41 protein-coding genes (2 of these 41 cut by a window edge) are annotated in these 57671 nt (G+C 59.7%); 37 read left to right on the top strand and 4 right to left on the bottom strand.

What is annotated here, in order from left to right; translation table 11 throughout:
* Both ACFQZG_RS04895 and ACFQZG_RS04890 read left to right on the top strand, forming a co-directional pair.
* A protein-coding gene (locus ACFQZG_RS04895) for a Nif3-like dinuclear metal center hexameric protein (protein WP_378150409.1) crosses the window boundary here: on the top strand, positions 1-726 show its 3' portion. 81 nt of this gene lie to the left of the window's left edge; the window shows 726 of its 807 coding nt (coding positions 82-807); its start codon lies beyond the left edge, outside the window; the stop codon is at positions 724-726.
* Positions 727-747: 21 nt separating this feature from the next.
* Complete coding sequence (locus tag ACFQZG_RS04890) at positions 748-1965, top strand: CynX/NimT family MFS transporter (protein WP_378150408.1); 1218 nt, start codon at positions 748-750, stop codon at positions 1963-1965.
* A 98-nt stretch (positions 1966-2063) separates the two neighbouring features.
* Here ACFQZG_RS04890 and ACFQZG_RS04885 read toward each other — a convergent pair whose 3' ends face one another.
* Positions 2064-2930 (bottom strand): helix-turn-helix domain-containing protein, encoded by an 867-nt coding sequence (locus ACFQZG_RS04885; protein ID WP_378150407.1) that lies wholly within the window; start codon positions 2928-2930, stop codon positions 2064-2066.
* A gap of 167 nt (positions 2931-3097) precedes the next feature.
* Here ACFQZG_RS04885 and ACFQZG_RS04880 point away from each other — a divergent pair, with 167 nt between their 5' ends.
* The 7 genes from ACFQZG_RS04880 to ACFQZG_RS04850 all read left to right on the top strand — a co-directional run bounded on the left by ACFQZG_RS04880 (position 3098) and on the right by ACFQZG_RS04850 (position 15005).
* Positions 3098-5434 carry a glycoside hydrolase family 95 protein gene (locus ACFQZG_RS04880; protein ID WP_378150406.1) on the top strand — a complete coding sequence of 779 codons (2337 nt, stop codon included), beginning with the start codon at positions 3098-3100 and terminating at the stop codon, positions 5432-5434.
* Between the two features lie 148 nt (positions 5435-5582).
* Entirely contained in the window at positions 5583-7871 is a 2289-nt protein-coding gene (locus ACFQZG_RS04875; protein ID WP_378150405.1) for an AraC family transcriptional regulator, read from the top strand.
* Between the two features lie 15 nt (positions 7872-7886).
* Positions 7887-9530, top strand: coding sequence for an extracellular solute-binding protein (locus ACFQZG_RS04870; RefSeq protein WP_378150404.1), 1644 nt, complete (start codon positions 7887-7889; stop codon positions 9528-9530).
* Positions 9531-10115: 585 nt separating this feature from the next.
* Positions 10116-11039 carry an ABC transporter permease gene (locus ACFQZG_RS04865; RefSeq protein ID WP_378150403.1) on the top strand — a complete coding sequence of 308 codons (924 nt, stop codon included), beginning with the start codon at positions 10116-10118 and terminating at the stop codon, positions 11037-11039.
* Positions 11040-11054: 15 nt separating this feature from the next.
* Positions 11055-11981, top strand: a complete 927-nt coding sequence (locus ACFQZG_RS04860; protein ID WP_378150402.1) for a carbohydrate ABC transporter permease — start codon at positions 11055-11057, stop codon at positions 11979-11981.
* A gap of 153 nt (positions 11982-12134) precedes the next feature.
* Complete coding sequence (locus ACFQZG_RS04855) at positions 12135-13769, top strand: extracellular solute-binding protein (protein WP_378150445.1); 1635 nt, start codon at positions 12135-12137, stop codon at positions 13767-13769.
* 111 nt (positions 13770-13880) lie between these two features.
* Positions 13881-15005: an SGNH/GDSL hydrolase family protein gene (locus ACFQZG_RS04850; RefSeq protein WP_378150401.1), complete on the top strand. Its 1125-nt coding sequence runs from the start codon at positions 13881-13883 to the stop codon at positions 15003-15005.
* A 61-nt stretch (positions 15006-15066) separates the two neighbouring features.
* Here the strand turns inward: ACFQZG_RS04850 and ACFQZG_RS04845 are convergent, their stop codons facing one another.
* Positions 15067-15513 (bottom strand): DinB family protein, encoded by a 447-nt coding sequence (locus tag ACFQZG_RS04845; protein WP_378150400.1) that lies wholly within the window; start codon positions 15511-15513, stop codon positions 15067-15069.
* Between the two features lie 43 nt (positions 15514-15556).
* On the bottom strand, positions 15557-17071 hold the full coding sequence (locus ACFQZG_RS04840) for a copper amine oxidase N-terminal domain-containing protein (RefSeq protein WP_378150399.1): 1515 nt from the start codon (positions 17069-17071) through the stop codon (positions 15557-15559).
* Positions 17072-17213: 142 nt separating this feature from the next.
* Here ACFQZG_RS04840 and ACFQZG_RS04835 point away from each other — a divergent pair, with 142 nt between their 5' ends.
* From ACFQZG_RS04835 to ACFQZG_RS04755, 17 genes are all read left to right on the top strand, one after another.
* Entirely contained in the window at positions 17214-17966 is a 753-nt protein-coding gene (locus ACFQZG_RS04835; protein ID WP_378150398.1) for a sulfite exporter TauE/SafE family protein, read from the top strand.
* Between the two features lie 250 nt (positions 17967-18216).
* Positions 18217-19335 carry a glycosyl hydrolase gene (locus ACFQZG_RS04830; RefSeq protein ID WP_378150397.1) on the top strand — a complete coding sequence of 373 codons (1119 nt, stop codon included), beginning with the start codon at positions 18217-18219 and terminating at the stop codon, positions 19333-19335.
* A 119-nt stretch (positions 19336-19454) separates the two neighbouring features.
* Positions 19455-20354 (top strand): ABC transporter permease, encoded by a 900-nt coding sequence (locus ACFQZG_RS04825; RefSeq protein WP_378150396.1) that lies wholly within the window; start codon positions 19455-19457, stop codon positions 20352-20354.
* A 12-nt stretch (positions 20355-20366) separates the two neighbouring features.
* Positions 20367-21242: a carbohydrate ABC transporter permease gene (locus ACFQZG_RS04820; protein WP_378150395.1), complete on the top strand. Its 876-nt coding sequence runs from the start codon at positions 20367-20369 to the stop codon at positions 21240-21242.
* Between the two features lie 122 nt (positions 21243-21364).
* Positions 21365-23056, top strand: a complete 1692-nt coding sequence (locus tag ACFQZG_RS04815) for an extracellular solute-binding protein (RefSeq protein ID WP_378150394.1) — start codon at positions 21365-21367, stop codon at positions 23054-23056.
* A 170-nt stretch (positions 23057-23226) separates the two neighbouring features.
* Positions 23227-25443, top strand: coding sequence for a helix-turn-helix domain-containing protein (locus tag ACFQZG_RS04810; protein WP_378150393.1), 2217 nt, complete (start codon positions 23227-23229; stop codon positions 25441-25443).
* A 20-nt stretch (positions 25444-25463) separates the two neighbouring features.
* Entirely contained in the window at positions 25464-26531 is a 1068-nt protein-coding gene (locus ACFQZG_RS04805; RefSeq protein ID WP_378150392.1) for a glycoside hydrolase family 88/105 protein, read from the top strand.
* Positions 26528-28204, top strand: coding sequence for a hypothetical protein (locus ACFQZG_RS04800; protein ID WP_378150391.1), 1677 nt, complete (start codon positions 26528-26530; stop codon positions 28202-28204). The genes ACFQZG_RS04805 and ACFQZG_RS04800 overlap by 4 nt, the downstream gene beginning before the upstream one ends.
* A gap of 436 nt (positions 28205-28640) precedes the next feature.
* Entirely contained in the window at positions 28641-29120 is a 480-nt protein-coding gene (locus ACFQZG_RS04795) for a DinB family protein (protein WP_378150390.1), read from the top strand.
* Positions 29121-29353: 233 nt separating this feature from the next.
* Positions 29354-31669, top strand: coding sequence for an amylo-alpha-1,6-glucosidase (locus tag ACFQZG_RS04790; protein ID WP_378150389.1), 2316 nt, complete (start codon positions 29354-29356; stop codon positions 31667-31669).
* 7 nt (positions 31670-31676) lie between these two features.
* Positions 31677-32978 (top strand): alpha-L-fucosidase, encoded by a 1302-nt coding sequence (locus ACFQZG_RS04785; RefSeq protein WP_378150444.1) that lies wholly within the window; start codon positions 31677-31679, stop codon positions 32976-32978.
* 62 nt (positions 32979-33040) lie between these two features.
* Positions 33041-34681, top strand: coding sequence for a glycoside hydrolase family 3 protein (locus tag ACFQZG_RS04780; RefSeq protein ID WP_378150388.1), 1641 nt, complete (start codon positions 33041-33043; stop codon positions 34679-34681).
* A gap of 161 nt (positions 34682-34842) precedes the next feature.
* Positions 34843-35757: an ABC transporter permease subunit gene (locus ACFQZG_RS04775; RefSeq protein WP_378150386.1), complete on the top strand. Its 915-nt coding sequence runs from the start codon at positions 34843-34845 to the stop codon at positions 35755-35757.
* 15 nt (positions 35758-35772) lie between these two features.
* Positions 35773-36708, top strand: coding sequence for a carbohydrate ABC transporter permease (locus tag ACFQZG_RS04770; protein ID WP_378150384.1), 936 nt, complete (start codon positions 35773-35775; stop codon positions 36706-36708).
* Between the two features lie 111 nt (positions 36709-36819).
* A complete protein-coding gene (locus ACFQZG_RS04765) occupies positions 36820-38358 on the top strand; it encodes an ABC transporter substrate-binding protein (protein WP_378150382.1) in 1539 nt (512 codons plus the stop codon).
* A 110-nt stretch (positions 38359-38468) separates the two neighbouring features.
* Positions 38469-40781, top strand: coding sequence for an AraC family transcriptional regulator (locus tag ACFQZG_RS04760; protein WP_378150381.1), 2313 nt, complete (start codon positions 38469-38471; stop codon positions 40779-40781).
* A 231-nt stretch (positions 40782-41012) separates the two neighbouring features.
* A complete protein-coding gene (locus ACFQZG_RS04755) occupies positions 41013-44063 on the top strand; it encodes a fibronectin type III domain-containing protein (RefSeq protein ID WP_378150379.1) in 3051 nt (1016 codons plus the stop codon).
* 317 nt (positions 44064-44380) lie between these two features.
* On the opposite strand, the gene sda is transcribed toward ACFQZG_RS04755, so the two are convergent.
* Entirely contained in the window at positions 44381-44554 is a 174-nt protein-coding gene (sda, locus tag ACFQZG_RS04750) for a sporulation histidine kinase inhibitor Sda (RefSeq protein ID WP_378150377.1), read from the bottom strand.
* Between the two features lie 191 nt (positions 44555-44745).
* Here sda and ACFQZG_RS04745 point away from each other — a divergent pair, with 191 nt between their 5' ends.
* The 11 genes from ACFQZG_RS04745 to ACFQZG_RS04695 all read left to right on the top strand — a co-directional run.
* A complete protein-coding gene (locus tag ACFQZG_RS04745) occupies positions 44746-45255 on the top strand; it encodes a WGxxGxxG family protein (protein WP_378150443.1) in 510 nt (169 codons plus the stop codon).
* A 129-nt stretch (positions 45256-45384) separates the two neighbouring features.
* Positions 45385-47274, top strand: coding sequence for a sensor histidine kinase (locus ACFQZG_RS04740; RefSeq protein WP_378150376.1), 1890 nt, complete (start codon positions 45385-45387; stop codon positions 47272-47274).
* Positions 47271-48782 (top strand): response regulator, encoded by a 1512-nt coding sequence (locus tag ACFQZG_RS04735; protein WP_378150374.1) that lies wholly within the window; start codon positions 47271-47273, stop codon positions 48780-48782. The genes ACFQZG_RS04740 and ACFQZG_RS04735 overlap by 4 nt, the downstream gene beginning before the upstream one ends.
* Positions 48783-48914: 132 nt before the next feature.
* Positions 48915-49790, top strand: coding sequence for a carbohydrate ABC transporter permease (locus ACFQZG_RS04730; RefSeq protein ID WP_378150372.1), 876 nt, complete (start codon positions 48915-48917; stop codon positions 49788-49790).
* 1 nt (position 49791) lies between these two features.
* On the top strand, positions 49792-50619 hold the full coding sequence (locus ACFQZG_RS04725; protein ID WP_378150370.1) for a carbohydrate ABC transporter permease: 828 nt from the start codon (positions 49792-49794) through the stop codon (positions 50617-50619).
* 127 nt (positions 50620-50746) lie between these two features.
* Positions 50747-51832 (top strand): substrate-binding domain-containing protein, encoded by a 1086-nt coding sequence (locus ACFQZG_RS04720; RefSeq protein WP_378150368.1) that lies wholly within the window; start codon positions 50747-50749, stop codon positions 51830-51832.
* A gap of 1098 nt (positions 51833-52930) precedes the next feature.
* Positions 52931-53917, top strand: coding sequence for a glycoside hydrolase family 113 (locus ACFQZG_RS04715; protein WP_378150366.1), 987 nt, complete (start codon positions 52931-52933; stop codon positions 53915-53917).
* Positions 53914-55131: an AGE family epimerase/isomerase gene (locus tag ACFQZG_RS04710; RefSeq protein WP_378150365.1), complete on the top strand. Its 1218-nt coding sequence runs from the start codon at positions 53914-53916 to the stop codon at positions 55129-55131. The genes ACFQZG_RS04715 and ACFQZG_RS04710 overlap by 4 nt, the downstream gene beginning before the upstream one ends.
* A gap of 33 nt (positions 55132-55164) precedes the next feature.
* Positions 55165-56373, top strand: coding sequence for a glycoside hydrolase family 130 protein (locus ACFQZG_RS04705; protein ID WP_378150364.1), 1209 nt, complete (start codon positions 55165-55167; stop codon positions 56371-56373).
* A gap of 27 nt (positions 56374-56400) precedes the next feature.
* On the top strand, positions 56401-57345 hold the full coding sequence (locus tag ACFQZG_RS04700) for an ABC transporter substrate-binding protein (RefSeq protein ID WP_378150363.1): 945 nt from the start codon (positions 56401-56403) through the stop codon (positions 57343-57345).
* Positions 57346-57671, top strand: partial view of a hypothetical protein gene (locus ACFQZG_RS04695; protein ID WP_378150362.1) — the 5' portion only. 13 nt of this gene lie beyond the right edge of the window; the window shows 326 of its 339 coding nt (coding positions 1-326); its start codon is at positions 57346-57348; its stop codon lies beyond the right edge, outside the window. It begins immediately after the preceding gene.

Raw genomic sequence — 57671 nt, 5'->3', positions numbered from 1 at the left:
CAGCTCGTCGCGGGCGATCCGAACAGGCAGGCGCGCCGCGTCGCGGTGGCGTTCCTCGCTTCGTACGACGTCATTCGGGAAGCGGCCGCGCAAGGAGCGGATCTGATCATTACCCACGAACCGACGTTCTACTTGCACAACGACGAGACGGAGTGGCTGGGCGGGGATCCGGTATACGAGGAGAAGAGAAGGTTGATCGAGGAGTCGGGCATCGCGATCTTCCGCTTCCACGACTACGTGCACCTGTACAAGCCGGACGGCATATTGGAAGGAATGCTCGAGCGAATGGAGTGGACGGAGCTTGCAAGACCGGAAGCCCGGCACATCGTCGACGTGCCTCCGGCGACGGTTCGCGAAGTCGCGGACCGGTTCAGGGAGAAGCTGCCGGTCCGCGGCCGGATGCAGCTGTTCGGCGATCCGGAGCTGGCCGTGTCCGCGATCGGACTGCTTCCCGGCATGGTCGGCGGGCAGAAGCAAATCCGCACGTTCTCCGAATTCGGACCCGAGCTGATCGTCGTCGGCGAGACGCACGAATGGGAGACGAACGAGTACGTCCGCGACGCGATCGCCATGAACGGGAACAAGGCGTTATTGATTCTCGGACACGAGGCGAGCGAGGAAGCGGGCATGCGCGCGGTCGTCCCGATGCTGCGGGCGGCGTTCCCGGACGTCGAGACGTTCTACGCGACCGGCCGGCAAGACCGTTCCGGGCCGATCTACCTCTAATCCGCGAACGGAGTGAACGGCATGACTAGCGGCAAGAAGACGGGGTTGATCGTCGTCGGCATCCTCCTCGTCAGCGTCAATCTGCGCGCGCCCTTAACGTCCGTAAGTCCCGTACTGGGATCGATCAGCGAAGCGTTCGGATTGTCTCATGCCGTGGCCGGCCTTCTCACGACGCTGCCCTTGCTCGCCTTCGCGCTGTTCTCGGTGCTCGCGCCGACGTTCGGGCGCAGGTTCGGCTTGGAGCGCGTCTTCCTCGGCGCGTTGCTCTGCGTGTCGGCAGGCTTGCTCGCGCGTCCTTGGTCGGGCGCGTGGTTGCTGCTGCTCGGCACGGCGCTCGCCGGCATCGGCATTGCCGCCTGCAACGTGCTGCTGCCGGCGTTCATCAAGCGCAGCTTCCCTCTCCGGCTCGGCCTGATGACGGGCGTCTACTCGGTGACGATGAATCTGCTCGGCTCGGTCGCGTCCGGAGCCAGCGTGCCCGTCTCCCGTGCGTTCGGCGTGACGTGGGAGTGGACGCTCGCCTGGTGGGGCTTCGTCGCGCTGCTCTCGGCGATCTATTGGGCGATATGGATGCGCGGAACTTCGGGGAAGACGGGAGTTGTCGCGGGAGAGCCCTCCCGCGAGCGGACGTCGCTATGGCGATACCGATTGAGTTGGCAGATGACGCTCTATATGGGGTTGCAGTCGTTCCTGTTCTTCGTCGTCATGGCTTGGTTGCCGGATATCGCCGCCGAGCGCGGCGTCGATGCGCGAAGCGCGGGGTTCATGGTCGCGCTTATGCAATTCGGAGGCTTGCCGTTCAATATGGCGATGCCGCTGCTCGCGGGCAAGGTGAAGGACCAGCGCCTGCTCACGTCGGCGACCGCTCTCATCTTCGCGCTGGGTACGGGTTGCATGTTCATGTACGACGCCGGCATGCTCGCGCTCGGCGCGGCGCTGATCGGCATCGGCGGCGGCAGCTCGTTCGGCCTCGCGATCATGTTCTTCAGCCTGCGGACGCACGGCGCGCAGCAGGCGGCGGAGATGTCGGGAATGGCGCAATCGTTCGGCTACTTGCTGGCGAGCGCCGGACCCGCGCTGTTCGGTTGGCTGCACGACGCGAGCGGGAATTGGGACGTGCCGTTGTCGCTGCTGGGCATCGCGGTCCTCGTCTTCGCCTGGGCGGGGCTCGGAGCGGGAAGGGACGCGAAGCTGCCCGTGCCGGACACCGTGCGGGAGATCAAGGTCGAGGTCGTATAATATCGTATGAAACGAACCGCCATAGCGAACGAAGCCGGGCAAGCAGACGGTTACGAGTCGCTATGGCAGTTTTTTGGGCTGTCTGCTATAAGGAAGCGTTACGATCTCAAGCCTCTCGGTCCCGTCCGGAATTGCTTCGGACTGACGCCGTAATAAGCGCTGAAATGGCGGGAAAACGGATGGATCGAACCGTATCCGAGCTTCTCGGCGATCGCCGTGACGGAGAGATCGCTCTCTTGGAGCAATTGCGAAGCGCGCTTCATCAACTGCTTGTGCTGATAGGCTTTGGGCGTCATTCCCGTCTCCCGGAGGAACAGCTCGTGGAAATACGTTCGCTTCAATCCGCACGACTTCCACCATTCCGAGACGGGCTCCCGAAGCTCGGGGGAAGCGTCCAGCCTGTCGAGCAGGCGGACGACCCGGTAATCGGTCGGCTGCTTGGTGTGGACCGCGTCGTGCCAAGCGAGCATCCACGCGTAGAAGAGGGAGTTCACCATTTCGGCCCGGTACGCGCCGGCGTTCTCGAACAGCTTCGAGAGCGCATGGATCATATCGAACAACGGCGCGTGAGCTTGCAGCGAGAAGAGGCTCGGCAGCGCGTCCAGCTCGTCGCAAGCCGGCTGCGGCGTCTCTTCGGCAGGATCGTACGGATCGGGATAGCGGTAGAAAATCCGGCTCAGCGAATGCGGCCGCCGCGCTTCCCACAGGTCGAAGTACACGTTGTAGCTCGACAGCGGATGGGAGGGAGAGATATGGAAAGCATGAGATTGCCCGGGTCGCAGGAACACGAGCGTCCTTCTCCCGATCGGGTACCGCTTGCCGTCGACTTCCATCTCTCCGGGACCTTCGGGGAACAGATGGATCGAGTAGACGGTGCAGGCGCGCAGCCCCTCGTTGTAGCTGCCGTCATAGACGTAAGGCATATATTCGCCGACGTAAGGCGTTATATCGGTAAGCTTCTTCAAGTGTTATCCCTCCGATGGTTGCCGATTCCGATTACCGGACGAATCGTCAAATTCATGGACGCTTGATCAAATACGACAGCTACTATGAATGATACGATATACGCAACGAAGTTCATAGTATCCTGTTCGCGAATACGGATGAAATACACAACGGAGGTTAGGACCCGATGAAGAAGACAACCGGATTAAAGCTCGTATTCGATAGCGCGGCGAATAGATGGTCCGAGGGTTTCCCGCTCGGCAACGGCAGCCTCGGCGCGGTAATCGTAGCCGGAGGCGAGTCGGAGACGTGGCACCTGACGGAAGCGACGTATTGGTCGGGCCGGCCCGAGCGGACGCCGAGCCGATCCCAAGGCAAAGCGGATCTCGAGCGGATGCGGGAACGGTTCTTCGCCGGGGATTACGAGGGCGGGGAACGGCTCGTCGAACGGGCGCTCATGCCGGACAAAGGCAACTTCGGCACGAACGTGGCGATGTGCGACGCGCGGTTCGCGTTCGGCCACGCGGCGACATCGTTGCGGCGGGAGCTGGACCTGGAGGAGGCGATCGCCTCGATCGCTTATGAATCGGCAGACGTCCGATACGGGCGGGAGACGTTCGCCTCTCATCCCGGCGCCGTCGTCGCTTCCAAGCTGACCGCCGATAAGCCGGGAGCGATCTCTTTCGTTCTCGGGCTGGAGGGTCGGTCGAATACGTTCTCCGCAACGGAAGGCGCTGGCGGCGATACGCTCGTATTCGCGGGGAGCGCGACGGAAAGCGTGCACAGCGACGGCTCATGCGGCGTTAACGGCGCGGGCGCGATCAAGGTCGTCGTTCGGGGCGGGACCATGCGCGCGGAGGAAGGGAAACTCGTCGTCGAGGGCGCGGACGAAGCGTTCGTCTACTTCGCGGCTTCGACCGATTACGGCTTGGGCGAAGACGTCAGTTGGAAAGATCAACCGGCGGAGAGGGTTGCGCGCGCGGCTGTCCAAGGGTACGAAGCGCTGAAGCGGGAACATATCGCCGATTACCGTTCGCTGTTCGCGCGGGTGAACGTCTCGCTCGGCAACGCCGATGCCGAAGAACGGCCGGAAGCGACGACGAGCGAACGGATGGCGCGTCTTCGCGAAGGCGGCGCATCGGCCGACGCCGGATTGTTCGCGCTCTTCTATCAATACGGTCGATACTTAACGATCTCCGGCTCGCGGCAAGATTCCAGGCTGCCGATGCATCTGCAAGGCATCTGGAACGACGGCGAAGCGTGCGCCATGGCGTGGAGCTGCGACTATCATCTGGACGTGAACACGCAGATGAATTATTACCCCGCGCAGACGGCCAATCTCGCGGATTGCCACGAGCCGCTGTTCCGGTTCGTCGAGCGGCTGGCGGAGGCGGGCAAGGTTGCCGCACGGGACTTCTACGGCTGCGAGGGCTGGGTCGCGCACGTGTTCACGAACGCTTGGGGATTCGCCGCTCCGGGTTGGCACTATTCATGGGGTTTGAACGTCACCGGCGGTCTATGGTTGGCGGCGCAATTGAAGGAGCATTACGACTTCAGCGGAGACGACGCGTTCTTGGCAAGCACGGCCTACCCAGTGCTGAAGAGCGCGGCGACGTTCTACCTCGATTACATGACCGTGGATCCGGCCACCGGGTATCTCGTCACGGGACCGTCGAACTCGCCGGAGAACAGCTTCTATCCAAGCGAAGGTTCGGGCGAATCCCGCACGATGTCGATGGGCTCGGTCATGGATACGATGCTCGTCCGCGAGCTGTTCTCGTTCTGCATCGAGGCTTCGCTCAAGCTCGGCGACGACGAGGCGTTCCGCGGCAAGCTGGCGCAGGCGCTGGCGCTGCTCGCTCCGCTTGCGGTCGGGAGCGAAGGACAATTGCAGGAGTGGCTGAAGGATTACGGCGAAGCGCAGCCGGATCATCGCCATCTGTCCCATCTGTACGGGCTGTATCCCGGCAACGAGATTACGCCGGACGGTACGCCGGAGCTGGCGCAAGCGGCGCGTACGACGCTCGACCGCCGGCAACGCGGCTCGACTCTGGAAGACGTTGAATTCACGCTCGCGCTGTTCGCCGCCGGAAGAGCGCGGCTGCGCGACGGGGATCGCGCGCGAGATCATCTCGCTTACTTGATCGGCGAGCTGTGCTTCGATAATCTGCTCACGTTCTCCAAGCCGGGCATCGCGGGAGCGGAAGCGTACATCTTCGTGGCGGACGGCAACTTCGGCGGGGCCGCGGCGTTCGCGGAGATGCTGCTGCAGAGCCACGCGGGAGAGATCCATGTCCTGCCGGCGATTCCGGCGGATTGGCCGAACGGCAGCTTCGAAGGCTTGCGGGCAAGAGGCGGCGCGGAGATCGACGTCGCTTGGAGCGGAGGCCGGCTCGTATCCGCGACGGTAAGGGCGAGCAAGCCGCTTCGCACGAAGCTTCGCTACGAAGATCTGACCGTCGATATCTCGTTGGAAGAAGGACGCGCGATCACGTTCGACGGTAGCCTGACGGCGCGAGCGTAACCGAATAGATGTAAGGCCAAGCGACTGCGCGGATATCCGCGCGGTTGCTTTCCTTTATCCGAGTGACGTGCGGGAAAGCGAATTTTGTACGATAATGGGATAAGCTTTTCTTGAGAGCGCTACCATGGCAGGGGGGAGGAGGGCACGGATGAAGAAGTTCTCCAACGTATTCAGAAGTTTTCTGATTTCCTATATCGTCATCCTGATCATCCCGAGCATCGCCGGCTTCATGTCCTACCAGACTTCGATCTCGGTCACGAAGAAGGCATCGATCGAGAATAGCGTCACGCAGCTGCAGAAGACGAAGGAATTGCTGGAGAGACGGATGGCCGAGGTCGAAGGCTTCACGCGGCAGCTCGCGATCAATCCGGACTTGAACGCGCTCATGAACGAGAGAACGACGGGCGACCAAGCGAACGTGTACGGGATTTGGAAAATGCTGCGCAACGTCATGACGTTCGGACAGACGAACGATTTCCTGCAGCAATTTTACGTATATCTGAGCAACTACAACGTCGTTCTGACGCCGGGCTCGGCTTACTTCCGGCCGGAGCATTATTACGCGACGTTCCATTACGAGGATCAGACGTTCTCGGAATGGAAGCAGTCGATTCTCGGACAGACCCACCGCAGCGAGATCATGCCGCTTCGCCCGTTCCTGAACAAAGGAACGAAGACGAGCGTCGTTACTTATATGCAATCTTTTCCGCTGGATAGCTTCGGAAGCTCTTCGCCCGCGGTCGCCGTCGTCATGATCGACGAGAAGACGATCGGGAACCTGTTGTCGGGCATTACGGACCGCTACGGGGGCTGGACGTTGATCAGCGACGGAGAAGGCCGCACGATCGCCTCGCAAGGCACGGGCGTCCCCGATATGGCGAAGCTCGCGGACGACGGTATGTTGGATCCGGGGCAAGTGAGCCAATACTACGAGGACGATCTCGTCATCGCGACGGTCTCGGATTCGAACGGCTGGGTGTACCGCGCGGGCATTCCGCGGGAGGTGCTGCTCGAGGACTCGAAACGGATCAAGTTCATCACGTGGACGGTCACGGGAACCGCGCTCGGCGTCGGCTTGCTCGTCGGACTCGCGCTCGCTTACCGGAACAGCGCGCCGATCCACAAGCTCGTCTCCGCGTTCGGCGCGGACAATTCCGCCGCCCGCAACGAGTACGACTTCCTGCACGGGAATATCGCGGAGATGCTCCGCAACAGCAATCGGCTGGAGACGGAGCTGCACCGCCAAGTTCCGCTCGTGCGGGACGCGTTCCTGAAGCGGCTCATCTCGGGCGAGCTGCAGTCCCGCGAAGAAATCTTCGCGGCGGCTTCCCAAGCGAATACCGGCATCTACGGTCATTCGGGCTACGTCTGCATCCTGCAGGTCGAAGGGTATTCCGGCGGCATGGACAGCGTCGACGTCCTGAACGAGCTGAACGCGGCGCGGCTCATCCTGAAGCAGACGTTAACCGATCTCGCGGGCTACACGCTGACGACGGATTGGGGCTCGGACCGCATCGTCATCGTGTTCGGCTCCCTCGAGGCGGAGTCGGGCAACGCCGTCGGCAAGGATGAGATCGCGGCGCTGCTGGACCAGCTGTCCCGCCGCGCCTTCGAGGAATACAAGATCACGTTCACCGCGACGGTCGGAGACCGGTTCGAGGCGGAGACGGAAGTCAGCGCCTCGTACGAGCAGGCGAAGCTGGCCTTGGAGCACGCGCACCATTCCGATCGCAGAGGCATCGTCTGGTACGACGAGACGAGAGTCGAGAGCGCGACTTACTATTATCCGCTGGATATGGAGCTTCGGCTGATCGGCACGATTCGCGCTGGGGAGACGGAGGAGTCGCTTCGGCTCTTGCGGTCCGTCCTGCTCATGAACACGGAGCAGCGCGAATTGTCCGTCGAGATGTGGCATCAGCTCGTCGGCGAATTGAAGGGAACGCTCCTGAAGCTGCTCGATCAGAAGCTGTTCCTGGAATCCGGCAGGTTCGAAGCGTTGAAGGACCGGATCATTGCGATCCAGCCGTCGGACAAGCGGGTACTGCAGGCGGAGATCGAGGAGATCGCGTCGGCGATGTGCGAAGTCGTCGTCGGACGCAAGAACGATGGCCATATGCGCACCGTCGAGCAGATCAAGGCGTTCGTCGAGGAGCGTTACTCGGACGCGGAGCTGACGCTGTACCGGATCGCCGAGCAAGTGGAACGGCCGGAGAAATACATTTCGCAGCTGTTCAAGGAAGTTACCGGCTCGAATCTGTCCGACTACTTGGAGACCGTCCGGATGGACAACGCGGTCAAGCTGCTCGTCGAGGAACGGTATACCGTGGACGAAATATCGTCGCGCGTCGGCTATAACAGCTCGCATTCGTTCCGCCGCGCGTTCAAGCGCGTGACGGGAGTGTCGCCGAGCTCGTACCGGCAGTCCGCCGAAGAATGAGAGGAGGGAAGCGAGATGAGACCGACAATCCGATTGCTTGCGGCGGCCGTATCGCTATTCGCGATCGCCGCCACGCTTCCCGCATGCGACGGTAACGGCGACGGGAAGAACGCAGGACAAGAAGAGCGGCTCGCGATTAGCATATACGCGCAGCAAGACGCGACGTTCGATCTGAAGACGAACGAATTCTCCAGATTGCTGGAAGAGAAGTACGACGTCTCGTTCGACTGGCGAACCGTACCGTACGAAGGCGCCAGGGAGAAACGGCAAATATCCCTCGCGAGCGGCAATTACCCGGACGCGTACATGCTGACGGCGTACATCGACCAGTTCTCCCAAGCCGACTTACTTCGTTACGGCAAGCAAGGGAAGTTCTATCCGCTCAACGACTTGATCGAGCGGTACGCGCCGCATATTAAGGAAGCGTTCGAGAAGGAGCCCGACCTGCGTGCGATGAGCACGGCGCCGGACGGCAACGTCTACGGTCTTCCCGCGTACAGCGAATGCTACCATTGCTCGTATCCGAACAAGCTGTGGATCAATACGAAGTGGCTGGACAAGCTCGGGCTGCGGATGCCGGAGACGACGGATCAGCTTCGGGACGTGCTGCGCGCTTTCAAGACCGGAGACCCGAACGGGAACGGAATCGCCGACGAAGTGCCGCTCAGCGGCTCGTCGGAGAACTTCGGCGTTCGCGTGCTGCCGTATCTCATGAACGGCTTCGTCTACGACGACGACCGCACGTACTTGACGCTCGAAGGCGGTAAGGTCGGCTTCGCCGCGGCGGCGCCGGAGTGGAAGGAAGGGCTGGCCTACGTCAAATCGTTGTACGAGGAAGGCTTGATCGACCCGGGGGCGTTCACGCAGAACGCGGAAGCGTTCCGGGCGCTCGGAGAGAACGAAGGCGCGCAAATTCTCGGCGCCGGCACGGCGATGCATCCGGCGATCTTCGTGGACACGGGTCCGGACAACGAACGCGGGTCGGACTACAATGCGGCGCCGCCGCTGCGAGGTCCGCACGGAACGTACGCGGTCTATAATCCGCTCGGCATTACGCCCGGCGCGAAGTTCGCCATCACGGACAAAGCCAGTCCGGAAGAGCGAATCGCGCTCATCCGCATCGTCGATTACTTGTATACCCCGGTCGGGCAGGCGAACGCGGAAGTCGGCATGGAAGGAATCGACTGGCGCAAGCCGCTGCCGGAGGAGCGGGGGCTCGGACCGGACGTGGCAGCGGCGTTCACCCGGATTCCGGTGAAGGTAGACGAGCCGCCGCGCAATTCCGGATGGGCGGGGATGGGACACTTCTATATGCCCATGACCTACAGGGACAGCTGGGTCGCGGACATGGATATTTACTCGCCGGGCGGTTACGAACGCAGATTATATGAGGCGACTGCATTATACGACGGACATGAGCCCAAGGAGACGTACCCGTCGTGGTCGGCTTGGCTGGACCCGGACGTCGCCGACGAAGTGAGCATTCTGCAAGCGAATCTCAAGAACTGGATCGATCAGAACGTCATCCAATTCGTCATGGGCGAGAAGAGCTTGGACAAAGACTGGAACGCGTACGTTCAAGGACTGCGAGACGTGGGGGCTGATCGGTATCTCGCCATCATGCAGCAGTCATATGACGAGTGGACGAGTAACAATTGAATAACTCTATCTAGGGTAGAGCCGATCGCGACGTATGCGGTCGGCTTTTTGCTGCGCAACGGACACACGCGAGGGAGCTGTTGGTTGGGCCATTAAGCACGAAATATCGCATACACTTTCCCCGGAAACCTCGATCTGGCCAGTTAAGCACGAAATATCGCATACATATTCCCGGGAAACCTCGATCTGGCCAGTTAAGCACGAAATACCGAATACATGTTCCTCAAAAGCCTCTGACTGGCTAATTAAGCACGAAATATCGCATACATTTTCAAGATTAACCTCGGTCAAGCCCATCGTTTTCCCTCGCCGACTCATCATCCCGTCCCCGCGCGCGGAGCCCCGTATTCCCCTCTCGCTGATCAATTCACGTAATGTAGTCCGCCCCACCATACCGTACACGCCACGTACATGCCCAATATCGCCGAGAATGGCCGCAGAACGCGGAAGTGTCCCCCCGAAATCGGGAGATTCGTACGTCCGAAACCGCAATTGTACCTATCTCGAACGGTCGAAAATCTCCTATGATCGACGTGTAGAAAGCGCTGTCATTCACCACGTCAAGTCGCAAAGGAGGGGAACCGCATGGAAGCCGCCGGCAAACGAATCGGCGCAAGAAGAAGCTTCGCAAGACATTGGCAATTGTATCTGATCGTCTTGCCGCCGCTGATGTTCTTTCTGATTTTCAAGTATTATCCGATGTTGAACGCGGTCCTCGCCTTCAAAGATTATTACGTCACGAAGGGCATCTGGGGCAGTCCGTGGGTCGGCCTGCATAACTTCCGGCTGTTCTTCGAGAATCCGATGTTCTGGACGCTCGTCAAGAACACGCTCAAGATCAGCTTCTATCTGCTGCTCGCGGGATTCCCGATTCCGATCCTGCTCGCGCTCATGCTGAACGAGATCCGAAGCCACAGGTTCAAGCGTCTCGTGCAGCTCGTCACGTTCGCGCCGTACTTCATCTCCACGGTCGTCATGGTGTCGATCGTCATGCTGTTCCTGGCGCCGCGGCTCGGATTCGTGAACGTCTTCCTGAATCACCTGGGCTTCGATTCGATCAACTTCCTAGGCAATCCGGGCATGTTCTCTTCGATCTACGTCTGGTCGGACATCTGGCAGACGGCCGGTTACTCGGCGGTCATCTACTTGGCGGCGTTGTCCGCGGTAGACCCGACGCTGTACGAAGCGGCGAAGGTGGACGGGGCGTCGCGATTCCAGAAAATATGGAACGTCGACCTGCCGGGCATTCTGCCGACGATCACGATCATTCTCATCCTGAACGTGGGAAGCGTCATGGCGATCGGCTTCGAGAAGATTTATTTGCTGCAGAACAACTTGAACATCGCCGAATCGGAGATTATCGCCACTTACGTGTACAAAATCGGCTTACTGAACGCCAACTACAGCTTCGCGACGGCCGTCGGCTTGTTCAACTCGGTGATCAACCTCATCCTGTTGTTCTCGGTCAACGCGTTGGCACGGCGCTTTTCCAACTCCAGCATCTGGTAATCGAGAGGTGAGAACATGGCAACCGCAACCGCGGCCAAGACAACTCGCATGAAACCCGCAAGCATCAGAGAATCCGCGGGAGACCGCATCTTCCTATTGGCGATCTACGTCGTCCTTACGCTCGTGCTCGTCACCGTGCTCTATCCGCTCATCTACATCGTCAGCAGCTCGTTCAGCAGCGCGTCCGCGGTATCGGCAGGCAAAGTCTGGCTGTGGCCCGTCGACCTGTCGCTGAAAGGCTACGAGACGCTGTTCAAGAATCCGCAAGTGTTGACCGGCTACGGCAACTCGCTGTTCTACACGGCGGCGGGCACGTTCATCAGCGTCACGCTGACCGTCATGCTGGCGTATCCGCTATCGCGCAAAACGTTCTACGGACGCGGCGCGATCATGATGATCATCACTTTCACGATGCTGTTCAGCGGCGGATTGATTCCGACGTACATGGTCGTGAAGGAGCTCCATATGATCGATACGCGATGGGCGCTGCTCATCCCGAACGCGATCTGGGTATGGCAGGTCATCATCGCCCGATCGTTCTTCCAATCGTCGATTCCGGACGAACTCGTCGAGGCGAGCGAGATGGACGGCTGCAGCGACCTGCGCTTCATGAGGAGCGTCGTCATCCCGCTGTCCAAGCCGATCATCGCCGTTCTCGTCCTCATGTACGCGGTCGGCCAATGGAACGCCTACTTCGACGCGCTGATCTACTTGAAGAGCGCGGACAAGTATCCGCTGCAGCTCATCCTGAGAAGCATCATCATCCAGAACAACAGCGGCAACTCCGTCATGGACGCCATGAAGCAGGTCGAGCGACAGCAGCTGTCCGAGCTGCTCAAGTACGCGCTGATCGTCGTGGCCACGCTGCCGGTGCTGATCATCTATCCGTTCGTGCAGCGCCACTTCGTGCAAGGGATGCTCGTCGGATCGGTCAAGGGTTAATTGGGACGTCATCGAGAGGGGGGATGCAGGCAACGATTAGCTCGTAAGGCGCATGAACAAGCACGTCCAACCTACCATTCGAAGAAAAGGGAGCGAACGCAAGTGCCGAAAAAGAGAATCGCAAGCCTGTTAGCCATCGTATTATCGCTGAGCATGATCCTGGCCGCTTGTTCCAAAAACGACAACAACGGAGGCAACGCCTCCTCGGACGCGCAGTCGTCCGGGTCGTCTTCTTCCGAGGCTCCGGCCGCGGCGCCGGCCAATATCAAGGTGTTCGCGGTGCAAGAGCCGAACATCGATCTGGAAACGAACAAATACACGAAGTTCGTCGAAGAGAAATTCAACATTGACTTCGCCTTCGAGACGGTTACGTCCGACGGCGCGAAGGAGAAGCGCCAAATCTCCCTCGCGAGCGGCGACTATCCGGACGCTTATATTCTTACGGCGTACGTCGATCAATTCTCCCAAGCGGACTTGATCAAGTACGGCAAGCAAGGCGTGCTGATCCCGTTGAACGACCTGATCAAGGAGCACGCGCCGAACATTCAGGCCGCGCTTGACAGCAACGCCGACTTCAAGGCGTTCAGCGTCGCTCCGGACGGCAACGTCTACGGCTTGCCTGCTTACTCGCAGTGCTTCCACTGCTCTTATCCGAACAAAATGTGGATGAACACGAAATGGCTCGACCAACTGAAGCTCGAGATGCCGAAGACGACGGACGAGTTCAAAGCCGTATTGGAAGCGTTCAAGAACAACGATCCGAACGGCAACGGCTCTAAAGACGAAGTGCCGCTCAGCGGTTCGATCGAAGATTTCGGCGTACGCGTCGTACCGTTCCTCATGAACGCGTTCGTCTACGACGACGACCGCAACCATCTGTTGCTGCAAGACGGCAAAGTCGGCTCCGCCGCGACGACCGACGGTTGGAAGCAAGGCTTGACGTACATCAAGTCGCTCTACGACGCGGGCTTGATCGATCCGGGCGCGTTCACGCAGAACGCGGAAGCGTTCAAGAAGATCGGCGAGAACGGCGACGCGCAAATTCTCGGCGCCGGCGCGGGCATGCACCCGGCCATCTTCGTCAACATCGACCAAGGCAACAAGAACTCGGCCGATTACAATCCGGTTCCACCGTTGACCGGCCCCGGCGGCGTATCGCTCGCGACTCATGACGGCGGCGGCGTGTCCCCCGGCGCGAAGTTCGCGATCACGAACAAAGCGAGCAAGGAAGCGCAAGTGGCGCTGATCAAGCTGATCGACTATATGTTCACGCCGGAAGGCCAGACGAACGCGGCCAGCGGCATGAAGGGCATCGACTGGGAAGATCCGGCAGCGGAAGACAAAGCGCTCGGCGACAACGTCGCGCCTATGGTTAAGCCGATTCCGGCCAAAGACGGCGAAGCGCCGCGCAACGCGGGCTGGAGCGGCATGGGTCACTTCTACATGCCGAAGGAATACCGCGACAGCTGGGTACAAGGCACGGACATCTACGACTCCGCGAACTACGAGCGCCGCCTGTATCAAGCGACGCTGCTGTACCAAGGCCATGAGCCGAAGGAGCTGTTCCCGCTGTGGGCGATCTGGCTCGATCCGGCGGAAGTGGACGAAGCGAGCATGCTGCAGACGAACATCCGCACGTACATCGACGAGAACTCGCTGCAATTCATTACGGGACACAAGAACTTGGAAGGAGATTGGGATTCCTTCTTGAAGGGCTTGCAAGACCTGAAGCTCGATCGTTATCTTGAAATTCTGCAAAAAGCGTACGACGGTTCCACGTTCAAATAAAAGGACGGATGGAAGAAGCGGGCTCTTTACCTTCGGGTAAAGCGCCCGCTTTGCATCGCGAAATAATCGTAAAATCGCTTAGCGCAAATCGGATCGGAGGGGGAGTTGAACATGGACGTATCCATGCCTATATTCTTGAGGGACGGACTGCCGAGATTGTCGGCCCGGATTCGGGACGAAGAGGCGATCTCCGTCGCCTTCCTCGGCGGTTCGATTACGGAGGGCTACGGCGCCTCCGACCCGGACGCGACCAGCTGGCGGGCGCTGACCGAACGGTACTTCCGGGACGCTTATCCCGACATCAGGTGGCGCTTCGTCAATGCGGGCGTCGGCGGCACGGATTCGTCGTTCGGGGCTCATCGCTTCGCGCGGCACGCGCTGCAGGACGGCAGAATCGACTTGTTGTTCGTCGAATTCGCCGTGAACGACGCGCAGAAGCGGGCGAAGTCGCCTGAGGGACGCGCGGAGGCGATTCGCGGCATGGAAGGAATCGTGCGGCAATGCCGGCGGTGGTCCCCGTCCGCGGATATCGTGTTCCTCTATGTCGCGGATGAAGAATCGCTGGCGGAGGACGAGCCGTTCTTCGTCTCGGCGCATGAAGAAGTCGCCGAACGCTATGCGCTTCCGTCCGTGTCGTTCGTCCATGGCATTCGAGCGTGCATCTCGCCCGGGGTCTGGAGGTCGTTCGCGCCGGACGGCGTTCATCCGAACGACGAAGGATACGCGGTTTACGCGGGTATAATGCGCGAATTTCTCGATGTCGCGCTGAAGAAGGGCGCAATAAGTGTGGCGACGAGTCCGCTTCCCGAGCCGCTTCGCGCCGACAATTACGAGAAGGCCGCATTGACGAGTCCGCTGGCGGCACTCCTGTCGACGGGCATGGTATGGAGCGGGAGACCGGAGAACACGGTCAATTGGCGCTATCCCGCAGGTCACTGGCACGGCGAAGGCGAAGGCGCGGAGATCGTCTTCGAGACGCACGGCCGCGGCGCGGGGTTATTGCTCTTGTGCGGACCCGACTCCGGCGCGTTCGCGTATTCGGTCAACGGCGGGGAATTCCTCGTATGCGATCCGTTCGACGAGTGGTGCCCGCTGTTCTATCGTCCCGTAAGGGTCGCGCTCGTCGATTCGTCCGTCGCCGGACCGATTCGAATTACCGTTCGCGGTACCGGGTTGAAGGATGAACGCAGCACGGGTAACGAGCTGCGCGTTCTCGGACTATTGCATTACGAATGAAAGAACGAAAGGGAGAAGCTCCGCGTCGCGGGGCTTCTCCCTTTTCGATGTTTGACGTACTTTACGATTCCGTCAGCCGAGAATAGATAATGTAGTCCAATCCGGCCGGCGTCCCATCGCTCTGCCGAATCGCCCGGTTGATCTGCCCGCGGTGGTATTGGCCGTGCAGGGAGACGTGAGTCAGGATGTCCCGTATCGACGTGCGGAACTGGACGCCGCTCTGGTTGGCGTACGTGACGATGTCGTCCAAGCGTTCTTCGGTCAATCCGTCTACGTACGCCTCGTATCTCCGCGCATTGTCCGCGAGAAGCTCCTCGATCGCCGCCAGATCCGCATCGTCGCTCCATAGCACGAAGCCCGCGCTGCTCTCACCGCTCAGCCTCGTCATCCACACTTGCTCGGCGATCGCGACGTGGCGGAACAGCCGCAGCGCCTCCTTGTTGTCTTGCTGCCCGTCGCGCATCGCCGCGAGCAGCTGCTTGTTCGCCCATGTCTGGTGGTCGAGCATGTTGCGGATCGTCTTTATCTGGATTCGCTCCTCATTTTATCAGTTAGAGAGTCACTTCGAAACACATGACATTGTTGTTGTCGATCGCGATGAACGTCGTCGGCGACAACGGCAGAATCTGCGTACCGGAAATCGTACCGTTATCGACGCCGAGAACGAAACGCAAATTTCCTTCGGCATCGAGACTGTGCACGGTACCGCCATTCGTCGTGATATAGGCGTTGCGATTGCCGTCGACGACGAGCATGAAGTTGAACAGACTATAGCCCCGATTTTTCTCCTTCAGCGGCTGTTCGTAAATCCATAACGGCTTCTTGCCCGATGCGTCCATTCGCTTCAACGAGTTTTCCGAATCCAAGCTGACGTAATCCGCGTTCGAGTAATCGCGGTAAGGTGCGGCAACTTCCACCAACTTCCCATCTTCCAATCTGTAGCTGGCATCCGCTGAGAGCATTAAGCCGTCCTTGGCGACGATAGGATTGAAGTATCCTTTCGAGGCGTATAGTGCATTTCCTTGCGCGTCCAATATCGCGTTCCCCGCGTAATTCTGGATGTAGAGCCGATTGCCGGAATCCACCGTGAACGACAAGTATTCTTCGAACGCGGATAACGTACCGTCAATCGTGGGCCATTCCTTGCGGACCCACAGTCGTTCTCCTTCCGGGCTATAAGCCGCTAATCCGTCGACTGTAAGCACGATTAGATTCCCGTTCGCGTCCAAAGCTGCATTCGTATAGAACACATCGTACGATGGCTCTCCATCGATATAGATGATTGGACTCCTGTTGAGCTCTGCATGCAGCGGAATCCCGTTCCATTCGTAGTCATTGTCGCGAGTTCTGCCGATTATCCGGTAACCGTTCTCCGTGGCGTACGCCGTGAAGCTGACGTCATCTTCGTATTCATACGGCTCCTCGTACACTTTCCTTCCATCGTAATCCGTATCGATTCGATCCCCGAAGCCCTTGAAGATCAACGTCCGATCCGGTCCGACGAACCCGGTGTATTGCTGATAAGGACTTTCGTCGGTGAAATGCCATAGGAGCTTGACGTTGCCGCGATGCTGCAGCGTAAGCGGCTCACCGCGATCGTTGTTCACCGGAAGGATGTCCTTAACAGTCAAGTCGATACCATAGCCGCGAACGTTGATTGTCTTCTTCTTCGCGTTCTTCTCGATTACCGCGCCGAACAGCGGTTTGCCCGCGTCGTACGGAACATAGACTTCTTTGCCGATCAGGAGCGGCGGCTGAGACAACGTGACTGTTTTCCCGTTCGCCTTGGCCGACTTGGAGCCGACCGTCAGCGAGAACGATTTCGTTCCCCGCTTGCCGTTTGCTTTTTTCGTCTTGGCATCATAGACGACCGTCGCGTCGAGCGCCTTGAAGTAGGGAATCATCGGAACGTAAGTCGTCCCGTTCTTGACGACCGGGGCAAGCTTCGTATCGAGTTTGCTTCCGTCGACCGTAATGGCTGTTATCGGCTGTTCCGCGGCGACGGCGACGGAACCGAACGCTAGCATGGTACATAAAGCAATGGCGATGATCAGTCTGAACTTCATGCGGAGAGGCTCCTTCACGGGAATATGGGAAAAAGTTCTATTCACGGAAGTAGTCTATCATTCTCTTCATTAAAAAGGAACCATGTAATCGACGAGTATGATAGGATAGAGTCGACTAATCGGTTAAGGAGTTTACGACACCATGGAACTCACTACGCTGCAACTTACGCTCACCATTCTCGCCGCGCTGCTCGTCGGCTTCTCGAAGACGGGCGTGCCGACGCTCGGCATCTTCGTCGCGGCGATGCTGGCTTCCGTCTATCCCGCGAGCGAATCGGTCGGCTTGCTGACCCCGATCCTCATTACGGGAGATATTATCGCGATCATCTATTACCGCCGCAACGTGGAATGGAAGCATCTCTTCGCGTTGCTCCCCTGGGTACTGGTCGGCATGGCGGCCGGGTACTTCGTGCTCGAATATATCGATAACCGGTCGTTGGCGCTGCTCATCGGCTTGCTCGTGCTGGCGCTGATCGCGCTGCACGTATATCGGGAACGTCTGGAGAAGGCGCTCGACTTCGCGTTCTCCAAGTCGCCCGCGTTCAACGCCTCTCTCGGCGTTCTCGCCGGCTTCACGACGATGGTCGGCAACGCGGCGGGCAGCATCATGTCGATCTACCTGTTGTCCAAGGGGATGAACAAGACGTCTTTCATCGGGACGAACGCTTTTTTCTTTTTCATGGTCAATGTCATTAAAGTGCCGTTCACCGCGCACCTCGGTCTCATCACGGCGGATTCGCTCACGGTCAACGCGTGGGTGGCGCCTGTCGTGCTGATCGGGGCGTTCGTCGGCTTCAAGGTGCTCCCGCGCATTCCGCAGAAGCTGTTCCAGACGTTGATCTTGACTTGCGCGACGCTTGGCGGCGTCTATCTGGTATTGAATTCGATTCTGTAACCCCGTTGTATACCTCGCGAAAAGATGTATATTGCCCTAAACAAGCCAATCAGAAGCCTTCCGAGAGGAGGGCTTCTTTTCTTCGCGCCATATACAACTCTCCGCAGCGTCGCATGTAGATGCGGCAAAATCATGTATATTGAGCGAACGGCGCCGGCCGGAGTATGGTTAATCGTGTTCCCGGTGCCATACCGGCCGACGAGGCGGATGGCGATCGGATGACCAACGAGAGAGAAGGAGCGCGGCGGGGATGACCAATCAACGATGGATCGAACAAGCGTGGAACGTAGGCGTCGCCAAAGTGCGCCAAGCAAGCGAACGGATCGGCGCCGGCTTCCCGCACGGGTCGCATGACGGCCGCTATCATCTAGCTGCGCCGGTCTATTGGACGGCGGGATTCTGGCCGGGATTGCTGTGGCTCGTGCATCGGGATCAGCCGGACGAGAACCTGCGCCAGCTGGCGGAGCAATGCGAAGCGCAGCTCGACGATCTATTGAAAGACTACGAATCGTTAAGCCACGACGTCGGGTTCATGTGGACGCTGACCGCGGTCGCGAACTGGGACCTGAATCGGGGAGACGCATCCAAGAGAAGAGCGTTGACGGCGGCGAACCATCTCGCGGGACGCTTCAATATGAAGGGCAAGTTCATCCGGGCATGGAACCAGCCGGAGCGAACGGGCTGGGCGATCATCGATTGCCTCATGAACATGCCGCTGCTGTACTGGGCGTCGGAAGAGATCAACGATCCGCGGTTCAAGATGATCGCGGAAGCGTATGCGACGACGACGGTCGAGCATTTCCTTCGCATCGACGGCTCCGTACGCCACGTCGTCAGCTTCGATCCCTACAGCGGCGTAAGAGTAGACGATTTCGGCGGGCAAGGCTACGCGAAGGGCTCGGCTTGGGCGAGAGGCGCGTCGTGGGGCATCTACGGATGGACGCTCGCCTATCGGCACACCGGTCGCGAGCTGTTCTTGAACGCGGCGCAGCGGGCGGCGGACTTCTTCCTCGCCAATCTGCCGGAGGACCTCGTACCTTACTGGGACTTTCGGTTGCCTACGAACGAAGGGGCGCCGAGAGACTCCAGCGCGGCGGCGATCGCGGCGAGCGGGCTGCTCGATCTGGCGAACGAGATCAAGGGCGAAGCGGGCAGCCATTACGAGAAGCAGGCGCTCGCCATCTTGCGATCACTATCCGCCGGCTACGTCGGCGACGACGCCGAGGAAGCGATCCTGATTCACGGCACGGGCAATCTGCCGATGAACCAGAACGTCGATCGCCCGCTCATCTACGGAGACTTCTACTACATGGAGGCGCTGGCCAAGGCGAGAGGCCAAGCCGGCCTGTGGGGGCCGTGGAACCGATAAACCGCGTAACGACGGGCTTCGGCGGCACATGTTAATGGCGCGAAAACCTGTATATTGTTCGCGGTCGACTCTCTGCTATACGATGAGCACAATTCGAGAGACAAGGAAGTGACTACGGGGTGAAATACTCGAAGCGTACGCTCAGGATGAACGTTCCGCTCTACGTAATGTTTCTACCGATCATCGTTTATTTTATCGTATTCAAGTATTACCCGATGTCCGGCTTCGTGATCGCCTTCAAGAACTACCGGTTCATCGACGGCATCTGGGGCAGCGCGTGGAACGGCTGGGACAACTTCAAGCTCATCTTCGATAACAACCAAATGTCCGGCATTATCTGGAATACGCTCAAGCTGAGCGGGCTGAACGTGCTCGTCGGGTTCCCGATTCCGATTCTGCTCGCCATCCTCGTGAACGAGGTGCGCAAGACGTGGTTCAAGCGCTCGCTGCAGACGATGGTGTTCCTGCCGCACTTCCTTAACTGGGTCATCGTCGGGGGCATCGTGATCACGATCTTCTCCCAGGGCGGCACGGCGAACAAGCTGCTCGAAGCATTGTTCGGCACGACGCACGCGTTCTTGTACGAGCCGGTATCCTGGGTGTCGGTGTACTTGTCCGCAACGGTGTGGAAGGAAGCCGGCTGGGGTATGATCATCTACTTGGCGGCGCTATCCTCGGTCGACCAACACCTGTACGAAGCGGCGAGCATCGACGGCGCGAACAAGTGGCAGCAGATGTGGCGCATTACGATTCCGGCGATCATGCCGACGATCGTCATCATGCTGATTCTGCGGATCGGCAATCTGATGGAGGTCGGGTTCGATCAGGTATATATGCTCCAGAATAATACGGTAACCGAAGTATCCGAAGTCATCAGCACGTTCATGTACAAAATCGGCATCCAGCAGGCGCAGTTCAGCTTGGCGACGGCGATGGGACTGTTCGAATCGCTCGTCGGGCTCGTCCTCGTCCTGGGAGCGAACGTCTTCGCCCGCCGGTTCGGCCAAGGCTTATGGTAGGGGGGATCAAAGATGACGAGTACTAGAGGAGAGAAGCTGTTCTACGCCTTCAACTATATCGTATTGGCGCTCATCGGTCTCAGCTGCGTCCTGCCGTTGATCCATATCGCGGCGTTGTCGCTCAGCGATAAGTTCGCGCTCGCTTCGGGGACGGTCGGTTTCTGGCCGCAAAACTTCGATACGTCAGCGTACAAAGGGCTGTTCGAGGAAACGCCGGTCATGGAAGCGTTCTGGAACAGCGTTCAGATTACGGTCATCGGAACGGCGCTGAACATGGTATTCACCGTGCTGGCCGCTTACCCGCTGTCCAAGCGCTACTTCATCGGACGCAAAGTGTATTCGTTCGGCGTCATCTTCACGATGCTGTTCGGAGCCGGCATGATCCCGGGATACTTGTTGGTCAAGAGCTTGGGTCTCATCGATTCGTACGGCTCGCTGTGGCTGCCGGGACTCATCAGCGTCTGGAATTTGCTCGTGCTGCGCAGCTTCTTCGAAGGACTGCCGGAGGAGCTGGAGGAAGCGGCGCGAATCGACGGAAGCTCGGAGTGGCGGCTCATCGCCCAGATTCTGCTGCCGCTGTCGATGCCGGTATTGGCCGCGCTCGCGCTGTTCTACGGCGTATCGCACTGGAACGCGTTCATGAACGTGCTTCTGTACATGAACGATTCGAGCAAGTGGAACTTATCGGTGCTCGTGCAGCAGTTGTTCCAGAACCCGGAGTTCTTCCAAGAGATGGCCAACAACCGGCCGGAGCTCGCGGTCATTCTGACGCCGGAAGCGGTCAAGGCGGCGGGAGTCATCATTCTGACGCTGCCGATGGTCGTCGTGTATCCGTTCCTGCAACGGTATTTCGTTAAGGGAGTCATGATCGGGGCCGTCAAAGGCTAATCCGCGGCAGGGGAGCTTTATTGAGAGGGGTGATGCGCGAGCCATTAGCTCACGCAAGGCGGCATTCGGTAGCAGAACGATTCGCTTTTTTTCCTACAATCGATGAGGGGTGACAGATTCGCATGACAACGAACAAAAAGACGATTGCATTCTGTTTGACGACTTTGATCGCGGCTAGCACGGCGCTGGCGGCATGCGGCAACAACGACAACGGGAACAACGAGCCTGCGGCTACGGGAAGCGCAAGCGCAACGGCAAGCGCATCGGCAAGCGCCACGCCGGAGGCGCCGAAGGAAAAGGTTGAAATCACGGTGTCGGTATACGATCGCAACAACGTGCCGGAGGGCGAAGGCTCGATCACGGACAACCGCTGGACGAAGTGGATCAACGAGAACGCGCCGGTCAAGGTCAAGTACGTCCCGGTGCCGCGCAACTCCTCGCAGGATAAGTTCAACGTGCTGTTCGCTTCCGGCGAAGCGCCGGACCTGATCATGGAATTTTCCAACCCTTATATGAAGAGCTTGGCGGCCAAAGGCTCGCTCATGCCGCTCGACGATCTCATCGCGAAGTCCTCGACGACGTACAAGGCGAACCTGGAAGCCAATCCGAACCTGAAGAAGCTGACGACGATGGACGGCAAGACGTACTTCTTCGGCCGCGACATCGGCTACACGACGAACCACTTCCTGATGATCCGCAAGGACTGGCTCGACAAGCTGAATCTGCCGATGCCGACGACGACCGAGCAATATCTCGAAGTCGCCAAGGCGTTCGCGCAGAACGATCCGGACGGCAACGGCAAGAAGGACACGTTCGGCTCCACGTTCTTCGACGTCGACTACTTCTTCGGCCTTGGCCAATCCACCGCCGAGAAGGACGTATCGGTATCCTCGTACTTCCTGACTGCGGACGACCAATATCTGCGCAGTTGGGATCAGCCGGCGGCTGCCATTCAGTTCAGGAAAGATCTGTACGACGCGGGAGCGGTCGATCCGGACATCTTCGCGGACAAAGACGGCTCCAAGGCTCAGCAGGACTGGATCAACGGCAAGCTCGGCATCTACGGCATGGGCGGTCTCGAAGGCATGGCTGCTTACAATGCGTACTCGGCGTTCAAGCAGAACAATCCGGACGCGCAAGTCGCGATTCTCGAGCTGCCCGAGTCGCCATTCGGCAAGTTCTCTCCTGCCGGCGGCGTTCCGAACCTGCAGATTACGTCCGCGATCAACGCCACGGCCAAGAATCCGGAAGCGGTCATGCAATTCGTCGATTGGCTCATGAGCGACGAAGTCGCGTTCACGCTGAAGTACGGCATCGAAGGCGAGCACTTCCAGAAGGCGGCGAACGGCTGCCCGGCTCCGGTCGATACGGAGAAGAACGCGAAGGAGCTCAACTGGAACGGCGACATGCAAATGCTCTCCCAAATCGGGAAAATGGGCGACTGCGTCAAATTCGTCAACCAGCTGGACGCAAGCAAACCGCTCGACCAATCGTATATCGAGCTGATCAACCAAGGCAGAACGGCTTACATCAACCCGGAGCGTCCGTCGACGCCAGCTCTCTTCCTGCCGGTCGGCTTGCCTGACGACCTGTCGGTCATCAACAGCACGGCCGTCAATACGATTACCGGCATCTACACGAAGGCGATCGTCGGCGGCGCCAAGGTAACCGCGCAGCAAGCGATCGAAGACGCGAAGAAGGCTTGGAGCGGCGGTGGCGGAGAGAAGGTCGACGAGTTCTTCGCGAAAGCCTACCAAGACAACAAGGCGACGAACGTTATCTACACCAAAGACTACTACAACGGATTGAAGTAACGGCGATTTCGGCGCAAGCGCGGAAGCGCGGAGCCGACCCGGGGACAAGGCGAGAGGAATCTCGCCTTGTCCTTGGTTCGTCCCGGCGACGGAAGGCGGAAGAGGGCAACCGATGCGCTCCTCCTGTGATATGATTAGTAATCTAACCCGATCCCAGAAGGAGAACATCCATGACTAGAAATTGGCTGAATCGCTTGCTCCTCTCCTATCTGCCCGTGTTCGTGCTCGTCGTCTGCCTGTTCATGTTCATCGGCGTCGTTCAATTGAACGATCTGTCGAGGCAGGACGCGGAGAAGTCGAGCCGCGCTTACGCCCGCAACTTGCAGAATAACCTCGACATGTCGCTGCGTTCGATCGAGATGATGATGATCGGCACGATTAGCAACAACGAGCTGCTGACGTCGTTCGCCGGCATGGAGAGCTCGCCGCCTTTCAACCTGGAACTGTCGCGCTTGCTGCAGGCGATGGCTTCTACGAATGCCCTGATCGATTCGATCTACTTATATAGAGCGCAAGACGGGACGATTCTCAGCAACCGGACGAAGCTGAACATCGAGCAATTCGCCGACCGGAAGTTCGCCGAGGCGAGCGTCGCCGGACAGCCATCCGCCTGGAGCGATCCGAGGACGTACCGGACGTTCGCCAGCGACGTCTCGAAGGAGACGGTCATCTCGATGGCAAGGGGCATCCCGCTCGGCAGCCACGGGATCGGTATCCTCGTCGTGAACGTCGGCATGGACGCGATCTGGGAATATTTCGCGAACTTCGGCGAGTCCGAGGTGAGCTATCTCGCGGTTAACGACCGGCAAGGGAACCAAGTATTCGGGCAGCCGGGACAGACGCCGCACGACAATCCGGTCACGCTCGATTCGGCATATTCCGGGCTGACGTACCAGAGCGGCCTCAAGACGGAGCTGTCGGGCAACCTGCTGCGCTACGTGACGAGCGGCTGGGTGCTGCTCGGGCTGTTCGGCCTATTCGTCGGCATCGGCTGGGTCGTCTATATATCCCGTCGTAATTACAAGCCGATCGAGACGATCATGTCGCGTATTCAGAAGTACAATCAACAGAGCGGCCGTCCGATCATCGAGAAGCCTTCGGGCGACGAGCTGAGCTATATCGATTACACGTTGTCGAGCATGATGGAAGCGACGAGAGATTACGAGCACCGCAACAAGGAAAATCGGCGTTTTCGACGGCTGCGGCTTTTGCAAGAGCTGGTGGAGGGAGACGGTCCGTCGGACGGCGCGGAATGGAACGAAGTGCTGCGCGAGCTCGGGGTCGGCGCGTTCCAAGGCGCTACCGTCGGCATCGTCGAGATCGACAAGTATTCGGACTTCATTCGCCGCTACTCCCGCGAGGACCAAGGCTTATTCAAGTACATTCTGACGAAGGTCGTGGACGAGACGGCCAGAAACCAATCGCTCCTCGTCTGGCAGGAGTGGCTGACGAACCATCGGCTGTGCGTCATCTGCTTCGATGCCGGAGACGGCATGCAGCAGACGGCCGCGCGTCTATTGGCGCAAGCGGAGGAAGTGCGCGAATGGATGCACGGCAACCTGGAGATTACGGTCACGTACGGGATCGGCGCGCCGGCGTCGGACGCGAGCGCGCTGTCGGAATCGTACGATTCGGCGGCCGAAGCGCTGGGCTACAAGTCGGCGCTCGGCGGCAACCGGGTCATCGGCCATTGGGAGATCGAGGAGCTGTCGCGCGAAGACTTGTTCGTCTACTTGCAATACGTGCGCACGATCGCGCAGGCGTTCCGCGTCGGCAGCGAAGGCTGGCGGGAGCAGCTCGGGCTGCTGTTCGCGGGGCTGAAGTCGCTATTGCTGCCTAAGGAAGAAGTCGACGGGGTCGTCGGGTATATGAATTATTATTTTCACCGGGAAATGACCGAGCTGCCTCCGGAATACCAGGAGCTGTGGAACCGGGAGTTCCGCGCGCATGGGGACGAGCGAATCGAGACGCTAGAGACGTTAGACGAGCTGGAAGCGTTCTACGTGGAGCGGCTGTCTTCCTGCTTCCGCCAGATGGCGAGCTTGCGGGAGGGCAAAGGCAATCAGGCGGTCGTCCACCGGGTCAGGGCCTATATCGAAGAGAACTTCGGCAATCCGGATCTGTCGCTGTCGCTGCTCGGCGAGCAATTCAACATGAACACGTCGAGCCTGAGCACGCTGTTCAAGGAAGAGTTCGGGGAGAAGTTCGTCTCTTATCTGTGCCAGATTCGGATGGAGCGCGCCAAGGAGCTGCTGCGCAACGGCGATCTGCCCGTACAGGACATCTCGGGCATGGTCGGCTACCAACATACGATGTCCTTCATTCGCACGTTCAAGAAGACGGTCGGCGTGACGCCGGGCGATTATCGTAAAGTACATCAGCAATAACGAGACGGGGAGTGAACGGCTTGTCCGGTCAACTGGCGATCGCAGCGGAGAAAGTATGGAATCAGATGAAAGAAGGACATGCCGGGGATTGGGGCATGGACATCGAGCAGTGGGATTGGGTGCCCGGCGTCGGCGTCATCGCGGCGTTGGAATACGCGCAGGCGGCGGAGGGCGGCTTCGAGGTGCTCTCGTTCTTGCAGGAATGGGTAGGGCGTAACCGCGGCAAAGCGGGAGGTGCGCCGGTCATTAACGCGATCGCGCCGTACGCGATCTATCCGGCGCTGTACCGGGAGACGCAAGACGCGGCCTATCGCGAGTCGGCGGCAGCGACGGCCGAATGGCTGACGAAGCTCGCTCCGCGCACGAGGGAAGGCGCCTTCGAGCATACGGTGACGGAGAACGTGCAATTCGCCGAGCAAGTATGGGCGGACACGGTGTTCATGGCGGCGCTGTTCCTCGCCCGCGCGGCGACGATGCTCGGGGACGCGGCTCTCGCCAAGGAAGCGAACGAGCAGACGCTCTTGCATATGAGATTGTTGGAGGATCCGGCGAGCGGCGTGCTGTTCCACGGTTGGAACTGCGAGACGGGCGATCATATGTCCGCGGCTCGCTGGACGCGCGCGAATGCATGGAACGCGGCGGGCGTGCCTCTTATTCTGCAGGAAACTTCGAAGTTGGTAGAGGTGCCGGCGGAATTAATAGAGCGCTATGCTCGCTTGATGGACGGGTTAGTAGGCTATCAGCAGGAAGACGGCCTGTGGAGCACCGTATTGGACCGTCCGGACTTCTACCGTGAAGTGTCCGGCAGCGCGGGTATCGCTTATGGGTTGCTGAAGGCCATCGAAGGCGGTTGGTTGGCGGATGATGCGCGGTACGGCGAGGCTGCCCGGCGCGCGGTGGAGGCCGTGCTACCGTACATCGGGGAAGACGGTATCGTGGACGGCGTGTCCGGAGGAACGCCGGTCATGGAGAGTATCGAAGCGTATAACGAGATCCCCGTCTATCCGACGTTGTACGGTCAGGGGCTTGTGTTGATGTTGCTATCGCAGGCGATGAGGCGTGCGGACGAGGGAGGCGACGGGCGATGAATAAGGCTGAGTTCATGGCATTGTTGCGGGAGCAGGACGGAACGTACGACGACGAGCTGCAGTTGATCCGCACGCCGATGACGGCAACCTATCACACCGCGCTGAAGCAGGCGACGCATCCGCTCGTTCACATGCTGCTCGAAGCGTCCGTATACGCATTGAGATTGTTGGAAGCCGGCGACGAAGCGTCCGCGGCAAGAGCGATCGGTATCCTTCGGCGGGTCGTCTCCCATCAGGATCGGGATCCTTCCCGGGATACGTACGGTATCTGGCCGTATTATTATGAAGAGTCGCTGGACGAGATGGATCGACCGGACTGGAACATGGCGGATTTCCACGGGAAGCAGCTGTGCCTGGCGTTAAGGCGCCATGCGGACCGGTTGCCCGCCGATCTCGTCGCGGATATCCGCGAGGCGATCGGGCACGCTTGCCGCGCGATCATGAAGCGGAACGTCGGGCCGGGCTACACGAACATCGCGATCATGGGCGCGTTCGTGACGCTGGCGGGCGGCGAGTTGCTCGGGAAAGAGGAATTCCGGCTGTACGGCTTGGCTCGGTTGGAACGGTTCTATAGGTATACGATGGACATCGGCACGTTCTCCGAATACAACAGTCCGTGCTATACGCCGATCGCGATCCGCGAGCTGCATGCGATACTGACCGCTTGCGAGACCGCGGAGGCGCTGGCGTTCGCCCGCGAGCTGACGGACCTGGCTTGGGAGATGGCGGGCAGCCATTACCACGCGCCGACGGCCGCGTGGGGCGGACCGCACAGCCGGACGTACGCGTCGCTGGTGCGGCCCGACGAGCGCCGGTTCCTCGAGGAAGCGATGCTGGACGAGACGTTCGAGTACGGCGAGAATATCCGCTGTCCGGAGCGGTTCCGGCCGCTGTTCTCCGCCGTGGAGGAGCGATCGTTCTCGAAGCCGACGCTGATGGCGTCCGAGACGGGCTATCAAGTATACGCGACGCTGTATCAGAACGAAGCGGTGTCGCTCGGGACGTACAGCCAAGGCGTCATGTGGAACCAGCGCCGCAACCTGATCGGCTATGTCGACGCGGGCGGCAAGACGGCGTTCGTGCAACTGCAATTCCTGATGAATGGCCGCGACTTCTGTTCGGCGATGTACACGGGGGCGCAAGATCGCACGAGGGCGTTGATCGGCTTCAACCTGTTGACCGACAACGGGGCGTGGCACTCCGACCTGGATATCATTAACGGCCGGTTCCGCGCATCGGATTTGCGAATCCGGCTGTTGATCGGCGGCGAGACGGAGGGGTTGACCGTTCCGGTTGCCGAAGCCGACAAGACGCTGCGATTGCGGATCGGGGAGCAGACGCTTGCGGTTCGTCCGGTCTACGAGCGGTACGACGAGGGCGAGCTTAAGGCGGAGACGAGCCGGGGAGCGGACGGCACGGTGAACCTGGACTACGTCATCTACGCCGGCCAAGAGCGGAAGTTCGACTTCCACGCGGTGGAGCGAGCGGCATGGCTGTTCGCGCTGTCGCTCGACTCGTCCGGCCAGTTGCCCGACGCGAGGACGGAAGAAGGCGAGTACGCGGTGACCGCGACGCTGGCCGGCGATCCGCGCATCTCGATCGAGACGGCGATCGCGCCGGGCAAGACGCAGGCGTTGTTCGCGGGGAATCAGGCAAGGCATCCGGCGTTTTAGATCGGATGGAGAGGGGGAGAGGGGCCGTCAGTATGTTGGCGGCTTTTTTCTATTGCGTGGCGCGCTGTTGTAGTTCGGGTTAGTTGAATTGCGTGCGCTGTATACGGCGTTTTGGCGTGCTGCAGATTGGATTGGTCGAACTGTAGGAGCAGAATGTTGCGGTTGGTGCGCTGCAGGTTGGATTGGTCAAACTATGTGCTCGGAATGCGGCGGTTGGCGTACTGCAGATTGGATTGGTAGAACTGCAGGAGCAGAATGCGGCAGTTGGTGCGCTGCAGGTTGGATTGGTCGAACTGTAGGAGCAGAATGCGGCGGTTAGCGTGCTGCAGGTTGGATCATTCACTTTAATTATTGCGATCGTATGGATAAGAATGTTATATTATAAGCGCACATATGTTCGCATGATTCTGTCAATTCTGATCCGGAGGTTACGATAATGATAAGCTTGGGCAATGATACGATCCTTCGCTACCGACAATTCCTGGAATGGGCGGATACGCTGCGCGATATGGACGATCGCTTATGGACGAAGCCGATCGCCGACGGAAAGGCAACCGTAGCGGACATCGTCTCGCATCTGCAGCATTGGGATTATTATCTCCTTCATACGGTAATTCCTTCTATTAAGAACGGCGAAGACATACGCTTTCCGGATTTCGATTCGTATAACGAACAAGCCTATGAATACGCGCGATCGGGTGTTTCCAAGGATAAGCTGCTCGACGAACTTACGCAAACGCGTCTAAGGCTGATCGAACTCCTGCGGAACGAACCGGACGTCGCGGCGAAGCATGTTCCCGTGAACGGCGTCGCGCGTTGTCCGCATACGGATACCCCGTACTCGCTGCTCTATATCGTCTACGAATTTATCGATCATGACGCTCACCATAAGAATCAGATCTTATCGGTCATCTGATCGCTTTACTGGCTTGCGACCGCGAAGCGGGTGCTCCTTGCATCCGTTTCGCGGTTTTTTTGTCATTCCAATGCAAGGTGCGAAGACGCAGATGCAACTTCAGCAGTAATGTGCACATTTGACAGTCCTAACGATCATATACGATCAATCTGTACAGTATGCCGCTTCGCCGCGATCATTCAGAATGGAAGTAAGCCTGATGGATTGACGGCAGAAGGAGGCTCTGTTTGCGTATGGACAAAATGAAGATTGCGAGTTGGCGGCGAGAGACGGCGAACGAGCCGCTCGATGCGCGAGGCAATGGGCCGAAGAAAGCGGGCGATCAATGGACGCTCGGCGTAGAAGGAGGCCCGGGCCGGTTCGCCGGGGAGATCGAGCTCGCGACGAACGGCGCGCTCGTTCTGGAGTGGAAGTCGCCGCGGCCGCTGCGGATATGGTTGGACGACGTGCTCGCCGTTGACGAGCCGCTCTATTGGCGTTCGTTCCAGCGCGAGATTAGAGGCACGGTGGTCGTGCCGTGCAAGGCGGGGCGTATCCGGCTGCGGGCGCAGACGGGGGAGAGGCCGAGCATCGCGCCGTACGCGGCGGCGAATTGCCCGTCCCGCAACCGCGAGCGGGTGATGGAGACGCTGCGCGTTACGAAGCCGGACGAGCTTGCGATTCGAGGCGTAGTCGTGGAAGGCGTCGCTCCGACGCCAGCGAGCTTGCGTTACGAGACGGCGCAGCACCAGACGGGCGGCATCGTGTACCAGCACGTGCTGGTTCGCGCGTTGCCAGACTATGATCGCGCGCCGAGCCTGGAGTTCCGTTCGCTCGCGGAGGATCGGAGCGCGCCGATCGCGCTGAAGACGACGCGTCTTCTCTATGGGGTTAAAGATCTCACTTCCGCGGAGGAGCGCGAAGCCGGTCTACGTCGCTACGGCATCCCGGTCGCGGACGAACTCGAACCGTTGCCCGCGTTGCGCGGAGAGTCTCCGGAAGACAGGATCGAGCCGCATCTGGAGGTATGTCGCGAAGATACGCTGTTGCTCGGGACGGGATCGGAATCCGTCCCGGTGCCGCTTCCGGTGTACGAATCGCTCGGACGGTTGGCGCCGCGCAAGGAATATCGCCGGCTCGATTGGCCGAGCGAAGCGCAGCTCGCGGCGAGCGTGCCCGAGCCGATGCTGCCGCCGGCGCTCGCGGAGCTGCGCGAGCTGTACGACGCGGCGTGGCGCATGCTGCATAGCCGGATCCGGGAACCGCGGGAGACGAGCGGATTGCCGAACGGCTACATCTCGACCGGTTCGAACTTTCCGCACAACCAGTTCGTCTGGGACACGGCGTTCACGTCGATCGCGGCTGCGTACGGCCACAGGTCGTTACCGGCGACCGCATCGCTCGACGTGCTGTACCGGACGCAATTCGACGGCGGATACATCCACCGCGAGCTGGACGTGCGCGACCTTCAGCCCGTTCTGTACGAACCGGACTTCGGCCCGAATCCGCCGATTCTGACGTACGCCGAATGGTCGATCGCTTGCTTGACCGGCGACAGTTTTAGGCTGAAGCGCGTGTATCCCGCGCTCAAGGCGCACCATGGCTGGATCCGTCGTAACCGCCGCCAAGAAGACGGCACGTATTGGACGACGGGCCTCGCGAACGGCCTCGACAATTCCCCTTCGTACGGCAATGGGTATCCGTGCCTGACGTCGCAGATGGCTCACGACGCGGAGTTGCTCGGCCGGATCGCGGAGCTTCTCGGCTACGAGGAAGACGCTGCGGCCTGGCGAGCCGAATACGAGAAGACGTCGCAAGCGCTCAACGATAAGCTGTGGGATCCGAATCAACGCATCTACTCCGCGTCGCTGGACGAGGGCGGCCACAATCCGAACAAGATCGTGACCGCGTTCTGGCCGTTGCTCGCCGGCGCCGCGCCGCCGGATCGCACGGAGGCGCTCGCCGGACATCTGACCGATCCGTCCAGCTTCTGGCGGGTTCATCCAATTCCGAGCGTCGCCGCCGATTCGCCGTCGTTCGTGCCGGGAGGCGACTATTGGCGCGGATCGGCGTGGGCGCCGACGAACTACGCGGCGATTCGCGGGTTCCAGCGCGCCGGTTACGCGGAGCTGGCGTACGAGGCATCGGTGAAGCATCTGCGCGCGATGCTCGAGGTGTACCGAGACACCGGCGAAATCTGGGAGAACTATTGCAGCGAAGCGCCGAAGAAGGGGAGCGCGTCGGCGCCTTCCTACAGCTGGAGCGCGCTCGGGCCGATCGCGCTGTTGTTCGAGACCGTCATCGGCTTGCAACCGAACGCGCTTGCTGGTCAGATCGTCTGGACGCCGCCGGCGCGGACGGAGATTGGCGTTCGTCGATACCCGCTCGGCGAAGCGAAGATCGATCTCGAAGTGCGGGACGAAGAGGACGGCTGGCATGTCCACGTTCGCACGGATCGGGCGCTCCGGCTGAAGCTTGTCGTTGAGGGAGACGGCGCACGAGAGCTGCACTGCCGGCCGGGCCAACAGAGATGGCCGATCGAGGAATGGAAGAAGCGAGAGGAGGATTAATGTGCGCCTGACCGACAGGGATAACAGCTTGCGCCGCTTCGAGGAAGACCGCTTCGGCCTCTTCATCCATTGGGGACTGTACGCGGTGTCCGCGAGACAAGAATGGATCCAGAGCCACGAGCGGCTGACGAAGGAGCAATACCGGCGTTACTTCGACCGCTTCGATCCGAAGCGATACGATCCGAAGGCATGGGCGCGCGCGGCGAAGGACGCCGGTTGCCGTTACGCGGTTCTGACCACCAAGCACCACGACGGCTTCTGCCTGTTCGATAGCGCGTTGACCGACTTCAAGGCGACCAACGGGCCGGCCGGCAGGGACCTCGTTCGAGAATACGTCGACGCGTTCCGGGCGGAGGGCCTCGGCGTCGGCTTCTATTATTCTCTCATCGATTGGAACCATGAGCATTACGCTGCCTACGGCGAATGGCCTCATCCGATGCGCGACAGCGAAGCGTTCAAGGAAGAATTCCGCGATTGGGACCTGTACGTCGCCTACATGCACGATCAGGTGAGGGAGCTGTTGACTAGCTACGGCAAGATCGACTACTTGTTCTTCGACTTCTCTTTCGGCGGATTCAAAGGCGAGAAGTGGAGGGCGACGGAGCTGGTCCGCATGATCCGCGAGCTGCAGCCCGGCATTCTGATCAACAACCGGCTCGGCGCGGATCTGTTCCGCGACGATCCGGAGCCGTACGCCGGCGACTTCGAATCGTCGGAGCAAATCCTGCCGCCCGAAGGAATGCGAACCGCGTCCGGTAAGCCGATTCCGTGGGAAGCATGCGTCACGATGAACGAGCATTGGGGCTATTGCGCCCACGGCAGCCAATACAAGACGGCGGCGCAGCTTGTCCGCGCGCTCGTCGAGTGCGTCAGCAAGGGCGGCAACTTCCTGCTGAACGTCGGGCCGACCGCCTACGGCGAAATTCCGACCGAATCGCTGCGGCTGCTCGGGGAGATCGGCGCGTGGATGCGGGATAACGGAGAGAGCATCTACGGCTGCACGGAAGCCGCATTCGCCAAGCCGGACTGGGGGCGATTCACGCAGCGCGGCGACAAGCTGTATGCCCACGTGTTCGAGAGACCGATCGGGCCGATCGACTTGCGGGGGCTGAACGGTCGAATCGGCTTCGCGCGGCTGCTGTCCGACGGCTCCGAAGCTCGCCTCATCCGGCCGTGGAACGTGGACCGGTATCCGGACGACGCGTTCCTCGCGTTCCACAACAAGCTGGACAGCAACGAAGCCGAGACCGGCCCGGGCTTGCCGTGCAAGATCGATACCGTCGTGGAGCTGGAGTTGATCGGCGAGTAGGATGCGGAACGAGTTAGATGAACGCCCCAAATATACCTTCTATTAATAAGGAGAGATTCCCCATGAGAAAAATCCGTCTGCAAGACCTGTCCGTCCGCGAGAAAATCGGTCAAACCGTCGTCGTCCTGTCCAACCGCGCCAACGAGCGCGAGAAGTACGGCAGCCTTGCCGCGATGCTGGAGCAATACCCGGTCGGAGGCTTCTTCGTCGGCGCGGAGATGATCAAGGACGTCATGACCGGCAACACGCGCGAGCAAGTGAAGGAAGCGACGCGCCAATACAACGAAGCGACGAAGCTGCCGCTCATCTACGCCTCGGACTTCGAGAACGGCTGCGGCAACATGATCTCCGGCATGACGAAGCTGCCGCAGCCGATGGCGCTGGGCGCTGCCCGCTCGGAGCAGCTGGCGTACGATTACGGCAAAGCGACAGCGCTCGAAGCGCAGCAAGTCGGCGTCAACTGGACGTTCTCGCCGGTCGCCGACCTGAATATGAACCGCAACAATCCGATCACGAACATCCGCGCGCTGTCGGACAAGCCGGTATGGGCGATCCCGTTGCTGAAGGCGTTCGTCCGCGGCATGCAGGAGCACCGGCTGGCGGCGACGGCGAAGCACTTCCCGGGAGACGGCGTCGATTATCGCGACCAGCACATGATGACGACGCTCAACTCCCTTCCGTTCGAGGAATGGCTGACGCACCACGGCGCGATGTTCCAAGCGGTCATCGACGACGGCGTCGCCTCGATTATGACCGGCCATATCGCGCTGCCTTCTTACCAGCACCAGCTCGAACCGAACGGCCGCAGATTGCCGGCGACGCTCGCCGAAGAACTCACGCTTAAGCTCCTGAAGCAAGAGATGGGCTTCCGCGGCGTCGTCGTCTCCGACGCGCTCGTCATGGGCGGCTACCTGAAGTGGTTCCCGCAGGACGAGGCGTACGTGAAGAGCATGATCGCGGGCACGGACATGATGCTATGGCCGGAGTTCACGTACTTCGAGCGGATGGAGCGGGCGCTCGACAACGGCGAAATCTCGATGGAGCGTCTCGACGACGCCGTCCTGCGCGTCCTGCAGCTGAAGCAGCGCCTCGGCCTCCTCGAGCTCGATGCCGAAGAAGCCGCACCGGACTACAGCATGGCCGTCAAGCCGGAAGTTAGCTTCGAGGAAGCTGACGCGTATGCGCTCAACACCGCCCGCGCGGTCGCGGAACGGAGCCTAACGCTCATGAGCGACGAGAACGGCATGCTGCCGCTCGCGGCGAATCAGATCAACAACGTGCTGATCGTCGGCATCTGCCCGGCGGACGCGGACTTCGAAGAGCTCGCGCACCTCAAATCCGCGTTCGAATCACGCGGCATCCAAGCCGAGCTGAAGCGCAACATCTGGTACGAGGAGCTGGTCAAGCGCGAGGACGAATTCGACTTGATCGTGTTCGCGCCGGCCGTCCGCCCGCACCGTCCGATGGGACCGCTCGGCCTGTCCAAGGACGAGGCGTCCACCGCGTGGAGCGCGTTCACCGCCGGCCGCGACAAGACGATCGTCGTCTCGTTCGGCTCGCCGTACGTCATGAACGATTACTTCGATATGGCGCCCGTCCGCATTAACGCTTACGGCAACGTTCCGGCCTCGCACGAAGCGTTCGTCGGCGCGATCTTCGGACAATTCGCGTTCGCGGGCGAATCCCCGGTCTCCAACCTATAACGAGGTAGCAATATACGTTTCATACAGTCGCCAAAAGGACGTTACAGGGCGTAAAGTTCATTATCGACAGTATCCAATACCGCCCGAAGCCGTCCATAATGGGCATCAGAACGAGGGGCGCAAGCTCCTCGGCACAGAAACAGAAACCGAGGTGATCCAGCATGCTTAGAAAGATTCCATTCCTCAGAAGCAAGACGACGGAGCTGAGCCTGCTCTTCCTCCCCGGCTTCCTGTTCTTCCTGGTGCTCGCCTACGTGCCGATGGTCGGCGTCATTATCGCCTTCAAAGACTACAACATCCGCAAGGGCATCTTCGGAAGCGACTGGGTCGGCTTCGAGAACTTCAAGTTCTTCTTCGCCAGCGATACGGCGTGGCGGGTGACGCGCAACACGATTCTGTACAGCCTCAGCTACATCTTCGTCACGCTGATCGTCTCGCTCGCGCTCGCCATTCTATTGAACGAGCTGACGCGCAGATGGGTCAAGGTGCACCAGACGATCATGTTCCTGCCGTACTTCCTCTCGTGGGTGCTCGTCTCGTATATCGCGAACGCGTTCCTCGACCACCAGAACGGCTTCATCAACTCGACGCTGCTCTCGCTCGGACTGGAGAAGATCGAATGGTACTTCGGGTCGCAATATTGGCCCTACATTCTTAATATCGTGCATCTATGGAAAGCGGTCGGCTTCAGCGTCCTGCTCTACTACGCGGGAATCATGGGCATCGACCAGACGTATTACGAGGCGGCCCGGATCGACGGCGCGAACAAGCGGCAGATGGCTTGGCGCATCACGATCCCGCTGCTGACGCCGCTCATTACGATTCTATTGATCCTATCGATCGGCGGGATGTTCCGGGGCGACTTCGGCCTGCATTACTTCGTCACGAACAACACCGGCATGATCTATTCCTCCACGGACATCATCGACACGTACGTATTCCGGGCGCTCAGGCAGATCGGCGACATCTCGATGTCCGCGGCGGTCAGCTTCTTCCAATCGATCGTCGGGTTCGTTCTCGTGCTGCTCGCCAACTGGGCCGTCCGAAAAATCAACGACGAGAACGCCTTATGGTAGAAAGGAGCTGACCTCATGCATACGGCAACCGCGCAACCCGAAGTCCGAGCGCGCCGGCGTACGGCGCCCGGCGAGGGCAGTTCGATCTCCCGCAGGCTGATCAACGCGTTCTTCATCGCGTTCTCGATCTGCATCTTCGTCCCGTTCCTGCTCGTCGTCATCTCCTCGTTCACCGCGGAGAGCGACATTCTGAAGCACGGCTACCGGTTCTTGCCGAGCGAGCTGTCGCTCGAAGGGTACCGGATCGTCTTCCAATCGCCGACGATTCTGCTGAAGGCTTACTGGGTGACGATCATGGTCACCGTCATCGGCACCGCGTTCGGGCTCCTCATGACGGCGATGACCGGGTGGGTGCTCTCTCGCCGGGATTACCGGTTCAACCGTCTCGCGACGTTCTACGTGTTCTTCACGATGCTGTTCGGCGGCGGACTCGTCCCGTTCTACATTCTGATGACGCAATATTTGCACCTGAGAGACAGCTTGCTGGCGATCATTATTCCGGGGCTCCTGAGCCCGTTCCATATTATGGTCATGAAAGGCTTCCTGCAGAAAATCCCGTTCGAGATGGTCGAATCCGCCAAGATGGACGGAGCGAGCGAGATGCGCATCTTCTTCACGATGGTGCTGCCGCTTACGACGCCCGCGCTTGCCACGATCGGCCTCATGATCTCGTTCAACTATTGGAACGAGTGGTTCAACGCGATGCTGTTCATCGACAAGCCGAACCTCGCGACGTTGCAATTGCTGCTCATCCGCATGCTGAACACGATCGAGTATTTGACCGCGAACACCGACTTCGTCAAGCAGCTCAACATCGACGTCTCCCAGCTGCCGAAGTACAGCGTCCGCATGGCGATGGCGATCATGGCCGCGGGACCGATGCTCTGCGTCTTCCCGTTCTTCCAGCGCTATTTCGTCTCGGGCCTCACGCTCGGCTCGCTGAAGGGGTAAGCGTCCCTCTCCGGGAACACATGGCCGAAGGCAACCCGTTTTGCTGCAGCGACGGGTTCCCAAACGGGTCATTTTCCAACATAATATAGAAATCAGGGAGGTTGTCCAAGCATGAAGAAACGGAGTCTGGGATTAGCGTCCGTGCTTGCTCTGTCCTTGGCGCTAAGCGCCTGCGGCGGGAACAACAACAATAACGACGGTAACGCGGCATCGCCAAGCGCGTCGCCGAGCGCATCGCCGAGCGCGAGCGCTCCGGCGTCCTCCGAGGAGCCGGCGCCTACGCTAGAGCCGGTCACCCTGAAGTGGTACTACGTGCAATTCGGCATTCCGCAAGATCAGCAAGCGGTAGCCGATGAATTCAACAAAATGACGCAACAACTGATCAACACGACGGTCGAACTCATTCCGATCGACGGCGGCGATTACGAGAACAAATTGAACACGATCGTCGCCGCGAACGACGACTACGATATCGTCTGGACGTCCAGCTGGATGTTCAAATATATCGATAACGTCAACAAAGGCGCGTTCCTCGAAATTACCGACGAAATGCTCGACAAATACGCGCCGACGATCAAGAGCAGCTTCTCGGACGTCGCCTGGAGCGACGTGAAGGTGAACGGCAAGCTGTACGCGATTCCGAACTTCCAGACGTTCACGAAGACGCCGGGCTTCGTCATCCAGAAGCGGTTCGTCGACAAGTACAACTTCGACACGACGAACGTGAAGACGTACAAGGATCTCGAGCCGTTGCTCGAACAGATCAAGCAGAACGAGCCGGGCGTGACGCCGTTCGCCATGAGCAAAGACTTCACGATGCTGAACGAAGCGTACGGCATGCAATGGCTCGGCGGCGTTCATTACAAGATCGACGATCCGTTCACGGTCATTAACCCGCTCGAGACGCCGGAGTATAAGACTCACTTGGAACTGATGCGCAGCTGGCGCGAGAAGGGCTACACGAACGAAGACGCGGCGACGGTAACCGACCTGAAGCCGCTGCTTAACTCGGGCAACGCGGCGGTCCTGCAAGACTTCACGCTCGCTCCGGGCAGCGAAGCCGGCAAGAAAGCGGACTTCGGCGGCAACGAAGTCGTGTACGCGCCGATCTCGACGCCGATCTTCACGGGCGTTACGCCGACGATGAACGCGATCAACTACAACTCCAAGCACGCGGACCGCGCGCTCATGCTGCTCGAGCTGCTGAACACGAACGCGGACCTGTTCAACCTGCTGACGTTCGGCATCGAAGGCAAGCACTATACCAAAGTCGGCGACAACACGATCAAGATCAACGACGACGGCGGATACAAAGCGAACTCCGGCTGGATTTTCGGCAACGTCACGAACGGTTACCTGCTTGAAGGCCAACCGGCAGATACGTGGGACCGCGTGAAGAAGCTCAACGACACGGCCATCATTCCCGCGCTTAGCGGCTTCAACTTCAACGGCGACTCCACGAAGGCCGAAGGCGCCAACATGGACGCGCTCATCAAGGAGTACGGACCGGGCCTCGAGACGGGGACGATCGATCCGGCCAAGTATTTGACGACGCTCAATGACAAGATGAAGAAAGTCGGCGTCGACGCGGTCATGCAAGAGAAGCAACGTCAGCTCGACGAATGGGCTGCCGCCAACGGCAAGCAATAACGCCAAAGTCCAAGGGCCGTTTCCGATTCCGGAGACGGCCTTTGAGACCGTCGACGCGACCCTTAACAAATCCATCATAAAAGGTGACGAAGATGGCCCTATTCACATCCTTGAAATCGAAACGATACTTGCAAAAAATATGGCTGTCCATCACCTTGTTATCGGTCGTCCTGCTGCTGGTGACGGCCTTCTCCATTCTGTTCACGTCCGAGCGCACGGTGCTGAACGTCCAGCAACGCGCCAACGAGAAGCTGCTCGGGCAAATCCGGTACAACGTCTCCCAAATGAACGAAATCGTCGCGGATACGGCCCAGACGCTGTTCCTGAACAACGACGTTAAAATATTGCGTTACGCGAAAACCGACGACGAGCTCATGTACCAGCGGATCGACGCGCTCGATACGTACGTCGGAACGTCATCGTTCCTGCATTCGGTGTTCATCTATAACGGCAACATGGACCGGTTCTATATCGGCAACGGCAACATTCGCGCGATCCGTCCGGCGTACGAGGAGAAGTTCAGGGCGATGCTGTCCGAAGCCGGACAGTCGACGAAGCGGAAGCTGATTCCGGTCGATCTCGGCCAGTCGGACGGCACGTTCCGCAAGGTCGACTTCTTCAGCTACTTGCTCTACGATCCGAGCGCGAAGCGCGGCATCGACGACGCGCTCATCCTGAACGTCAAGTCGCAATGGCTGTTCGACAACTTGGATCTGATCGCGAAGGAGGAAGGACAGCAGACCGGCCAAGCGTTCCTCATGGACGACGACGGCCGAATCTTGAACGCGCGCAACCGGATCGATCCCACGGTGCCCGAGTTGGCCGAGCGCCTGCACGAGCTGCTCGCCCAAGGAGAGACGAGCGGATACGAGGTCATTCGGATCGGCGGGGAGAAGCAAGTCGTGTCGTTCATGAAGGCGGGCCTGCAGGATTGGACGCTCATCCACGCGCAGCCGTACGCGGAAGTACTCAGTCAAGTGCAGCGGCTGCGCTATACGACGATATTGCTCACGGTCGTCTTCCTCGCGCTCACGGTGTCGATCGCGATGATCATCTCCAGGCGTCTGTATCGCCCGTTCGACCAGATGTTCCGTTCGATCGTCTCCAAGACGCCGGACGAGCTGCAGCAGACGGGGCAGTCGCGGGACGAGATGGCGGTGCTCGCCGGCTTGTACGGGAACATGATCGACCGGGTGAAGCTGGCCGATTCGAAGATCGAAGAGAACAAGTGGATTCTGAAGCGCTACACGATGAGAAGGCTCGTGCAGGAGAGCGAGACGATGACCGCGGCCGAATGGGAGACCGAGGCGCGAGGGCAAGGACTCGACGTTCGCCCCGAGGGCCGATTCACGGTCTGCGTCGCCCGGCTGGATGACGTCGCGGCGATGTCCCGCGGTCCGAACGCGGGCGATCATCGGCTATACCATTACGCGATCTCCAACATCGCGGAGGAGATCGTCGGCCGGGCGCACGCGATCGCGGTCGTGGAACCGAAGCCGGACCATCTCGTCTTCCTCGTGCAATCTCGCGAGCCGGTGGAAGAATCGCTCATCGAGCTGCTCGAGGAATTGCAGTCGGTCGTCAAGTCGTTCTACCGGGTGACGTTCTCCGTCGCCGTCGGGGAGACGTTCCAAGGCAGCCGGAGCATGTCGGCGCAGTACGCGAAGACGCTCAACCAATCGGTATATAAGCTGTTCTACGGCAAGCAGTCTATCATTACGGCGGAGATGGCGGCGAAGCACGAGCGTTCGGACGATATCGCCATCCCGTCCGATCTCGAGCGCCGCATCATCGAAGGCATCCGTTCCGGCAACTGGGACGCGCTCGAGCCGTCGTTCGAGAAGTTCGTCGAGCTGGCGGGCACGATGTCCTACGATAACTGCGTCCATGCGCTGTCATACTTGTCTATCGTCATCAAGCGGACGGTGGCGGAGGTGAACGAGAACAAGCTGCGGCCGATTCCGACGACCGACCTGTACCGGTTGCACGCGGAAGTGATGGAGCGGGAGACGCTGGACGAGATGAAGGCGGTATTCGCGAAGGTGCTGCAGCCGCTATGCGCCTCGCGCCAGGACGAGAAGGAGCTCGATCGCAACGCGCTGCTCATCGACGCGATCAAGGAGATCGTGCAGGCGAACTACACCGATCTGAATCTGAGCCTGCAGAGCGTATCCGATCTGCTCAAGATGTCGTCGGTGTACGTCGGGCGGCTGTTCAAGAAGGCGGAAGGGCTGTCGATCGCCGACTACATTACCGAGGTGCGGCTGGAGCAGACGGAGCGGTTGCTCGAGAAAGGCGACTACACCGTCAACGAGATCATGGAAGCGTCGGGCTTCAGCAACCAGAGCCACTTCTTCCGGGCGTTCAAGAAGAAGTTCGGCACGACGCCGCGGGAGTACCGGATGAAGAAGCTGTTGTCTTAAGCGGAAGCGAAGCCACATACGAACAACAAGAGCCGTTCCCCGGTCGTCGGCGACTTCCGGGGGCGGCTCTTGTACGCAATCAAGGACTACCGGATCGATACATTATTGCCAGATTGACCGACCGCTCGCGGTTGATAGTAATCTATGGAATGTATCGTATACGGAGGCGGTTGCCGCATGGCATTATGAAAGCGCTTCACCAATTCGAGCAATCAAAGGAGGAACAGTAACATGTCCAATGCAAGGCCGCTTCGCAATGTCGTATGGCTCGCAATCGCCGCACTGCTATTCACGGTATTATCGCTTGGCTCGTTCGTCTCCACCGCTCACGCGGCATCGAATTATTACGTCAGTCCGTCGGGCAACAACGCGACGGGCAACGGTACGCAGGCGAATCCGTGGAAGACGGTCGCCTACGCCGCCTCGCAGGTGGCGGGAGGGCAAGGGCATACGATCGTCATGACGGCGGGCACGTTCGTCGAGACGGCGGCGATCCAACTCGCTCCCGGGGTGAATCTGACCGGAGCGGGCGTGTCGCAGACGACGCTTAGCGCCGGCGCGATCCCGAATCCGGGGACGGGCAACTCGGTGCTCGTGCAGTTGCACTCCGGCTCCAAGACGAACGGCAGCCAGACGGTCAGCGGCTTCACGATCAACGGCCAGAGCAAGGCGCTCGAAGGCGGCATCCACGTTCAAGGGCGGGACAACGTCGTCATCCACGACGTTAACGTGACGAACACCGCGCACACCGGCATCCGGGCGATCGCCGGCTGGACGGCCGGAGACCATGCAGCGCCTTCGTTCTACAACACGGGCATCCAGATCTACAACTGCGTGCTGACGAACACGGCGCACGACTTGACCGGCTGGACGTCGGGCGCGATGTCGCTCGGCGGTCTCGACGGCGCGCTTATTCATCACAACACGATCAACGAGACCGAAGGTTACGGCATCAAGTTCGAGAACTACGGCTGGTTCAAGGGCATTAAAGTATACAACAACACGGTCAATACGAATAGCGTCGACGTCTTATGGGGCTCGGACGCCACGATCGAATTCTGGAACATCTACGAGAATAGCGAAATCTACAATAATACGCTCAACAACTGGGTATCGATCGTCAACAAGGTGCAGGCGACGGGCACGAGCCTGCTGTTCCACGATAATACGGAGATCGTGACGGACGATCTCAACGAGAGCGTCGGCATCGAGCTCGCCGCGGGCAACGCCAAGGTGTACAACAACTACTTCGAGCAGACGCGCTGGGGCGTCGGCATGTGGCAGGAGAAGTACATCGGCAATAACGAGATCTACAACAACGTATTCTACAACCGCGTGCTACCGACCGAGGAATGGAACGCCGGCATCTACTTTGAGAACGCGAACGTCGGTTACGCGTACGACAACAACAAGATCTACAACAACCACTTCACCCGGTTCGAGCAGGCGGTCTGGTACAAGTCGGTCGGCAACTCCCCGATCACGAACACGAAGTTCCAGAACAACGTCGCGACCGACATGCAATACGCCTTCGTACTGACGGCAAGCGACACGCAATATCTCGTCGACACGACGATGACGCACAACGTGCTGTACAATGTCCCGACGCCGCTTATCCGCGCGTACGGCAGCACGCCGGTCAACCTGAACATCTCGAACAACTTGACGGGCAACCCGGGTCTGACGGGCAGCGGCGCGAAGCCCGATCCGTTCTTCCGTCCGGCTTCGGCGACGAGCCTCGTCGTCAACGCGGGGACGAACGTCGGCTTGCCTTACAGCGGTTCGGCGCCGGACATCGGCAGATACGAATGGACCGGCAGCGGCGGGGGCGGCGATACGCAAGCGCCGACCGCGCCGACCGGACTGTCGTCGCCGTCGAAGACGGATACGACCGTCTCGCTCTCTTGGACGGCGTCCACGGACAACGTCGGCGTGAGCGGCTACGACGTCTACCGCGGGGGGGCGAAGGTGAATTCGTCGCTCGTAACCGGAACTTCTTACACGGATTCGGGATTGGCCGCCAGCACGGCGTATTCGTACACGGTGAAGGCGAAGGACGCGGCCGGCAACGAGTCGGCGGCCAGCTCCGCGCTGAACGTTACGACGAACGCTTCTAGCGGCGGCGGCACGCCGACGTTCTTCAAGGGTATCAACTTCAACGGCGGGGCGGTCACGATCGGCGGCAACGCCTGGCTCGCGGAGAGCGCGGCGGGCTTGACGCTCGGCACGGTCAGCCGCGCGTCTACGACGGTGACGCCGTCCCCGGCGGTCGATAGCGCGACGAGCTCCATGCTGAACACGGCGATCTGGAACTCGACGGGCTTGAACGTCGCCCAATCGCTGGCGAACGGCACGTATCAAGTGTACGTATGGGTCATCGAGAACCATCAGAGCAATTACCGCACGTTCAACGTGAAGCTCGAAGGCACGCAGGTCACTTCGTCTCCGATCGGCTCGCTCGCGCTCGGAAGCTGGGCGAAGTACGGACCGTATAACGTGACGATGTCCGACGGCACGCTGAACATGGAACTCGTCAAAGTCACGGGCGATCCGCACGTCATGGGCATGGAAATTTACTCGACGAGCGGCGGAGGCGGAGGCGGCGACACGCAGGCGCCGACCGCGCCGACCGGATTGACTTCCCCGTCGAAGACCGACACGACCGTATCGCTGTCGTGGTCGGCGTCGACGGATAACGTAGGCGTGAGCGGCTACGACGTGTACCGCGGAACGACGAAGGTCAATACGTCGCTCGTGACGGGTACGACCTATACGGTCACGGGACTGACCGCGAGCACGGCGTACGCATTCACGGTCAAAGCGAAGGATGCGGCCGGCAACGAGTCGTCGGCCAGCTCCGCGCTGAACGTGACGACGAACGCGCCGCCGTCTTCGGGCACGAGTTACGAAGCCGAAGCGACGGGCAACACGCTCGGCGGAGGCGCTTGGCGCGCTTCGTGCGGCACGTGCTCGGGCGGGCAGGCGGTCAAGAATATCGGCAACAACGACGGCACGCTGCAGGTGAACGGCGTCAGCGCGTCGTCGGCCGGTTCCTATTCGGTGAAGATCTATTACTTGAACGGGGACGTTTCCGCCCGTACGTCGCTCGTCAGCGTGAACGGCGGGGCCGCGACGACCGTCAGCTTCCCGGCCACGGGCAGCTGGACGACGGTAGGGTCCGTCACGATCGCGGTTAACCTGAACGCGGGGGCGAACACGATCAAGTTCTCGCATAATGCCGGCTCCTACGGGCCGGACTTCGATAAGATCGAGCGATTATAATTCCTCTTCATAGCCAACAACCCCGGCCGCTTCCCGGCCGGGGTTGTTCTCGCTTCGCCGTCTTTAATTAATAGCCAGCTTTGAGGATGATGACGAGCAGGACGAATAATACGAGTGCGAAGGCAGCTGCGCCCATACCTCCGCCACCACATCCAACGCCTTCATTTGCTACAGGGTATCCCATGGATATCACCACCGCGTTTTATTGTGATGAATCATCACGCTGACAGTTTATGCGGAGGTAATCTTACCGGGACGGGGCAATCACCCAATTGCTCGCAGGTTCCGCGAATGTACGCCCTCGGAACAGGCGGGGGCTATTGCACGTGCAGCTCTCGCAGCACTTCTTCGATGCTGAGGTTCCGCTTCTTGATTTCCCTCAGCAGCATTTGGATGAATTCGTCGTCGGGGGAGAAGGGAGCCGCGTCGTTGAAGCGGCTGATCAACAGCTCGTCGTCCATTCGTTGCACGGTATCCGTCATGTCGCGCATTCGGTTCGACCGCCTTTCTTCGCTTTGTTGCCTTCATTGTAGCCCTGAAGTTTTAAGAAAGTTGGTTTACAATTATTAGCAATGTATTAGCATATTGGCGTGTCCCGGCGCGGATGACGGGGGCGGGCGGGGGAGAAATTAGAGGGGCAAACCATTATCCGATTCATCAAGGAGGCTGCAAATTGAAAAAGGTGTTGTTAAGCTCGTTGTTGGTGGGCAGTCTATCGGTCGCCGCCGTCGCGCCGACGTTCGCGAGCGTCCCTACTGACATGACGATCAAGCAAATGACGACGGGTCACGGCTTGGCGGCGAACGGCATGACGAACAACAACGTGAACAACGGCAACGGCGTCGACCTGAATCCGTTCGATAACAACGGCAACGGAACGCGCCTCGGTAACGATGCAAGGCGCCTCGGCAACGATGTCCGCAGCGGCTTGGACCGGACGTTCGGCACGAACGGCACGGGCACGTATTCGCCGAATGGCGCCGTTACGAACAACGGCTACGGAACCTACGACCGGACGCGAATGAACGCCTACCGCGGCATGAGCACGACGAGCAACGGGGTGCGCACGAACAACTACCGCGCGGCCGCCGCTACCGACAATGACGACGGATTCGATTGGGGCTGGCTCGGTCTGCTCGGCTTGCTCGGTTTGGCCGGCATGCGCGGCAGAAGCCGCGACGGCGTAAGATAACGGCAAGTAGCAGTGGGAGAGGGATCTCCGGCCCGTCGAGGCAGTTTCTCGGCTGGACGGGGATTTTTTATTATGCGCTTGTTAGCATAAAATTATGTTACACTACGATCAAAGAGGGGAGACGTACGGATGACAAAGTGGCATGGCGGCATATGGAAACGGCTGGCGTCTCCGCTGAACCGGATGGAAGGAAAGCTGTTCATCGTCTTCCTGTTTCTTATTATTTTGCCGATCGGGGTCCTTAGCTACATCTCCGCCGAACGGTACAGCGATTCCATCGAGCGCAACACGGTTACATACGTATCGGAAATTTCGGACAAGATGATCGACAAGCTCGACGACTACATGGAGGACATGAAGAAGATCTCGATCATTCCTTCCTACTTGGACGAGATCAAGGAAGGGTTGCGCATCTCGAACCGTTATTACGAGACGATGCCGATGCACGCGAACGATCCCGAGACGCTCGAGACCGACACGAAGGGCGGGTTGTCGAACGAGGAACTGCAGCTGCTCCGGCGGGTCGAGGGAAGCATCTACTTCCTGAACAACATCAAGAGCGCGGGCTCCAACTCCGTATATTTGTTCGACCGGTACGGTCATTATTATTTCACGACGAAGAGCGAAGGCATACGGACGGATCTGAAGTCGGTGTACGATGATTGGCGGTCGCTCGCGTACGCGCAGCACGGAACGCCGGTGCTCGTCAGCACGCAGGAAGTCAGCGGACGCTCGGGCAGCCGCTACGTATTCACGGTCGTGCGCGAAATCATCGATACGAACTTCGAATCGCTCGGCATGATCGCCGTCGACGCCAACATCGATGTCATCGAAGACATCGTGAAGGATCTCGATAACGCGACGGGAGGCACGACGCTCATCGTGGATAATGCGGGTCGGGTCGTGTTCGATAGCGAGAAGAAGTACTTGGCGCAGAATCTGCAATCCAGCGACCTGCTCGAGCAAGCCTCGGGAGCGGGAGGAAGCTTCCATACGAATATCGAAGGCGAATCCGTGCTGTCCATCTATCGCGAATCCCAGCACACGGGGTGGAAAATCTTCGTCGCGATCCCCCAGGACAACCTGATGTGGGACGCGATCCGCATCCGTAACGTGACGGTAGCCTCGGCGTTCGCGATTATCGGGTTCGCGCTCGTCATCTCGCTCATTCTGACGTTCGCGCTGACGAAGCCGCTGCGTTCTCTCGTACGCCTCATGAAAACGGTGCAAACCGGCAATCTGGAGGTTACGTTCCCGGTACGCGGGCGAGACGAGATCGGCGTCGTCGGCAGCGCCTTCAATCGGATGGTGACCAGAGTCCGATCGCTGATCGACGACGTGTACAAGGCGGGCCAGCGCAAGAACGAAGCGGAGCTAGAGGCGCTTCAGAACCAGATCAATCCGCACTTCATCTATAATACGCTCGAATCGATCCGGATGACGGCCGTCATCAACGACGATACCGAAGTGAGCGACATGACGCAGCTGCTCGGCAAGCTGCTGCGGTACGGCATCGGCTCCGGCACGGAGACGGTTCCGCTGTCCAAGGAGCTGGAGCATCTGGAAATTTATCTTCAGCTGTTGAATTACCGTTACGGCAGCAATCGGTTCGCGCTGTCGCTGGAAGCGGATCGCATGGACATGCAGTCGCCGGTCATGAAGCTGTTGTTCCAGCCGATCGTGGAGAACGCGGTCTATCACGGCATGGACGAGTCGAAGCCGAACATGACGATCCGGCTGCGCTGCGAGGAAGCCGGGCCGGACCGCCTGTATACGATCTCCGACGACGGCGTCGGCATGGACGAAGCGACGCTGAGGCGGCTGCGCGCCGCGTTGGACGATCCCGAGCGCAAGACGTCCGAAGGCGGACGCGGCATCGGCATGAGGAACGTCCATGAGAGGCTGAAGCTGCGTTTCGGCGAGAACTACGGCATTACGGTAGAGAGCGCGCCCGGCGTCGGAACGGACGTAACGGTGCGCATACCGATCGAGCAACCGAGGGGAGATACGACCGCATGATACCGATCGCCGTCGTGGACGACGAAGAACGAATCCGGCAAGGACTCGCGAAGTTAATCGAGCAATCCGGAGAACAATATAAGGTGACGGGGATCTTCGCCAGCGGGGCGGAGCTGCTCGCGCAGTTGGACGAGCTCGACGTCGAGCTGGTCATTACGGATATCAAGATGCCGAAGATGAACGGACTGGAGCTGATCGAGAGGCTGAGGGATCGGAAGCCGAACCTGAAGATCGCGATCGTAAGCGGGTTCGACGATTTCACGTTCGCCCGCCAAGCGCTGCGGTACGGCATCGAAGACTACATGCTGAAGCCGGTAGACAAGTCCGAGCTGGAGCAGCTGCTGCGCAAAGTCGGCGACAGCCTGGCGCAGGAGCGGGAACGGGAGCATGCGCGGGAGGAAGATCAGCTCGGGTTGTTGCTGTTCAACGAAGCGGAGCAACTGCCGAAGCATCTGCGCGACGAGACGTCCAAGGCGCTGGAGCTGTCGCCTTCGTTCATCGAGCCGTACGCGGTGTTCGTTATCCGCGGGCGGACGGAGATGTCCGCTCGGATCATCGATACCGCGACGGCCGGATGGCTGCCGAGGCGCAAGGTGCTCGAGGGAGACGATGCCTATGCGCTCGTCGTCTGGCTGAGCAGCACCGATCACGCCGAGCGGGCCAAAGAGATCGGACAGACGCTGCTGCAGCGGCTGCCCGTCGCGTTCGAAGGGCGGATCGGCGGCAGCGGCGTGTTCCGCGGCGCGACATGGCTGCGGGAAGCTTGCCGGCAGGCGGAGCAGGCGCTTCAGCATGCGTGGTTTACGGCCGGCCGCGGCGGCTTCGCCGATTATGCCTCGATTCCGAAACGGCAACATGCGGCGCAGCGCCTGCCCGTGCTTTTGGACAAGGAGTTCCACGATATGATGGCGTTGACGGAGTTCGTCCGGGCGCAGGAATCGATCGTCAAGTGGATCAAGGCGTGCAGGGAGGAGCGGCCGACGTGGCCGGAGCTTCGCGAAGGATGCGAGACGGTGCTTGCCTTCATCCGGCGTTACGGGACGGCGAAGGCGGGGGAACCGGAAGCGGCTCCGCAGCCGGTGGCCGCTTGCGAACCTCATCGGTACGCGGACTTCGACGCGTTCTCGCGATTTTACCTTGCGGAGGTCGCCGAGGAGTTCCGGCTGCTGCAGGAGTCGCGGCAGGAGAATCGAGTCGTGGAGACGGTTAAGTCGTACATCCTGCAACATTATACCGAGGAGCTGGAGTTGAACCGGCTTGCCGAGGAAGTATACTTAACGCCGAGCTATCTCAGCAAGCTGTTCAAGACCGAGACCGGGGAGACGATCACCGAGTACCTCATCTCGGTGCGGATCGACCGGGCCAAGGAGCTGCTTCGCGAGCTCACCGCTCTGAAGACGTACGAGATCGGAGAGAAGGTCGGATATGCAGATCCGGCCTACTTCAACAAAGTGTTCAAGAAGGTCGTCGGCTGCACGCCGAAGGAGTACAGAGACCGCGTTAGGTAGATATTATCTAAATAGAAGACAATGAAAACAAACACAGACTATTAAATTCAATAACAAAACGTCTTATAATATTCGTGAAAGCGTTTCCTGACAGGATTGTCAACGTGTGGACCGAGAGGCAGGGGAATTTCATTGAATTTAAGCTATAAGGCGCAGAGAACGATCATTCTATTCGGATTCCTGACGATTCCGCTCGCTCTGCTATGCGCGTTCTCGCTCTACCCGGCGGCCGCGCTGTTCTACTTCAGCTTCACGGACTGGGACGGGCTCGGCTTCGACCAGACTTGGATCGGCTTGGACAACTACAAGGAAGTGTTCTCGCGGCCCGAAATCTTCGGCGCGTTCAAGAACAACCTGTACTACTTCGTCGGCGGATTGACGCAGACGGCCATTGCCCTCTACTTCGCCGTCATCCTGAACGGCAAGCTGCGCGGCCGGTACGCCTTCCGAGTGTTGCTGTTCCTGCCTTACGTGCTGCATAGCGTGGCGACGGTCATCATGTTCAAGAACGTGTACCACGCGGAGTACGGCTCCCTGAACGTATTCCTGGGCGCGCTCGGCCTGGAATCGTGGCAGCAAATGTGGCTCGGCGATCCGAAGCTCGTGAACTTCTCGCTGGCGTTCATCTCGATGTGGAAGTATTTCGGCCTCAGCATGGTCATCTTCATCGGCGCGCTGCAATCGATTCCGAACGACCAATACGAAGCCGCGAAGATCGACGGCGCGGGAAGCTGGCAGACTTTCCGCTTCATAACGCTGCCTAGCCTGCGCAGAGTCATCGAGCTGATGCTCGTCCTGACGCTGACCGGAGCGCTCGAAGCGTTCGATATTCCGTTCGTCATGATGCTCGGCGCGAACGGCACCTCGACGTTCGTCATCCAGACGGTGGACATGGCGTTCAAGTTCGAGAACTTCGGACTGGCGTCCGCGATGGCGGTCATCCTGCTGTTCATCGTGCTGTTCTTCATCGTCATCCAGCGTAAAGTGCTGTTCAGGGGGGACAACTAACATGCTACGCAGAGAAGGCACCGTCACGACCCTGAAATACCTGTCGCTGCTCGCCGGCGTATTCATCGTCTTCTTCCCGATCTACTCGGTGCTCGTCGGCGCGTTCAAGACGAAGGAAGAATACTATCAGACCGGACTCGCGCTTCCGAACGACTGGTTCAACTTCGACAACTTCCAGCGCGTGTTCGAGGTCGGCAAGCTCGGTCTCGGCTTCCAGAACATCGCGATCATTCTCGTCGTCGCCATCTTGGGCAACATCATGCTCGGCACGATGGTGGCGTACGCCCTCGGACGGTTCGAGTTCAAGCTCAGAACGCCGATCATCGGCTTGTACTTGGTCGCGCAAGTCATTCCGCTCGTAACGACGCAGGTCGCGACGTTCAGCGTCATCAAGTGGCTCGGCGTGTACAACACGATCAAAGCGCCGATGCTGCTGTACATGGGCGCGGACGTGCTGCAGATCGTCATCTACCTGCAATTCGTCAACAGCATTCCTCGGGACCTCGACGAGAGCGCGATGATCGAAGGCGCTTCGCTGTTCAAGATTTACCGCTCGATCATCTTCCCGCTGCTCGGGCCTGCGACGGCGACGCTCGTCATCCTGAAGACGATCTCGATCTACAACGACTTCTACGTGCCGTTCCTCTACATGCCTTCGCAGAAGCTGAAGGTCGTATCGACGGCGATCTACGGGTTCGTCGGACCTAACGCGGCGCAGATGAACGTCATTTCGGCGGGCATCCTCATCATCTTCATACCGACGGTCGTTATCTTCTTGCTGCTGCAACGGTTTATTTTCGCCGGAGTCACGAACGGAGCGGTCAAGTAACGAACGCGACACGATCGGTATCGCTAACGCCTGGGATATGTTATGATAACAATTAGTTTTTGTTATCATCGTCCCGGGCTTTTTTTTATTGCATGTTCTTTTGCGAAGAAGCGGAGTTGAGCGAGTCATGTCCAGAAAAATAACGATGCAGCAAATCGCGGACCAAGTCGGCGTCTCGAAGTTCGCCGTCTCCAAGGCGCTCTCGGGCAAGTCCGGCGTCAGTCCGGAGACGCGGGAGAAAATCATCCAGGCCGCGACGCAGCTCGGCTACTTCGTGCAGAAGCGCGTGCGTCCGACCGTGGCCCGGTCCCAGCCGGCGAAGCCCGCTGCGGGCCATCGCAACACGATTATCGTGCTCATCCCGAACGTGCGCGAGCAGACGCGGCAGTCGACGTTCTGGGGACGCATTATCGACGGAATCACGAACGGGCTCGAAGAGAACCATCTCGGAATGATGATCGTCACCGAACATATGACGGACAACTTCGCGCGGCTGATTAATCCCGAGGCGGTGCTCGGCTTGGTCGGCGTCGGCCACATCTCGAACCAGCTGCTTCTCGAGATCCGCAACCTCGGCATTCCGTTCGTGCTCGTCGACCACGAAGATCCGCTCATCCCTTCGGACGTGCTGTTCATGAACAATTACGAATGCGTGCGCCGGACGACGAACTACTTGCTCGGCGTCGGCCACCGCATGCTGCAATTCGTCGGCAACATTCGGTATTCCCGCAGCTTCTACGACCGTTGGCTTGGCTTCCGTTCGATGATGGAGGAGCAGAGCATGCCGCTGAACCAGCAGGCGGAGCTGCTGGCCTTCGAAGGCGAGAACCGGTCGGAGATGACCGAGCGGCTTGAGGTCATTATCGGCCGCATGCACGCGGACGGAACGTTGCCGACGGCGTTCGTCTGCGCCAACGATTCGATCGCGATCTGCGTCATGACGGTGCTCCTGAAGCTGGGCGTCGACGTGCCGGGAAGGTGCTCGGTCGCCGGCTTCGACAACATCGAGGACGCCGCGCTCGCCAGCCCGAAGCTCAGCACCGTCCACGTGAACAAGGAAGCGCTCGGACAGCGCGCCGTCGATACGCTGCTCTGGCGCGTCGAACACCCGGACGGGCCGAAGGAGAAGATTCTGCTCGCCGGGGATTTGCTGATCCGCGAGTCGACGGCGGCCGTTGCCGGAGCGTCCGGGACTTCCGCGAAAAACAAATAAGATGCTGCTGAACCCGCCATTTTCTAATGGCGGGTTTTGTTATGGCGACGGAGGTACGAGTATTCCCGCCTATTGCCCGCAGGAGCGCCGATTGTCGGTGCGCCAGTAACCCGGCTATTCCCGCCTATTGTCCACTGGAGCGCCGATTGTTTTCCAGAACCCGGCTATTCCCGCCTATTGGCCGCCGGATCGTCGATTGTTCCTCAGTAACCCGGCTATTCCCGCCTATTGACCGCCGATTGTTCCCCGGTAACCCGGCTATTCCCACCTATTGACCGTAGGAGCGCCGAATGTACGCCAGTAACCCGGCTATTCCCGCCTATTGTCCGCCGGAGAGCCGATTGTTCCTCAGTAACCCGGTTATTCCCGCCTATTGGCCTCCGGAGCGCCGAAAGTTCCTCAGTAACCCGGCTATTCCCGCCTATTGCTCGCCGGAGCGCCGATTGTTCTCCGGTAACCCGGCTTTGCCCGCCTATTGCCCGCAGGAGCGCCGATTGTCTTCCAGTAACCCGGTTATTCACGCCTATTGTCCGCCGGAGCGCCGATTGTTCCTCGGTAACCCGACTTTTCCCGCCTATTGGCCGCTGGAGCGCCGATTGTTCCTCAGTACCTCAGTAGCCCGACTTTTCCCGCCTATTGGCCGCCGGAGCGCCGAATGTTTCCCGATAACCCGGCTATTCCCGCCTATTGTCCGCTGGAGCGCCGATTGTTCTCCAGTAACCCGACTTTTCCCGCCTATTGAGCGCCGGAGCGCCGATTGTTTTCCAGAACCCGGCTATTCCCGCCTATTGGCCGCCGGATCGTCGATTGTTCCTCAGTAACCCGGCTATTCCCGCCTATTGACCGCCGATTGTTCCCCGGTAACCCGGCTATTCCCACCTATTGACCGTAGGAGCGCCGAATGTACGCCAGTAACCCGGCTATTCCCGGCTATTGGCCGCCGGAGCGCCGATTTTTCCTCAGTAGCATTCTACGTTGATCCTAGTTGGCCAAACTAAGGTTGACAACGATTCGTATGGTGTTACAATTTGTTTGAGTGTTGTTATTATATTATGCAAACAAATTGTATTTTGTTAGCTATGGAGGAGGAACGGACCAATGAAAGTCTGGAACGAAGTCGTTAACGGCATGACGTGGGGCTGGACCGGCGTTCGCGGAACTTGGGGCGGGCCGGAAGCGGAGCATTCGATGCTCGCGATGAGCAAAGTCGGCGTCAACTGGGTCGCGATCGCGCTAGGCGCGCTGCAGGAGACGGCGCAGTCGACAAGCATCTCGTACGGCGACGATGCTGCGGGCTCTACGGTAACGGACGACGAGGTGAGATGGGCGATCCGCAAGGCGAAGTCGCTCGGGTTGAAAGTATGCATGAAGCCGGTCGTCAATTGCGCGAACGGCACGTGGCGGGCACATATTTGCTTCTTCCAAGATGACGTTCCCGGCGAACCGAGCTGGGGAGATTGGTTCGCATCGTATACGGACTTCATCGTGCATTACGCGCGCATCGCCGAGGAAGAAGGCTGCGAGATGCTGTGCGTCGGCTGCGAGATGGTACAAGCCGATAGCCGCGATGCGGAATGGCGCGCGTTGATCGCGGCGGTTCGCGAAGTATACTCCGGGCTCGTTACTTACAACTGCGATAAATACCAGGAAGACCGGCTCACGTGGTGGGACGCGGTCGATATCATCTCGTCGAGCGGCTATTATCCGATCGGCGAATGGGAATCGCATCTCGATCGCATCGAAGCGGTGTTGAAGCGTTGGGAGAAGCCGTTCTTCTTCATGGAAGGCGGTTGCCCGAGCCGCGAGGGCTCCGCGCAGCGGCCGAACGACTGGTCGCTCCCGGGCGCTCCTTCCGAGCGAGAGCAGGCGGACTATTACCGCGTCATGTTCGAGGCGTGCGAGAAGCGGGATTGGATGCGAGGCTACATGCTGTGGGATTGGCCGGCGAAGCTGTACGACGCGGCGGACGCGTCCCGCAACGACGACTATTGCATGTACGGCAAAGTAGCGGAAGCGATCGTGCGCGATTATTACGCGTCGCGAATCGCCAGCGCTGCCAGCAAGGAGGAGAAAGCGACCCAATGAACGGACAGTTGACGAACGCAAGCTGGCGCGCGGAGCTGGAAGAGGAACTGAAGAACAACATCCTCGGCTTCTGGATGCGCCATACGATCGACGAGAAGCACGGCGGATTTGTCGGGGAGATCAAGCACGACATGACGGTCGTCGGGGACGCGGACAAGGGGCTCGTGCTGAACGCGCGCATTCTATGGACGTTCGCGAGCGCTTATCGGGTGTATAAGGACGATCGGTATTTGACGATAGCGGAGCGTGCGTACGCCGAATTGGACGCGAAGTTCAGGGACCGAGAGCACGGCGGATTGTATTGGATGGTCGACGCGCACGGCCGTCCGGTGCAGGACAAGAAGCAGGTGTACGGTCAAGCGTTCGCGATCTACGCGCTCGCCGAGTACAATCGCGCGACCGGCAACGAAGGCGCGCTCGACTGGGCGAAGGAACTGTACTTGCTCCTCGAGAAGCACGCCTATGAACCGGCGCACCGTGGGTACATCGAAGCGCTCGCGGCGGACTGGACGCAGACGGGAGACCTGTCGCTCAGCGGCAAAGACCTCAACGAGCGCAAGTCGATGAACACGCACCTTCACGTTCTCGAAGCGTACACGAACCTGTACCGCGTCTGGAAGCCGGAAGGGCTGCGCTTGAAGCTGGCGGACCTGATCGATATTCACCTGGCTAAAATCGTAAACGCGGACAACCATCACTTCCTGCTTTTCTTCGACGACGAATGGAACTCGAAAAGCGAGCACGTCTCCTACGGGCACGATATCGAGGGCAGCTGGCTCATCTGCGAAGCGGCGGACGTGCTGGGCGACGAGGCGTTGATCGCCCGCGCGCGGAGGGAAGCGCTGGCGATGGCGGACGCGACGATCGCGGAAGGCATCGACGCCGACGGCGGGGTATTCAACGAGGCGGACGGACACGGGCATCTCGACGATTCGAAGGATTGGTGGCCGCAAGCGGAAGCGATGGTCGGTTTCCTGAACGCGTACCAGCTGACGGGCGAGGAGAAGTACAGGCAAGCCGCCCTGAACAGCTGGCGCTTCGCGAAGACGTATATGGTCGACTCGGTTAACGGAGAATGGCATTGGCAAGTGACGCGAGAAGGAGTTCCGGTAACGACGCATCCGAAGGTCGATCCGTGGAAGTGCCCGTACCATAACGGACGCGCTTGCATGGAAGGCATGGAGCGACTGGCTCATCTCGAAGCGAGTCATTAACAATTAAAATCGCGAAGATCACACGGGAGGAACATGAAAATGAGCGAATTCATGAACAAACTGCGCGGATTGAAAGCGGGGCACGACGCGTTGATCAACCGTCCGAACAAGCCGGCGGCGCAGGGCAACGGCATTTACGACCGGTACGAGAACCCGATTCTGACGAACGAGCATGCGCCGATCCATTGGCGGTACGATCTGAACCCGGAGACGAATCCGTTCTTGATGGAGCGCATCGGCGTGAACGCCGCGTTCAATCCGGGAGCGATCGAGCTGAACGGGAAATACTACCTGATGGTGAGAACCGAAGGCGTTGACCGGAAGTCGTTCTTCGCGGTCGCGGAGAGCGACAGCCCGACGGAAGGGTTCAAGTTCTGGGACTACCCGGTTCGTCTTCCGGAGACGGAAGACCCCGACGTCAACGTGTACGACATGCGTCTTGTGAAGCATGAAGACGGCTGGATCTACGGCTTGTTCTGTTCGGAGCGCAAAGACCCGAACGCGCCGGCGGGCGACTTGTCCAGCGCCGTCGCGCAGGGCGGCATCGCGCGTACGAAAGACTTGGTCAGCTGGGAGCGGTTGCCGGACTTGAAGACGCCGTCGGCGCAGCAACGCAACGTCGTTCTCCATCCGGAATTCGTGGACGGCAAGTATGCGTTCTACACGCGTCCGCAAGACGGCTTCATCGACGCGGGCTCCGGCGGCGGCATCGGATGGGGCTTGTCCGAGAGCATGAATCCGGCGGTCGTGGACAAGGAGATTATCGTCGACGAGCGGAAGTACCATACGATCAAGGAAGTGAAGAACGGCCAAGGCCCGGCGCCGATCAAGACGGACCGCGGCTGGCTGCATATCGCCCACGGCGTCCGCAACACGGCGGCAGGTTTGCGCTACGTCGTCTACATGTTCATGACGGACTTGCGCGAGCCGCATAAGCTGATTCACGCGCCGGGCGGACACCTGATCGCGCCGGAAGGCATCGAGCGGGTCGGCGACGTTTCGAACGTTATTTTCTGCAATGGCTTGATTGCCAAAGACAACGGAGAAGTGTATATTTACTACGCTTCCTCGGATACGCGCATCCATGTCGCCGCGACGACGGTCGACAAGCTCGTCGACGCGTGCTTGAACACGCCGGAGGATCCGCTCCGTTCGGCCGCGTGCGTCGATCAACGCTGCGAACTGATCGCGCGCAACCTCGAGCTGATGAGCAAGCCGGAATTCGCGTTTCTGAGAGATTAATCGCATTCGATAGCTAGGAGTATAACCATGAGAACGACAGGCGTGCTGTCGCTCGCGCTGGCGTTATCGCTGCTCGCGGGCGCGGCCATGGGCTGCAGCAACGATAATGACGGCGCCGGGCCTTCCTCTGGCACGAAGACGGGCGGAAGGGAGCCGGTCGGCAAGCTTACGGTGCTCACGAACCGTACCGATCTCGTCGACGACGGGACGATGGACAAGTACGCCGCCGAGTTCAAGCTGCGCTATCCCGGCGCGGAGGTCGCGTTCGAGGCGCTGACGAACTACGCGACGGACGCCCAGATCCGGTTGACGACGGGCGAAGCGGGCGACGTGCTGCTCATCCCGGGCAACATCCCGAACAGCGAGCTGCCCAACTACTTCGAGCCGTTGCCGGACGCGATGTTCGACGACATGTATTTCGGCGACCAGATGGCCTACAAGGGCAAGCGTTACGGATTAGCGACCGGCGTCAGCACGCAGGGCATTATCTATAACAAGCGGGCGTTCGCCGAAGCGGGCGTCGGCCGGGTTCCGCGGACGCTCGACGAGTTGTACGCGGCCGCGGGCAAGCTGAAGGCGGCTGGCATCACGCCGATCTATATGAACTTCGGCGCCCAATGGCCGATGAAGTCCTGGGGCGAGGACAGCGTCTGGTTCACGAGCGGGAACGCGGACTATTTGTCCGAGATGGTCGGGCAGGACGCGCCGTGGCAGCCGGGCAACGAGTGGGGCCGAATGATCGGCATCGCGAGAACGCTCGTCGGGAGAGGATACGTCGAACGGGATCTCGCGACGAATAATTGGGAATCGTCGAAGAGCGACGTCGCTTCCGGCAAGGCGGCCATGTATTACCTCGGCAACTGGGTCATTCCGCAGCTCGTCGACGCGGGCGCGAAACCGGAGGATATCGGTTTCTTCCCGATGCCGTACGACAATAGCGGCAAGCTGAACGCGCCGCTCGGGCCGGACTGAATGATCGGCGTCAGCAAGTCGAGCAAGAACAAGGCGCTCGCGATCGCATGGCTAGACTTCTTCGTGAAGGAATCCGGCTACGTCGAATCGTCGGGCTTCATTCCGGTCGACAAGAAGAAGCAGCCGACGCTCCCGCAGCTGGAGGAATTCATGTCCTACGGTCCGACGTTCGTCGAGAGCGCGGCGGTCGACCCGAGCTTCGGGCGGATCGCCAACAAGGCGGAGATCGACTTCTATACGGGAGGCTATATTCAGTCGCTCGTGACGGCGAAGGATCTTCGGCAGGCGTTCTCCGATTTGAACGCGAGATGGAAGCAAGGCAAGCA

This window comes from Cohnella sp. GCM10027633 (genome assembly GCF_042675445.1).
Lineage (GTDB): Bacteria > Bacillota > Bacilli > Paenibacillales > Paenibacillaceae > Cohnella.
The sequence above is the reverse complement of the archived record's forward strand: the minus strand, read 5'-3'. Positions and strand labels throughout refer to the sequence as shown.

Bases quoted from the DNA above. Each gene is read 5' to 3' on its own strand.
- ACFQZG_RS04775 (WP_378150386.1), top strand. From the start codon at position 34,843: ATGCTTAGAAAGATTCCATTCCTCAGAAGCAAGACGACGGAGCTGAGC.
- ACFQZG_RS04850 (WP_378150401.1), top strand. From the start codon at position 13,881: ATGGACGTATCCATGCCTATATTCTTGAGGGACGGACTGCCGAGATTG.
- ACFQZG_RS04875 (WP_378150405.1), top strand. From the start codon at position 5,583: ATGAAGAAGTTCTCCAACGTATTCAGAAGTTTTCTGATTTCCTATATC.
- ACFQZG_RS04855 (WP_378150445.1), top strand. From the start codon at position 12,135: ATGATCCTGGCCGCTTGTTCCAAAAACGACAACAACGGAGGCAACGCC.
- ACFQZG_RS04865 (WP_378150403.1), top strand. From the start codon at position 10,116: ATGGAAGCCGCCGGCAAACGAATCGGCGCAAGAAGAAGCTTCGCAAGA.
- ACFQZG_RS04765 (WP_378150382.1), top strand. From the start codon at position 36,820: ATGAAGAAACGGAGTCTGGGATTAGCGTCCGTGCTTGCTCTGTCCTTG.
- ACFQZG_RS04715 (WP_378150366.1), top strand. From the start codon at position 52,931: ATGAAAGTCTGGAACGAAGTCGTTAACGGCATGACGTGGGGCTGGACC.
- ACFQZG_RS04820 (WP_378150395.1), top strand. From the start codon at position 20,367: ATGACGAGTACTAGAGGAGAGAAGCTGTTCTACGCCTTCAACTATATC.
- ACFQZG_RS04835 (WP_378150398.1), top strand. From the start codon at position 17,214: ATGGAACTCACTACGCTGCAACTTACGCTCACCATTCTCGCCGCGCTG.
- ACFQZG_RS04740 (WP_378150376.1), top strand. From the start codon at position 45,385: ATGACAAAGTGGCATGGCGGCATATGGAAACGGCTGGCGTCTCCGCTG.
- ACFQZG_RS04810 (WP_378150393.1), top strand. From the start codon at position 23,227: ATGACTAGAAATTGGCTGAATCGCTTGCTCCTCTCCTATCTGCCCGTG.
- ACFQZG_RS04710 (WP_378150365.1), top strand. From the start codon at position 53,914: ATGAACGGACAGTTGACGAACGCAAGCTGGCGCGCGGAGCTGGAAGAG.
- ACFQZG_RS04705 (WP_378150364.1), top strand. From the start codon at position 55,165: ATGAAAATGAGCGAATTCATGAACAAACTGCGCGGATTGAAAGCGGGG.
- ACFQZG_RS04720 (WP_378150368.1), top strand. From the start codon at position 50,747: ATGTCCAGAAAAATAACGATGCAGCAAATCGCGGACCAAGTCGGCGTC.
- ACFQZG_RS04790 (WP_378150389.1), top strand. From the start codon at position 29,354: ATGGACAAAATGAAGATTGCGAGTTGGCGGCGAGAGACGGCGAACGAG.
- ACFQZG_RS04800 (WP_378150391.1), top strand. From the start codon at position 26,528: ATGAATAAGGCTGAGTTCATGGCATTGTTGCGGGAGCAGGACGGAACG.
- ACFQZG_RS04725 (WP_378150370.1), top strand. From the start codon at position 49,792: ATGCTACGCAGAGAAGGCACCGTCACGACCCTGAAATACCTGTCGCTG.
- ACFQZG_RS04815 (WP_378150394.1), top strand. From the start codon at position 21,365: ATGACAACGAACAAAAAGACGATTGCATTCTGTTTGACGACTTTGATC.
- ACFQZG_RS04795 (WP_378150390.1), top strand. From the start codon at position 28,641: ATGATAAGCTTGGGCAATGATACGATCCTTCGCTACCGACAATTCCTG.
- ACFQZG_RS04780 (WP_378150388.1), top strand. From the start codon at position 33,041: ATGAGAAAAATCCGTCTGCAAGACCTGTCCGTCCGCGAGAAAATCGGT.
- sda (WP_378150377.1), bottom strand. From the start codon at position 44,554: ATGCGCGACATGACGGATACCGTGCAACGAATGGACGACGAGCTGTTG.
- ACFQZG_RS04755 (WP_378150379.1), top strand. From the start codon at position 41,013: ATGTCCAATGCAAGGCCGCTTCGCAATGTCGTATGGCTCGCAATCGCC.
- ACFQZG_RS04700 (WP_378150363.1), top strand. From the start codon at position 56,401: ATGAGAACGACAGGCGTGCTGTCGCTCGCGCTGGCGTTATCGCTGCTC.
- ACFQZG_RS04770 (WP_378150384.1), top strand. From the start codon at position 35,773: ATGCATACGGCAACCGCGCAACCCGAAGTCCGAGCGCGCCGGCGTACG.
- ACFQZG_RS04830 (WP_378150397.1), top strand. From the start codon at position 18,217: ATGACCAATCAACGATGGATCGAACAAGCGTGGAACGTAGGCGTCGCC.
- ACFQZG_RS04860 (WP_378150402.1), top strand. From the start codon at position 11,055: ATGGCAACCGCAACCGCGGCCAAGACAACTCGCATGAAACCCGCAAGC.
- ACFQZG_RS04735 (WP_378150374.1), top strand. From the start codon at position 47,271: ATGATACCGATCGCCGTCGTGGACGACGAAGAACGAATCCGGCAAGGA.
- ACFQZG_RS04840 (WP_378150399.1), bottom strand. From the start codon at position 17,071: ATGAAGTTCAGACTGATCATCGCCATTGCTTTATGTACCATGCTAGCG.
- ACFQZG_RS04880 (WP_378150406.1), top strand. From the start codon at position 3,098: ATGAAGAAGACAACCGGATTAAAGCTCGTATTCGATAGCGCGGCGAAT.
- ACFQZG_RS04890 (WP_378150408.1), top strand. From the start codon at position 748: ATGACTAGCGGCAAGAAGACGGGGTTGATCGTCGTCGGCATCCTCCTC.
- ACFQZG_RS04845 (WP_378150400.1), bottom strand. From the start codon at position 15,513: ATGCTCGACCACCAGACATGGGCGAACAAGCAGCTGCTCGCGGCGATG.
- ACFQZG_RS04870 (WP_378150404.1), top strand. From the start codon at position 7,887: ATGAGACCGACAATCCGATTGCTTGCGGCGGCCGTATCGCTATTCGCG.